Below are 49,898 nucleotides of genomic sequence, written 5' to 3'. Positions count from 1 at the left end.
TCGTATCGAAGAAAAATTCAGTCGATTCCAAATAGGCCTGCAGAAATCATGATTGACTCAGCATTCAGTGCAAATCTGACTTAACGTTTGCCATTGAATTAATCACCAAATAGACAAAGCACAATAACTTATTGCCTAACTTCCTAATGACTTTAGTGTTATTCATCTGGAAAATGCTGCTATTGCGCCACGATATTGATTTAGGCATCATTTATCGATACTAACCAGCATACTCAATTATCTCAGTTCCCCGTGTTGGTACATCGTCTACTACTATCCGATTGATATACTTTCAACGTACGTATACGCCATAATAATTTGCGTCTGAGCTAGAATTTTACCAAAGCCGTGTCTAAATTTCAAATCCGGTTGGAAACCAGTAATCGTTTAAAAAATTGGCAATCACACCACTCCAGCTTCCATACACTGACAGGCTTGCGACATCAACGTACTAGCCCATGATGTCTCCAAGTTTTAAATAACTAGCTTTCTACCGACACTTCCATCCCAAATAATTCAACCTAACCCCAAAAATGCAAAAAAAGAGCAAATCCGCAGATTTACTCTTTCCTGAATCGCTTAATGTTGATTACTTATCAAAGACGTTCTTTTCAACTAATTCTTTGACTTCTTCGTTGGTAACACACTCGTTAAGCGCCTTATCAGCTAATTTAGCCATTTCCTTAGTATCAAGCTTCTTCATCAATGAACGCGTCTTAAGCACGGAAGTTGAACTCATTGAGAATTCATCCAAGCCTAAGCCCATCAGTAATGGTACCGCGATTTGGTCCCCAGCAACTTCACCACACATCCCTGTGAAGCGACCGTTAGCGTGAGCAGCGTCAATCACATGCTTGATCAAACGTAACAACGATGGGTTGTATGGTTGATACAAGTATGAAACTTGTTCGTTACCACGGTCAGCAGCAAAGGAATATTGGATCAAGTCGTTGGTCCCAATACTAAAGAAGTCAACTTCCTTAGCAAATTGGTCAGCCAAAATTGCGGCAGCAGGGATTTCGATCATAATCCCAAGTTTGATGTCATCTGCAACTGGTGTCCCAGCAGCGACCAACTTAGCCTTTTCTTCTTCGAAGATGGCCTTGGCCTTGCGGAATTCATCAAGAGTGGCAATCATTGGGAACATAATCCGTAATTGACCATAGTGGGACGCCCGTAATAACGCGCGTAACTGGGTCCGGAAAATGTCATCACGATCAAGCGAAATCCGAATCGCCCGGTAACCCAAGAATGGGTTCATTTCATCAGGTAATGGCAAGTAAGGTAATTCCTTATCGCCACCGATATCCATGGTCCGGACAATCACGGGTTTGCCGTTCATGCCTTCGACAACCTTCTTGTAAGCTTGGAATTGCGTCTCTTCGTCAGGTAATTCTGAACTATTCATGTACAAGAATTCTGACCGGAATAACCCAATGGCTTCTGAGCCAGCATCCAAAACCCCATCCATATCGTCTGGAGTCCCGATGTTTGAAGCTAATTCGAAGTGCTTACCGTCTTTAGAAACAGTAGCTTCATTCTTCAACTTAGCCCATTCAGCTTTTTGCGCCACGAAGTCCTTCGCCTTTTGTTCGTAATCCGTTACTTCGGCGTCGGTTGGTTCAACCAAAGCATCACCGTTGATACCATCTAAGACGACCGTGTCGCCCGCCTTGATATCAGCTGTGGCTGATTCGGAACCAACGACCGCTGGAATTTCGAGCGTCCGTGACATGATAGCGGAGTGACTCGTCCGACCACCAATATCAGTAATGAAGCCCTTAACATACTTACGATCAAGTTGAGCAGTATCACTAGGTGTTAAATCGTGGGCAACCACGATAACTTCGGAGTCAATCAAAGCTGGACTTGGTAAGGTAACCCCTAACAAGTGACTTAAGACCCGCTTCGTCACGTCGCGAATATCACCGGCTCGTTCTTGCATATATGCATTATCCGTCATTGCTTCGAACATTGAAATGAAAGTATCCGTAACTTCCTTCAAGGCTTCTTCTGCATTGACTTTATCATCCTTGATTTTACCTTCAATTTGTCCAAGCATTTCTGGGTCAGACAAAATGGTGATATGAGCTTCAAAAACTTCTGCTTCTTCTTCACCCAAGTTTTCAACCGCTTTGTCTTTAATGACCTTTAGTTCTGCCTTGGAAGCATCAAAAGCATCATGTAACCGTGCAACTTCAGCATCCGTATCGGAGACCGTTGTTTTTTCGAATGATAAATCTGGATCAACTAGCATATAGGCCTTAGCAATTGCGATACCATCACTGGCCGCAATTCCTTTTAGTACCTTTTCAGCCATTATTCAGATAATCCTTCTTTCTTCATCGTTTCAGTTAAAGCTGCAATAGCGTCGGCTTCGTCGGCACCTTCTGCAGAAATGGTAACGTCAGCATCTTTACCAACACCGAGTGACATAACACCCATGATGGACTTCAAGTTAACTGACTTGTCTTGGTATTGCAACGTAATTTCTGAGTTGAACTTACTTGCTGATTGTACCAATAAAGTAGCTGGACGTGCGTGGATACCAGTGTCTGCGATTACGTGAAATTCTTTCTTTTTCATAACTATTCGATCTCCTTCAAGATAGATAAATTTAAAATTGGTTCCGAGTGAATTCGAGTTGCCGCCAACACGTCTACTCAGGAGCCCTTAATAATGATGATAGCAATTATCCAATTAAAATACAAGCCCTTTCATTCAAGCTAGGCCTATTAATTGGTTGCTGTACCATCCTTCTCAAAATGGTAAACAATGCGGCCATCGAGGTCCGCCGTTCCAATCACTCTCTTCCGATACTCATATTTCATATACGCATCGTGAAAAGCCATGAATTCTTCCGGCGTCACAGTGAACGTTTCCTGTTCGCCCGTGCGTAACGCTTCCATTAATTGGGTATAATCCGTTGCCAATTCATTGCCACCTCCTCAAAGTCTGGTTGAGCCATCGCTGCACCATCCTTTTGACGTTTCAGGCCCGACCTTCCGCCGCTCACTAACAGCTGACGGCTGCTAATGAAAAGCCGTGCTCAAAACATCAAAACTGGTCAGGCGCAATCCATGCAAAAAAACCGCTTTGTACTATAATATAGACAGACGGTTGCATCCGGACTGTTACTAGCCAGATAATTAATATACAACGAATCCGGTTACAAGACAAGCCATGAGTTGCAACTATCCAGACTATTCGGAAATAACTAAATTAATACAACCTGCTGCAAGTTGGTCAGACAATTTCCAGTTTTGATTTTGAGACTTTTCGCTTGCAACGGTCCGTAAATTCGCTATACTAATAGTCAAAGGTCAACAAAGGTCAAACAAATCCTTGAACCTTTAACTATAGCCCTAGTGGTTTAGTTATATTTCTGATGCGAAAGGTGTGTGACAGCATAATGCTTTGTGACAATTGCCATAAGAACGAAGCGACGATCCATTTATATACGAGCGTCAACGGTCAGCGGCGACAAATCAATCTTTGTCAAAATTGCTATCAACTGCTAAAGAATCAGGAACAGCAACCAAATAACGGAGTTGGAGGTGCTGATATGGCACAAGATCCATTCGGTTTTGGTGGTCTTGACGACATTTTCCGTGCAATGCAGGGCGGCGTTGATTCCAATAACGCTTACCGGCAGCAACAGACCCCACCGACCCAGCCAGCTGGTCCTAATGGTGGCGGCAATCGTCGTGGCAACAATAACGGCGGTGGTCTCCTTGGCCAATATGGCTTCAACTTAACGGCGCAAGCCAAGCAGGGTAAAATCGACCCGGTCATCGGTCGCGATAACGAAATCAACCGTGTTATCGAGATCTTGAACCGCCGGACGAAGAACAATCCTGTTTTGATTGGTGAAGCCGGGGTTGGTAAGACGGCGGTCGTGGAAGGCTTAGCACAGAAAATCGTTGCTGGTCAAGTTCCACAAAAACTGTTAGATAAAGAAATCATTCGTTTGGACGTGGCTTCCCTTGTTCAAGGAACCGGGATTCGCGGCCAGTTCGAACAACGGATGCAACAATTAATGAAAGAAGTTCAGAGCAATCCGAACATCGTCCTCTTCATTGACGAAATCCATGAAATCATGGGTGCCGGCAATGCTGAAGGCGGGATGGACGCTGGCAACGTTTTGAAGCCGGCCCTTGCCCGTGGTGATTTCCAATTAGTTGGGGCAACCACCTTAAATGAATACCGGGACATCGAAAAGGATGCCGCCCTCGCCCGTCGGTTCCAACCAGTGACGGTCAACGAACCAAGCGTCGAAGAATCCATTAAGATTCTCAAGGGTATTCAAAAGAAGTACGAAGATTACCATCACGTGAAGTACGACGAAGATGCAATCGTCGCTGCGGTCAAGTTATCGAACCGTTACATTCAAGACCGGTTCTTACCTGACAAGGCCATCGACTTACTCGATGAAGCTGGTTCACGTAAGAACTTGACTTTGAAGACGGTCGATCCTAAGACGATTCAGGAAAAGATCGACGAAGCGGAGAAGCAAAAGCAGGATGCCTTGAAGAAGGAAGACTACGAAAAAGCTGCTTACTATCGTGATCAAGTCGCTAAGTTGGAAAAGGCTAAGCCTGATGAAAATGCAGATCAGCCTAACAACGACACGGCCACTGTGACCGTCAAAGATATGGAACAAATCGTCGAAGAAAAGACGAGTATTCCAGTCGGTGACTTACAAGCTAAGGAACAGGCTCAAATGAAGACCTTGGCCCCTGACTTGAAGAGTAACGTCATTGGTCAAGACCAAGCAGTTGACGCCGTTGCCCGCGCGATTCGTCGTAACCGGATCGGTTTGAACGGCACTGGTCGGCCAATCGGTTCGTTTATGTTCGTCGGCCCTACTGGGGTTGGTAAGACGGAACTTGCTAAGCAATTAGCGAAGGAACTATTTGGTTCAGAGGATGCCATGATTCGCTTTGACATGAGTGAATACATGGAACCACATTCAGTGGCTAAGTTGATTGGTTCACCGCCTGGCTATGTTGGGTATGAAGAAGCCGGTCAGCTTACTGAACAAGTTCGGCGTCACCCATACAGCTTGGTCTTACTAGACGAAGTTGAAAAGGCTCATCCTGACGTCATGCACATGTTCCTGCAAATTCTTGACGATGGTCGTTTGACCGATTCTCAAGGTCGGACCGTCAGCTTCAAGGATACCATCATCATCATGACGTCTAACGCCGGTACTGGTGACAGCGAAGCTAACGTCGGGTTCGGTGCTGCGGCTGAGGGTAAGACGCACGACATTACTAGTCGGTTAACGGATTACTTCAAGCCTGAATTCCTGAACCGCTTCGACGACATCATTCAATTCAACGCCCTTTCCAAGGAAAACTTGATGAAGATCGTTGGCTTGATGATTGAAGATGTCAACGGCATGCTCGCTAACCAAGGGCTGCACGTTCATGTTACTGAACCAGTTGAAGAAAAACTCGTTGAATTGGGCTACAACCCACAAATGGGTGCTCGTCCACTTCGGCGTGTCATTCAAGAACAGATTGAAGACCGAATCGCTGACTTCTATTTGGATCACGGCGATGTTAAGAACATGGTCGCTAAGGTTGAAGACGGCAAGATCGTCTTAGCTGCGGAGACTAAGGCTGAATAATTGAGGCTTTAAAAAGGTAGGTTAATGCCCGGATTTACGTCCGGCATTGACCTACCTTTTTTATTCTGCAAACACGTTGTGCGTGTAAATGCTGTAAAATATCATCATATTGGTTAAAAAATTGCCTGAAGGACAGAAATCTAATATTCAATACGCGTTGTGCTAGTTATTCTTTAGCCTTAAAGATGGTTAAATCATGCCATTTTATAAGTTCAAGAACTGCCAGCTGAGACCCGCTGGAAACAGTGCGAGTTAGCGTAAACCTGCTGTGATAGGGTCGTCCTATGTCGGCTTCCAGGTATTTCTGACAACGCTGGAACGCGATGGACACAGATTTAAGCCGAAAGCCCACGTCTTAAATACTGGTCTTCCACTAACCAAGCACACAACGCTTGCTAAGTGGAATTTCATCGCTGAGCATTGTCAGAAACACCTTCCAGCCTGAATTGTATTCGAAAGACAGACATGTGCGGACTCAACTTTTTGTGGGATTAGTCGTTGGTTTCCGGGGACACGGTCATTTTGATATTTAACTGTGAGACTAGTTCTAACAATAACCAAGCTTTCTGACCCATGATCTAATGCTTCAAACATGTGTCCTCACTGAAAATGTGAGATTTTCTCTCTAATCGCCTGAGATAGCAAAGTTTCAAATTGTCAGTACAGGTGAGTTTATTGACTAAATTCGGGGACTAAATTCAAGACTAGTGTCCGCTGGAAGTATTGAAAAATATTCAGGTAATCCTCTCAGTACTTAAATGCCATAAAGCATCATCGATACCGATTAAAATTTGCCTAAAGGACCAGCTGCTAAACGTTCAGCGGTTAATTGTACCAAGATAGGTGGCCGTTCATCTGCCATTCGAGCGGCTTCCCGACTGGAGGGGCCGGCTGACGAACAGCAATCCAAAACAGTACGATTTAATCATGATCCATGACAATTAACTAATACAATGTGTATTCCAAGTATTCATTCGACATTATTCTATTTCAGCCCTTTTCCTAAGCAAGATAGCAATGGATATAGACCGTAATCGGCAATTCTCCTAAATACTTCTCCATCAGTGGCTTAACTTCTCGCTCCCAGTCAAGACCACCATTGCCGGCACCCAACTGTGGAAATGAAATAGATTCGATGCCCTTTTCCTGATAAGTCGCGACAAACTTCTGTAGCCCGACCTCGATATAGGCTAATTGCGATTTATTTCGCCAATTCTTTTTCGTTGGAAAATTTAAAACCCACTTTCCTGGTGTTTTGTATAGATAAAGTTTTCCGACTGTCAGCGCCCCACTGTCGCAAAAGTGTGGATAATTGGTAAACATTTCCGGATATCGTTGCTTGAATTGAAGTGCCAGCCCCTTTCCCATCACCCCAACGGTATTGACAGGATTCACTAGCACTTGAGCAGGACTGTCAAAAAGACTTGATTCAACGTACATGATCATTATTCGGCCCCCGTATTCATCTTTTTCGAAACAACCCATCCGACAAGCCTTTAGCCAATACTACCTACACCCCCAACCGAAAGTCCCACAACTGTTGTTCCATATTATCACGTTCGATACCAATATAGGGCTTGGTGACCTGCTCACTGGAATGGTTAAAAATCATCATCAAGCTGGCAATGTCATGAGTTTGTTGATAATAATGATAACCAAACGTCTTACGTAATGTGTGGGTGCCGATGTCATCTCGTTCGAGAAAATCACTGGCGGTCTGAAAGATGCGGTAGACGCCGTTGACAGTTAGCGCCCCACCTCGACCACTACAGAACAGTGGCTCACTGGGAGCTCGGTACTGGGTGAAATGTAATAATTCTGACTTGAGATTCTTCAAAAATAACCAGCGTTTCTTGCCAGTTTTCTGTTCAATGATCATGACTCGTTCTTTGCCCCGAACTTGGCCGACTGTTAACCTCAAAATATCACTCATCCGCAGACCGGTATTGATGCCGACTAGCACGATCATCCGATTGCGTTCCCCATAACGCGCTTGCGAGACGGCCCATAAAAAATCATCGATTTCCTGGGACGTCCGCAGTGGTTCTACATTATAATGCATACGCTCGCTTACACCTCAATTAATTTTTATTCAGTTCAAATTGCTTAACCTAGCTTAAACTAACCCACGCTATTTTTAATGAATTATGCTCATCCCCAGGTCAATATTGCTCAACGTAAAAACGCGGGCCAAAGAGAATCAACCCTTTGTCCCGCACTTTATTTTCATATTCGCTTAATTAGCCGCATTGGCCCCCGCCTTAGGGCTGCAGCGTTGATAATTGACTCGCTAATTGAGTTGCTGGTGCTGAATCCAGTGACTGGGTCAACTGTTCATCAACTGCCTTCATCCGCTCCTGACCAGTCTTCGTCAACGTTAAAACACGTAGCCGCCGATCTTGCTTGATGGGCTGACTCTTCAACCAACCTTGGGTAATCAACGTCCCAATATTTTGAGCTAATGACGCTTTGGCGACATTCAAAGCAGTGGCGACATCGCCGATTTGGATTCCTGGGCGCTGTTCGACGTAAACTAAGATTCGCAATTCGTTTAAGCTCAATCCCGTCATCGACGACCAATTAGACGTGAGCCGCTTAAGGTCACGTTCCAGGTGCATAATATTCATAATATAGTTAATTGGTTGTTGCATACTAACAGCATCCTTCCTGAATTTCACTCTTTCTCATCAACTATCCAAAGAAATCAAAACCTACTCGCATGATTTTTAAAAAAAATGGTGCGAATCAATTATTAAGATGAATAGTTCGTTAACAAGCTTTATTAACGTTATTATTATTACATAATTACAAGTTTTACACAAATAACTTTTACTGCAGGTAATCGTTGAATCTGGCAAGGAACCCTGCTATCCCTTGTCAGTACAAGCATCACACGCCGTTCAGTATTAATATCTAAAAAATGTTAAATTTATATTTCAAGTTAACATGAGTTAATTATAATGGTTGTTAATTAATCAGCTTATCAGATGACAATCAAAACGGACGGCGAAGCATCCTTGCTCGCCGTCCGTTTCAATGTGTTTATTCAGAGAATTCCGTAATCAAGCCAGCGTCAATTGCTCGCTTGGTGTAAATAGGCACCTCATCTTCAGTTGCCCGGACAAAGTGTCCTGGGGCAATTTCAACCATCCGGCGCTTCTTGCCATCATGTTCAGTCGTTTCATCGTAAGGCACTTGCTTACGGTTACGTTCGAACTCAGGGTCTGGCACGGGTACCGCTGAAATCAGACTTTCAGTGTACTTGTGTAGCGGATGATTATAAACTTCATCAGCTGGACCAATTTCTAGAATCTTACCGTAGTGCATGACGCCGATGCGGTCACTGATGTACTTGACCATTGACAAGTCATGGGCGATGAACAGATACGTCAAGTTCTGCTTAACTTGGAGTTCCTTCATCAAGTTAACCACTTGGGCTTGAATCGAAACGTCCAGTGCTGAGATTGGTTCGTCAGCAATGATGAATTTAGGTTCAACGGCTAGCGCCCGGGCAATCCCGATCCGTTGCCGTTGCCCACCAGAGAATTCATGTGGATACCGGCTGGAATGGTCCTTGTTCAGACCAACCGTTTCCAGCAAGTCTTCCACCTGCTTGGTCCGGTCGTCGTCATCCTTGGCTAAGCCGTGAATATCGATCCCTTCAGCGACAATATCCTTGACCTTCATCCGTGGATTCAGTGACGCGTATGGATCTTGGAAAATCATCTGAATCTCACGCCGAAATTCATGCCGTTCTTTTTTCGTGCGTAATTTAGAGACGTCTTTCCCATTAAAAATGATTTCACCATCAGTCGGTTCATATAGATGAATGATTGAGCGGCCGGTCGTGGTCTTCCCTGAACCGGATTCACCAACTAGACCGAACGTTTCACCTTCATAAATGTCAAAGGAGACGTCGTCAACGGCCCGGACTTCATCTTTTTTGCCGACATTAAAGTATTGCTTTAAATGGCGAACTTCTAGAATTTTCTTACGTTCTTCAGGCATGTCTACTTACTCCTTTGCTGCAGGATCTGGAATTGGTGGTTGTGGCTTTTGCATCGCCGCAAACTTTTGTTGCCGCCGGACGATTTCGGCCGGTGGTGTGACTTTAGGTGCGTCTGGATGAAGCAACCAGGTCGCCGCATAGTGCGTATCTGATACTTTGAAGAACGGTGGTTCCTTTTCAGTATCGATCTTCATGGCGTAGTCACTCCGCGCTGCAAAGGCGTCCCCGACTGGTGGTTCCAGTAAATCAGGTGGCGTCCCTGGAATAGCAGACAACGAGCCACTTTCCGTATCCAACGTCGGCATTGAGTTCAATAAGCCCCACGTATATGGATGTTGGGGATTGAAGAAGATTTCATCGACCGTGCCGTATTCCACGATTTTACCCGCGTACATAACGGCCACTCGGTCAGCCATCCCAGCCACGACGCCCAAATCATGAGTGATGAAAATGATGGAAGTATCGATACGATTCTGTAAGTCCTTCATCAAATCCAGAATCTGTGCTTGAATCGTCACGTCCAACGCAGTGGTTGGTTCGTCGGCAATCAGCACTTCTGGGTAGCAGACCAACGCGATCGCAATCACGATTCGTTGCCGCATCCCACCAGAGAATTGGTAAGGATAATCATTGATTCGGCCTTCAGGATTAGTGATCCCAACCAGCTTTAACATTTCCAAAGCTTGCGCAATGGCTTCTTTTTTCTTCAACCCTTTATGTTTCATCAACGGTTCGGCGATTTGCATCCCGATCCGCATCGTCGGGTCTAATGAAGTCATCGGATCTTGGAAGATCATGGCAATATCCTTACCACGAATATTCTGCATTTCCTTTTCAGACTTCTTAATAATATCTTCGCCGTGGAACATGATCGATCCACGTTTAATTTCAGCATTCGGTGCCAGCAAGCCCATCAGTGAACGGGTCGTCACTGACTTACCAGACCCTGATTCACCAACGATGGCCAAGGTTTCACCCTTACGTAAATCAAAGCTAACGTCACGGATGGCTTTAACTTCGCCCGCATAAGTGTGGAAATTGATTTCCAAGTTACGGACTTCAATGACATTTTCCGGTTTATCCATAGTTCTGCCGTCCTCCTAACGTTTCGACTTTGGATCAAACGCATCGCGCATCCCGTCACCTAACAAGTTGAAGGCGAGCATCAGGATAATCAGCACGATGGCTGGGTACCACATCTGGTATGGCAAGAATTGGAAGTTCTTCTGTCCATCGGAAATCAACGTCCCCAATGAAGCTTGTGGTGAACTGATCCCAATCCCGATATAACTCAAGAACGCTTCGAAGAAGATCGCACTTGGAATCGTGAACATCGTTTGAATGATGATGACACTTGAAAGGTTAGGTAACAAGTGTTTCCAAGCAATTTTGACTGGCGATTCACCTAAGGTCCGAGCCGCCAAAATAAAGTCTTGGTTCTTCAGTTGCAACGTCTGGGCACGGGTCAAACGGGCCATCGTGGTCCACCCGGTAATCGCAATCGCTGCGATGATAGATGCCATCCCGGTCTTCGTGAAGGCCGTTGCCATTAACACCATGATAACTAATTGAGGGATGGACGAGAGGATTTCAATCACACGTTGCATGAACAAATCGACTCGCCCACCTTTCCAACCGGAGAGTATCCCGAACCCGACACCAATCGTCAAGTCAATCAAGGTGGCAATCAACGCAATTTCAAGGGAAATCCGAGTCCCATACATAATCCGCGCAAGCAAGTCCCGACCTAGATAGTCAGTCCCTAAAATGTAGTGCACATCAGACTTAGCACCCGCTGCGGCATAGGCATCGACATCCTTACCAGATTGCGTCAAGTGACCATTCAACCCATGAATGTTCACACCCGGAATCTTCGGTGGTAAGTTAGCGTACTTGGGTGCTTGGGCGTTCGGGTCAACGTGATACACTGCTCGACCACCGAAAGCCACTAAGAACAAGAACACTAACACGATAAAACTGACAAAGGCGGTCTTATTCGACTTCAGCCGCCGCCAAACGTCTTGGCCGAAAGTCAGTGAAGGCGCTGCGATCCGTTCATTATCAGGACCCGCTTGCTTGTCTAACGGCTCGAAGTCGCCGGGCTTAATTTCAATACTACTTGGATTTTCTGCCATTAACTAGTCCCCATTTCCACTTAAACGAATCCGCGGATCAATAATTCCGTAGACGATATCGGTCAACAATAATAGTAAGCAAAGCAGTGCTGAGTAGAAAATCGTCACACCCATGATGGTTGGGTAATCGTTAACCAAAATCGACTTAACGAATTGTTCCCCAATCCCGGGTACTGAGAAGATATTTTCAACAACCATGGAACCGGTCATCAACGCCGCAGCCAGTGGTCCAATCAAGGTGACCATTGGAATCAAACTATTTCGCAAGGCATGGTGATAAACGATGCCAAACTTCGATAGCCCTTTCGCCTTCGCAAGTTCAATATAATCTGAACTCAGTACATCGACCATGTCGGTCCGGATAAACCGCGCCGTTTCGGCCAACGGGCTTGCGGCCAGCGCCAGTGTTGGCAAGATCGTGTAAGCAAATCCTTCCCAACCAGCAACTGGGAACCAACCGACTTTTAAGCCCAGGTAATACTGTAGCAAGATGGCTAAGACGAAACTTGGTACCGCGATGCCTAAAATCGATAAAATCGTTGCTAAGCGGTCAGCCCAAGTATCTTTCTTGATGGCTCCCACGGCACCCAGGATAATCCCTAAGATAATCCCAACGACCAGTGCTTGGCCACCTAACTGCATTGACGGGCCCATCCGACTACCAATCAGATAGCTGACAGCTTGGTCAGAGAACTGGAAGGATAACCCCAGGCTCCCTTTGAAGATGCCGCCAATGTAGATGAAGTACTGCAACCAAACGGGTTTGTCCAACCCATATTGGGCTAAAATCGACGCTTTTTCACTCGGCGTCAATTTAGCTTCATTTTGAAGCGGAGTCCCAGGCATTAACTTCATTAAGAAGAACGTGGCGGTTGCCACAATGAATAATGTCAGGAACAAGTAAAATATCCGCTTTAAAAGATACTTTCTCATGAGAATTCCTCGCATTCTATTAAAATCGACTTAAAAAATAATGACATCCCTCATTATAAAACAAAATGGTAAGGATTAACAATGTGTCAATCCTTACCCCTTTGTTTCACATTCGTTCAGTTAAAGCACACACATTTTATTACTGTAGATTTACATCATTATTTAACAGACATGTACTTCAAGTTATATTGAGAACCGGCCGTGTTGTAAATGATGCCCTTGAGATTACTCCGTGTCAACGTTGCTGAAGCTTGTTGATAAATTGGGATGACCCCTTGATCATTCATCAATTGCTTTTCAGCCGCAACCATATCAGCCCAACGTGCACTCTTGTTGTTGGAGTCTGCGCCTTCAGCCTTCTTCACAGCTGAGTCGTATGCAGCACTGTCATACTTCCCGTTGTTGTATGAGTTGTCTGACGTAAAGAGTGATAAGAAGGAAATTGGGTCAGTGAAGTCAGCGTTCCATGCAGAGATAACCGTGTCAAAGTTCCCACTTTGTGACCGTTGCAGACGCGTCTTGAACGGTACATTTTGGTTAGAAACAGTTAAACCAGGTAATTTCTCCCAAGCCCCTTGAATGAATTCAGTTGACTTCTTGGCGCCATCGGTATCATCAGAAAGCAACTTGATGCTCAACTTACTTTCGCCGATTTCCTTCATACCTTCTTTCCAAAGCTTCTTGGCCTTGGTTAAGTTGTATTCAACGGCAGATGGAACGGCGGCATCACTCGTGAAGTCTTTACCCGTCTTCGGATTCTCGGCTAAGTCTTCAGAAACATAACCTTTAGAAACGGTTGAACCGTTACCTAACGTATTGTTAACGTAAGACTTCCGGTTGATAGCGAGTGACAAGGCTTGACGAATCTTCTTATTCTTGAAGGCCTTTGCCAAGGTTGCGTTACTATCATCACGATTGAATTCAACGTAGAACGTTGAAGCGGTCTTCCGAACTAAGTAGTTCTTGTCATTCTTGTAGTTCTTAACTTGTTCGTTGGAAAGTGTCGTAAAGTCGACCTTGTTAGAGTTGAACAAGTTCAAACCAGTTGAAGCGTCCTTGACAACTTGGTACTTGATAGAATCCATCTTGACGTTCTTCTTGTCCCAATAATCGTTATTCTTCTTCAAGGTCCAAGAAAGGTTTGTCCCAGTCCAACCAGTCATCTTGTAAGGTCCGTTATAAACCATTGCCTTACTGCTTGTCCCATACTTAGAACCATACTTCTTGACCACTTTTTCATTTTGTGGGAAGAAGTTAACAAAGCCCATTAACTTGTCGAAATAAGCAATTGGTTTATCCAAGGTAACGGTCAACTTGTAGTCGCCATCAGCCTTGATCCCTAAGCTTGAAACTGGCTTCTTGCCGTTGACAATGGCGTCAGCATTTTTGATACCTGAATATAAGTATGCGTATTGTGACGCAGTCTTAGGATTAACGGTTCGTTGCCAACCATAAACAAAGTCTTTGGCAGTAACTTTATCACCGTTACTCCATTTTGCGTTCTTCCGTAAAGTGAACGTATATGTCTTCCCACCATTAGTAACTTTAGTGGATTTTGCAATTCCGGGAGTGACTTTACCGTTCTTCCCTAAACGATACAACCCTTCGTTGGTGTTATTCAGTGCATTAGAACTAACGACATCGGTAGATTTAGAAATATCCATCGTTGGTAATTCTGCTGATTCGGTCCAATTGGCCGTTTGCTTCGACGAACTTGATGAGCTCTTGCTTGAGCCACAAGCCGCTAAGAATAAGACGGATGCGCCAGCAACGACGGTTACTTTTGCAGCTGTTTTAAAATTCATAAAACCCAACCCCTAACCTTAAAATGATTTGTGTGTGCTTTTCCCTCGAAAAGTTAAAGTAATTGTATATTATAAATAAATTAAAATCAATCCTAAACTCTAATTTTTATCATTATTTCGTCATAATTATCTTAACTGTTCTGTTTTTTGACTATTATCCCCATTGATAAAGACGCTTTAAAACGCCGTCTTATCAGGATTTATCATCGCACAGGGGCGTTGAATTAGCAAGCGAATACAATCAGCAAATTTTCTTAATAAATAATTCCAATTTGGCAATTATTGCCCTCAAATTGACTTTTTTTGCGTTAGTCAAAACAGCTAAAACCCCTGAATCAAAAAAAGAATGCTGATTTTTATCAGCATTCTCTTAATAATTATAATTGCACACATTGTGCTAGTTAATTGGGCATAAATCATGATTAAATCGTGCCGGTTTGGATTACTGTTCGTCAGCTAGTGAGCTCCTAGTCCGACTTCCGGGGCTGGATGACAATTGTCGGAACACAACTTTCACATGTCCACCATTAAGCTTAGTATGTTTCAGGCCATTGCCCAGGATGCCTGGAAGCCGGCGTAGGACGCCGCCACCACAGAAAGTTTACAGTAACTCGCAGTGTTTCCAGCGAATCTCAGCTGGCCGCTTTTGACTTTCGAAGTTAATTTCCCAAATAACCAATAATCGACGCAACGATCAGAATCACCAATACAACGGTCGTGATCCAGACATAGAGGCGGTCACGTTCAACGGCAAACGCGTAAATTGAGACAGCGACCCGCAATGTCGGCGTTAAAATCAATAGGAAGAGACCTAACATGATGACGGCATATGGTTTCAAGGCCACTACGCCAGCTAAAATAGCCGCAACGGTGTGGGGCTCCATGCCATTTGCATAGCCGCCATTACCCGTCATCAACATTAGTAGCATGCCGATAATAATCACAATCGCTGAAACGATGACCCCAATTCGTAAAATGTAGCCAATCATCATTTCAACAGCGTGCATTTCCTGTTCTTTCGTTGGTTTTTGCTTATCCATTAGATGGTCACCCCGAATCCTTTAGCAATCATTTGAATGCCCAGATAGAGCATCACTGGCACAAAAATCATTCGGATCAGGCGTGGCTTCAGTCGCGTCATGATACGCGACCCAATCAAGGCCCCGACGATGATGCCAATAGCTAACGGCGCCGCAATCCCTGGTTTGATGGAACCATTAAAAAAGTAGACCATCGCGCTGGCAGCCGCCGTGACCCCCATCATTAGGTTAGAGGTCGCAGAAGACGGCTTGAGTGGCATGTGCATGATGGTATCCATGGCGAGGACTTTAAACGCCCCACTCCCGATACCGAGCAAGCCACTGGCAAACCCAGCACCGAACATCATCGTAAAACCACCAGGCACATTTTCGACCTGATAGTCGACTTGTTGTTTGAGCGCCTTATCATAGTAGGTGCCATTTAAATTCAACTTAGTTGCCAAGGCATCATCCTTGACTGTCGGTAACTCCCCCGTCTTACTCATCAACTTGCGAATCATGTTGTAGGTCGTAAAGACCAGTAACGCGCCAAATAAGAAGTACAGGAAGGTCGCATGCAGCACCCCGGTCAACACGGCCCCAAGGACGGCACCGACCGTGGTCGCAATTTCCAAAAACATCGCGACCCGTAAGTTCAACATTTCATCCCGCAAATAAGCGATGGTTGAACCCGAACTGGTCGCAATCACGGCAATGATACTTGCGCCAATGGCATATTTAATATCTAATCCCAGGCCTAACGTCAGAATCGGCGTGACGATCATGCCACCACCAATCCCTAAGACGGCCCCAAAAATACCGGCAATCACCCCGACGCCGAGCATTAATGCCAACGAATAAATCATCCTACTCACCTTCACCCTTTAAATTTCAATAGTAAGTGTACCATTTAATTAAGGGCATATCTAATTTTTAAATATCCAGGCTTGAAACACCGACATGACAGCATTTAACAACATTTTCATTAAAATCAATCATTTCACTGATGACTGGGCTGTAACCGTCATCAAGTGCGTCAGTCTGGCAATCTCTGTTTTAAATGCGATTAAATTTTTAGATAGCTAATTAATGAAAGTTGTCTAACGGTCGTGCTTGCTCAAATTGGGCCATAAAGCCGGCCACTAACGGCGTTTCCAAAGCTTCGTTGGTCGTCACTAAGGCTAAATGCGTTTCGAACCGGTGATCAGCCAACGACCGAATCAGCACGTCCCCGCCGTCATAAGTTTCTGCTAGTGAACGTGGTACCAGGGCAACACCTAACTGGCGGCTGGCCCAATGCATCGCGGTCCGCGCGTCGTCACAGGTCATCAAGTAGTGCGGCGTTAGGCCCGCTTCCAAAAAAGCGACGTGAAAGAGCTCGTTAAAACGACGATACTTGATCAATGGTAACGGTGCTAAGTCACTCAAGCGTAACTGGCGTCGATGGGCAAATTGGGTGTACTGCTTGGGCAACACTGCCGCCATGCGCTCCGCCGGAAAGTAGCGACACACCAGATGCTGCCCGTTGAATGGCGTGCGTAACACGGCCACGTCCAGTAGGCGTTTGTGCAAATCATCCAGTAGCTCGTAAGTATTGCCCTCTGTCACGGACAACTGGACGTCCGCATGCTGCTGTAACCACTTGCGCAGCGCCAGATTCGGGATCACTCCCGCCGAAGAAGACACGGTTCCGAGATTGATAGTCCCAGTAATCCCGTGTGCCAAAGCGCGGACTTTATTTTCGGCCGTCGCTGACAATTGCGTCAGTTGTTGGGCATAGCCAACCAATAGTTTGCCAGCAGCCGTCACCGTCACGCCCTGAGGTAGCCGGTTGAATAGCGTCACCCCGAGTTCTTGCTCCAGTTGTTTGATTTGATAACTCAATGGTGGTTGAGCGACGTGTAACCGTTTGGCCGCTGCCGTCATCTGCCCCTCTTCAGCCACCGCCAAGAAATAGCGTAATTGTTTCAAATTCATTTTTCAGGCCCCCTCGTCATACAATCTTAGTATACACGACTCTGAAAAATGGAAGTTTACAATTTATTTAAGGCGTGTCAGAAGCCTGGTGAATGCGTTATACTAGTGATAATTAATTTATTAATGAAAGGAGTGGTCACGTGTCGTTTCTTGACCGGCTAAAAGGGATGCTACACGCATTAAATAGTACCGAAGCTAGCACCGAAACTACCGCGGCGTCCACGGAAGAAGCTGCGCCCCGGGCCATCACCGCACAGCGCGCAGACACTCCGGCGACCAACCAAACCGAAGCACTGATCTTGGTCCACCATTTAGACCAAGCCGGTAATACGCTACAACCAGCCGACATGATTGCGGGAACTATTGGTGAAGAAATCCACTTGCCCGCTGTCAGTATTGCTGGTTACCACCTCGTTAACATCGACGGCCTCACGCGCTGGTTCACCAAACCACAGGCCAGCATCACACTCACTTACGAGCGCCAAGCTGGTCAACCCGTCTGGATGTACGCCTACGATATTGACCGCCGCGAGCTGATTGGTCGGCCGACCATGTACCGGGGGAAACTAGGAACCCCTTACGAAGTCAGCGCACCGACCGTCGCCGGGTTTAAACTACTCCGCTCCGTGGGTGACGTGACTGGAGAGTACACGACGACTTCGAAGACCGTCCTGTTCTTCTATCGTAATGAGAACTGGCAACAGACCGACCTCAGCACTGGTTTTATCCAGATCAATCACGAGACCGCGGTCTATCCCTATCCAGGCGCAACGATCACCAACTATCTGACTAAATTACAGCCAGGTAGCACTTATAAAACGTACATGCGCGTGCGCTTAGTGACGCATGAGACCTGGTACGCGATTGGCGACGACCAGTGGATTCCAGAGACCCATCTGCAACTGACCACCGGCGACCAACTCTTACTCAAGCTCCCGGCTGGCTACCGCGTGCAGAATCAACGTCCGGTCCGGCAAACTGGGATCGTGAGCTTTGTTCCTGGTAAACAAGTGCATACGTACATTGAACCGTATGGCCGCTACTTAGCGACTGTTACCCACGGCGATCAAGTCAACTTAATCGAACGGTTAGCGGACGATAACGGTGTCGTCTGGTATCGCCTGCAAGACCAAGGTTACTTGCCCGGGCGTTACTTGACGCAATTGGACCCACCGTTTGCTTAACATACGAACTGAAGACAACGTCAAAAGGCATCGGTGATGCTCCCCAAACTTGGGGGTGTACCACTGATGCCTTTTTAACTTCCGAAATTAGGCGGGTTTGTCGACAACCATCCGCATCAATTCCGTCCCGCGATTAGTCAACAAGAAGCCCTGATCAACACCATGCATGAATACTAGCCCTTCAAATTCACGTTGGCCGGCAAAATTAGCCTCGCCGACTTGGTGCGCTGTCCAACGACCCCACTTCACGACAGGCAGTGAGGTGATACTTTCATCTGCCACCAAGTATAGCTTGCCGGTCGCTTCGTCATACCCCGTCGATTGGGCAAAAAAGCCGGGATTATTGGCGAGTCCTTCTGTGGCCGCCTCGAAGTGTACACCCGTCGTCGCAATCGACCCGCGATACAAGTCGACTTTGCTGGTCCGCAACTGGCTAGCATGCGTCCAGTAATACGCGGTGCCGTTTTCATCAAACGCCAACTCATCGCCCAGATGTCCGCGGCCAGTCGTAAAGATTACGCGCGCATCGGGGGTGAGCGACTGCGTATTTAAACGAGTGATGGTGTCATTTTGGTTACGCGCGGCGTTTGAAATGAACCATAGCTCGTTCGTCTGCGGATTAAGTGCTAATGACTGGGCATGTCCGGCAGTAAACTCGGGCCCGACCTCAATCGCCGCTAACACTTGGCGGTCAAACGCCGTCATTTTGCCATCAAACTGGTGCGCAGCGGCAACCCGTAACATCGCCATTTTACCAGGTCGGCCAGCACCCAGCGCCATCAGCCGTTGCCAATCGTAGCGCACGACCCAGCCGGCTTGTGATGCTTGCCCCGGTTGCTGGTCATCAACATACATGACGTATAAATAGCGATTATTCAGTGAAAAAGCGGCACTCTGCGGATCACCCAAGTTACGAGTCCCCAGTTGTTGCGGTAAATACAACGCCGTTTTGAAGTGGTAGTGGTCGCGATAACCGGCTTGCTGCAGCAAGGTATCCGGCTTATTTTGCACGCCCATCGTGGCTAAATAGGCCGCCGTCGGATGAAAAATCACTCGCGGTTGCGTATATCGACCGGCACCCACTAGTGAGAGATAGTGGGATGTCCCCGCAGTAGTAATGGCAACTCGCCGTTGGTACGTCGTCTTGACCGGCATCGGCGTTCGTTTCGGGGTGACGATGTCCTTTGATGAAGTGCCAGGCACATGAACGGCATCGGCTAAGACCCAGCCAGCGCGATGCAAACGTGGATTGCGCACTTGCCAGTATGTGACTAAGCGACCATTCTGTGTCACCATCACTTGGCCGACGCGCACCCACCCGGTCGTCAGCTTAGCGGTCCCGGCGGCCGTCAGATGCATCGTGGCATGATTCAACTGATATAATTTCGTCTGCTTCTCCTGCAACGTGCAAGTACGAGCCGTCAACGGTTGCACCGCGGGCCACCGTACCAGATTCGGTGCCGCATGCGCTGTCGTGGTTCCCCATAACCCCAATCCAACAACTAACCCCAATAAGCCCCGCATACTTCGCTTCATCTCAATCGCCCCCATTATCCATTGTCACTGATTGTAGCGTAAGTCCAGTGTGGCCGCTGATTGCAATGGTTGGTTCACATGGTAACTTTACGTGATCATTGTGAGGCTGTACCTAACAGTAAAACGTAATCTGCGCTAGTTATTCCTTGGCATTAAAGATGATTAAAGCATGCCAGTTTAGATTGTTGTTCGTCAGCCGATGATCTCCTTATTCCGACTTCCGGGGTCGGCTGACAACGCTGGAACAGGGCGGACATCGATTTGAACTCACGCAGAAACCCACTGCGCAATTTCAAATACGAGTCTTCTTCTAGCCCGGGAAGCCCACCCGGACAAGAAGAACTTCGCCCTTGAGCATTGTCCGGCGGGCCGGCCAGTCGGGAAACCGCTCGAATGGCGGATGAACGACCACCTATCTGGGTACAATTGGCCACTGAATATGAGGTGGCTGGTCCTTCAAGAAAAGGCTTAAACAGTATCGATGATGGCTTATGGTATTTAATTACTAAGAAGATTACCTGAATATTATTCACTCATCTTAATGCCACTAGATTCAGTAGCAACTGGTCTTGGATTTAGTTGATAACTTCGTTTAGAATTCAAGATTTTGCTATCTCAGGCAACTAGAGAAAGTTCTGACAAGTTCCGTAAAGTCGCTGATTTGAAAAGCTAAAACCTGGGTAAGAAAGTTTAGCGATTGTTAAAAAACAATCTGAAAGTTCAATATCAAAATTCCCGTGTACCAAGGAATCAAAGACTAATCCAACAAAAAGTTGGGTTCACACATGTCTGCCTTTCGAATACAATCCCCGGCTGGAAGGTGTTTCTGACAATGCTCAGCGATGAAATTCCACTTAGCAAGCGTTGTGTGCTTGGTTAGTGGAAGACCAGTATTTAAGACGTGGGCTGTCGGCTTAAATCTGTGTCCATCGCGTTCCAGCGTTGTCAGAAATTCCTGGAGGCCGGCGTAGGACGTCACCACAACTGTAAGTTTACGCTAACTCGCACTGTTTCCAGCGTTTTTCAGCTGGCGGTACTTGAACTTATGCTTTAATGATGATTCATGACAACTCAACGAGTACAATGCAGTCAGTTTCAAATGAATTCACTGCTCACTTCACCTTCGATAATAAAAAAGTGGTATAGAAGCTCCGATTGGATAACTTCTATACCACTACTTTTGTATTATTAGAATTTACAAACACGGTACCCCGCGCGAAAACGGTCAAACAGTCAAAATGGTCTACCACGCCCTACTGTCAGCTAACAAATAATAACAGTGCAATCAACATCAAACCAACGACCTGTGATTAAAGCTTGGACGTCAATTTAACATCTGGATACTTGTCCGCAAACCAGCGTTCGGCAAAGGCGTTTTCGAATAGGAATAGCGGTGCGCCTGAGCGGTCTTTGACCAGTAAGTTCCGCGAACTGGACATCTTTTCATCCAGCTGGTCAGGGTCGATCCAGCGTGCGGTCTTACTACCCATTGGTTCCATGACGACTTCAGAATTGTATTCATTTTGCATCCGGAACTTGAACACTTCAAACTGCAGTTGACCAACGGCACCCAAGATGTAGTCGCCAGTCGAGTATGAGGTGTACAGCTGAACGGCCCCTTCTTGAACCAGTTGTTCGATCCCTTTGTGGAAGGACTTCTGCTTCATCACGTTTTTGGCAGTGACGCGCATGAAGAGCTCCGGTGTGAATTGCGGCAACTTTTCAAACTGAACGGCGTGCTTGCCGGCATAAATCGTATCACCAATTTGGAAGTTCCCCGTATCGTAGAGGCCGACGATATCGCCAGCAACCGCCGTTTCCACCGTTTCACGTGTGTCTGCCATGAATTGCGTCGAGTTGTTCAGGCGCATCTTCTTGCCAGTTCGTTGTAAGACGACGTCCATCCCACGGTCAAATTCGCCTGAGCAGATCCGGACAAAGGCGATACGGTCCCGGTGGTTGGGGTTCATGTTAGCTTGAATCTTGAAGACAAAGCCCGCAAATTCATCATCGGTTGGTTCAACGACTTCATCGTCACGGGTCTTGTGCGCCGCTGGTTTAGGCGCGTACTGTAAATAAGTCTTCAGGAACGTTTCGACCCCGAAATTGGTCAACGCGGAACCGAAGAAGACCGGTGTCATATCACCAGCCATGACTTTAGCTTCGTCAAAATCATTGCCGGCTTCATTGATGAGTTCCACTTCGTCCAAGGTATCGCGGTAAATGCTGTCCTTGGTCAGTTCGTTGCTAGGGTCGAGTTCGCCGTTATCGTTCAACGGTAAGAACGTTTCTCCCTTCGCTTCGTTATGATACAGTTCGACGCGGTGATTGTACCGGTCATACAAGCCTTTAAGACCCTTACCCATCCCCATTGGCCAGTTCATTGGGTACGTTTCGATACCCAAAACTTCTTCGACTTCGTTCAACAGGTCGAGTGGTTCGCGGCCATCACGGTCCAATTTATTCATAAACGTGAAGATCGGAATCCCACGCATTTTACAAATTTGGAACAGCTTCTTGGTTTGCGGTTCGATCCCCTTAGCCGAGTCGATCACCATGACAGCGGAGTCCACCGCCATCAAGGTCCGGTACGTATCTTCAGAGAAATCCTCATGCCCTGGTGTATCCAGGATATTGATCCGTTTGCCATCGTAATCGAATTGCATCACGGAACTAGTGACTGAGATGCCCCGCTTCTTTTCGATTTCCATCCAGTCAGACTTAGCGAAATTACCACTCTTCCGCGCTTTAACGGTCCCAGCTTGACGAACGACGCCCCCGAACAACAACATTTGTTCCGTAATCGTCGTTTTCCCGGCATCCGGGTGAGAAATAATCGCAAAGGTGCGCCGGGTGTTGACCGCGGCGGTTAATTCTGTCTTATTCATTAAAAATTCCTTTCATCTTACCTTTATATTCAACGTCCACGGTGCAACCGTTCCACCGTAAAAAAACATAGCCTTACATATTTTACTGATATTTGACCAAAAAATCCAGTACCACCCCTGTGCCAGGCTGGATTTATCGCAAATTCACTTTACAAAGGCGTTTTATTCGGATATTAATCGGTTTCAGTCCGCCAAATAAAAAAATAATATGGCCTTTTGTTTGGTTTCACGAATTAAGTTGTGTACAATGTAATTGTTTTAAACGTTCAATTTTGCAGTCTATCAGTCTATTAATGAGGAGGATGTTTTGTATGGCAGAACAATTTGATGTGTTATATCTCGGTAGTGGACATGGGACCTTTGATGGTGCGATTCCGCTCGCTGCCCGTGGCAAAAAAGTCGGTGTGATCGAAACTGATTTGATTGGTGGGACCTGCCCGAACCGGGGCTGCAACGCCAAAATCACTTTGGACCAACCAGTGGCAATCAAAAACCAAGTCGCGAATTTTCAAGGCTACGGCCTAACTGGTGGTCCTGAAATCGACTGGAATGCCAATTTCAAGCACGAACGGGCCGTCATCGAGGGCTTGCCAGACATGATTGCCGGTCTGATGCAACAAGCAGGTGTGACGTTGATTCATGGTCGCGGCGAATTTGTGGACGCCCACACGTTACAAGTCGGCAATCAAACTTACAGCGCAGACAAGATCGTGATTGCGACCGGTCAACATCCGCACCGTTTGGACATTCCTGGCACCGAACTCGCTCATGACAGCAACGACTTTCTAAACCTGACTGACCTGCCACAACGGATTACAGTCATTGGGGCCGGCTACATCGGCTTGGAATTTGCTAACATGGCACTGACAGCTGGTAGCCAGGTCACCCTCCTCATGCGCGGCGACCAAGCGCTGCGGCAATTCCACCAACCATTCGTTGAACGTTTATTGGCCGAATTGCAAGACCAAGGCTTAGCTATTCGGCGTGACTGGGTGCCAACCGCCATCGAGCAAACGGGCGACCAGCTGACCGTCACGAGTGCAGACGACCAAGTGACGACTGACTGGGTCCTTGATGCGACTGGCCGGCAACCCAACACCGCTAACCTCGGACTCGAAAAAATCGGCGTGACCTATACCAAGGCCGGTATCACCGTCGACGATCACTTACAAACCAGTGTCGCTGGTGTGTATGCCTCCGGTGATGTGATTGCCAAGTCTCAGCCCAAGTTGACGCCAACTGCGATTTTTGAATCCCAGTACCTGACCCACTTATTCACGGGTGACACCAACGCGGCGATTCAATACCCAGCTATTCCATCGGTCGTCTTCACCTCACCACGGCTCGCCCAAGTTGGGACGATTCCAAGTGCCGATGCGAGTGACGTCAACGTGACCGTCAGCGATTTGAAAGATGACTGGTTCCGCCAGACGACGCGGGACATCCAAGGACATAACCTGGTCGTGACTGATGACCAGCAGCGCTTAATTGCAGCGGCTGAATTGGGTGAACAAGCCGATAACACCATCAACACGTTACTACCGGCCATTCAATATCAACTGACACCCGCCCAACGCGAACAACTCGTCACCCTCTTCCCAAGTATCGGGTCGACAGCTTGGTCCGCCATTTAACAAAAATTTTATTGTGGCAACCAGCCCCGTCAAATTAGGGCTGGTTGCCTTTATTTACATTTGGTTGAAAACTTTTTACATAAATATGGTTGAAATTTGTAAATAGTTTTATTACAATGAAAGCGAATACAAAAAGTGATTAACAATTTTCATATAAAAGAGGGTTTTAATGATGAAATTAGGATTGATTGGTTTAGGTAAAATGGGCATGAACTTGGCACTCAACATGCAAGACAATGGGCACACGGCAGTCGGGATGGACCTTAACCCCGACAACTTACAACTGGCAGCCCAACAAGGCATCGCGACGGCGACGGACTTAGCTGATTTAGTCGCACAACTGCCATCTCCTCGCGTGATCTGGATCATGGTACCAGCTGGCAAGGCTACGGATAGTGTCATCAGCCAGCTCGCCGATAGCCTGAGTGCCGGTGATATCGTCTTAGACGGTGGCAATTCCCACTACCAAGATAGCATCCGCCACGGCGAACAACTCGGCGCACAACACATCAACTTTTTAGATGTCGGGACTTCCGGTGGTCAAGCTGGTGCTCGCCACAACGGTAACTTTATGATTGGTGGCGATCCCGCGACATTTAAAGTCGTCGAACCGCTATTTCAAGCAATCGCAGCACCCGATGGTTACTTGTACACCGGCCCAGTTGGTAGCGGTCACTACTTGAAGATGGTTCACAATGGGATTGAATATGGTATGATGGCAGCAATAGGTGAAGGCTTTGATGTTTTACAGCATAGTCAATTCACTTATGACAACGCTGCTGTCGCCAAGATGTGGAACAACGGCTCCGTCATCCGCAGTTGGCTCATGGAACTCGCCCAAGACGCTTTCAGTAAAGACGGTAACTTGGACGACATCAAAGGGGTCATGCATTCATCCGGCGAAGGTCGCTGGACGCTAGACACCGCCCTCGACCAACAAGTGGCCACGCCGGTGATTGCCATGGCACTGATGATGCGCTACCGGTCTACCACGGATGATACCTTTACGGGTAAAGTTGTTGCCGCATTACGCAACGAATTTGGCGGCCACGCTGTCGACCACGAATAGGAGGAACCTGCACCATGACTTACCTAATCGGAACTGATTTAGGAACTACAAGTACCAAGTCGGTCTTATATGACCATCAAGGCCACGTCATTGCCAGCGCAAACGTCGGCTACCCACTCTATCACGATACCGTGACAACTGCGGAAGAAGACCCGCAAGAAATCTGGCAGGCCGTTCAAGCCACGATTCACCAAGTAAGTGCTGGGATTGCCACCGATGAGATCGAAGGGGTGGCCTTCTCCTCAGCAATGCACAGCCTGATTTTATTAGACGCCAATAAGCAACCGCTTACGCGTGTGATTACCTGGGCGGACAATCGCGCAGCCGCAGATGCCGCTGCCTTAAAGGCTCGACCACTCGGCCAGCAACTCTATGAGATGACTGGGACCCCGATTCATCCGATGAGTCCACTAGTCAAGTTACACTGGTTTGCCAACCAGCAACCAGACTTATTGAACCAAGCCCGCTACGTGGTCGGTATCAAAGAATACATCATCTACTTAATGACGGGACAGTTACAGATGGATTATTCGATGGCCAACGCGACCGGCCTCTTCAACCTGTATAACTTTGACTGGGAACCTGCCGCACTCGACTACGCCCAAGTGACGCGGGCCCAACTCCCACCGTTAGTTGATACGGATGCGGTGATCAACGGCTTGACGCCAACTGCTGCTGGTGAGCTAGGGTTACGTTTGGCCACCAAAGTCATCATGGGGGCTAGCGATGGCGCACTCTCTAACTTGGGTGTTGGTGCCGATGAACCCGGCGTGGCCGCGATCACGATTGGGACATCCGGCGCCGTACGGGTCATGACGAAACAACCTTACTTAGACCCTGAAGGCCGGCTCTTCTGTTACTATGTGGCGCCACACCATTGGATTGTCGGGGGTCCCATCAACAACGGCGGTCAAGTCTTCCGTTGGGTCCGCGATGAATTATTTGCGACGGAATCGCAAGTTGCACGCGACCACCAACAAGACCCGTACGACCAGTTGACAGCGCTTGCGGCCACCGTTCCCGTTGGTGCGCACGGCCTGTTATTCCACCCCTATTTGAGTGGCGAACGGGCCCCACTGTGGAACGCGGATGCGCGCGGTTCACTACTCGGTGTGACGACGACCACGACAAAGGCCGACATTGCACGTGCCGTGCTGGAAGGTATCGTCATGAATTTAAACACCGTGCTCCAACTGACGGCCGCTGCCGAACCAGTGCATGCGATTCGCGCCACGGGTGGCTTTGCCCGCTCGAGTCTCTGGCGTCAAATTTTGACCGATGTCCTCGGCCAACCCATCACGATTCCAAGCAGCTTTGAAAGTTCATGTCTGGCCGCTGCCGTGATTGGACTGAAAGCCCTAGGACACATTGATGATTTAAACGCGATCCACGCGATGATTGGCGCAACAGAAACGTATCAACCCAACGCAGCCAATCATCAACTGTATCACCAACACCAAGTCGTTTTCGACCACGTGACTGCGCAACTCGCGCCACTGTATCACGAAATCGCAACTCTTAATCGTTAGGAAGTGTACACCATGCCATTCGTTGTTCTAACACTTGGAATAATCTTACTATTATTACTCATTATTAAATTCAAGCTGAACACCTACATCGCACTGATTGTCACCGCGGTCGTGGTGGGAATCGGCTTAGGAATGCCACTGACGAAGATTGCCACCAGTATTCAAAACGGGATTGGTGGTCAACTTGGCGAACTGGCCCTCGTCTTTGGGTTCGGTGCCATGCTCGGGCGCTTAGTCGCCGACGCCGGTGGTGCTTATACCATTTCGACCACCTTAATCGATATTTTTGGTCGTAAACGGCTCCAAATTGCCATCGTGGTAGCCTCCTTCATCATTGGGATCGCCCTGTTCTTTGAAGTCGGCATCGTCCTGCTGATTCCAATCGTCTTTGCGATTGCCATCGAAGCGCAAGTGCCAGTGTTGTATCTTGGGATTCCAATGGGTGCGGCGTTGTCCGTAACCCATGGCTTCTTACCACCACATCCGGCACCTACTGCGATTGCCACGACGTTAAACGCCAATGTCGGCCACGTGCTGCTATTCGGGATCATCATTGCGATTCCAACGGTCTATATCGCGGGTCCCTTGTTCTCACGTTGGGCCCAGAAAATGGTGCCAGACGCCTTTGCTGGCAAGCCTAAGATGCCACTCAGCAGTTCTGAACGTAAATTCAAAGTCTCCGAAGCACCTGGTTTTGGCCTCAGTGTCTTAACCGCCCTCTTCCCGGTAATTTTGATGACGATCACAACGGTCTATGAACTCGTCGTTGACCACGGCGTCACACCTAAGAATCCGTCAACTATCGATTCAATCGTGCGGTTGATTGGGGCGCCCGGGATTGCCATGTTGATTTCGCTATTATTTGCACTCTGGTCAATGGGGATTCACCAACACAAGTCCCATAAAGCCATCACGGCCACGGTTGAAGACGCGACCAAGTCGATTGCGATGCTCCTCCTGATTATCGGGGGCGGTGGCGCCTTCAAACAAATCTTGATTGACGGTGGTGTCGGTAAAGCCGTTGCCCAACTCTTCAGTGGCAGCAGCATTTCCCCACTTATCTTAGGTTGGCTTGTTGCCGTTATCTTGCGGGTCTCACTGGGTTCTGCGACCGTTGCAGCCCTGACCGCTGCGGGCTTAGTCGCGCCATTAATGACGCAAGCCGGTATCGATCCCGCGCTGATGGTGATTGCGATTGGTTCCGGGAGTGTGGCTGCTTCTCACGTCAACGACGCGGGCTTCTGGATGTTCCGCGAATACTTCGATTTGACGGTCAAACAGACGTTACTGACCTGGACCGTGCTAGAAACGATCATCGCGGTCTGTGGGCTCGGTGGTGTACTCGCGCTCAACGCGGTGTTCCATTAATTTTCTGATATTGAATGTGGGTGGTGTTTGGTGCGTGATGCTTTAACAATGGCGTGGGCACTCACCTCACCCACTGAATCTGACTGGGTATTGGCTCACTGTGGGTGCAATACCGGTCATCCTAAAAAATCAGGTTCCTGAGACCTTGCTCGGGAACCTGATTTTTTTGTGATACTCATGAAACGGGTGATATTGAGGCCACTTGATTTAATCGACGCAACTACTGGTCACTCGCCTAGTCTCACAGTGCCACTTCCAAGCACTAATGGAAAATCGTCACTGGATGCCAGTGAACATGGTGACCACGTTTCAAAGTCGCACCGTTTCAATTGGGCTCATTGGATATCGCTGAACATATGACGCTACATTTTGAGATCACATCGCTTCCATCCAGCGCATGCCTGCCATACCCACGCCTTACTTCGAGGACTTGGATGACTTTTTATTAGCTGGGATGCTAGCTTGCGTCGCCTTCGCCGGTTGCGGTTGATAGACAGTCGTTTGTTTGCGGAGATGCTCCTCATTGCGCAGTTCCACAATGTTGTACAAGTAAATGACCACCGTCCGAACTACCGCGTAGAACGGAATTGCCAGAATCATCCCAAGGATCCCAGCGATGTTGCCAGCCACTAACAAAAGAATAATAATCGTCAGCGGATGAATCTTCAACGTCCGCCCGATGATGTTCGGATAAATCAGATTACCGTCAACTTGTTGCACGATGACCACGACAATGATGACGTAAACGACTTGCATTGGTGATTGCGTGAAGGCCACAATCAGTGACGGTGCAATTCCGATGTACGGTCCAACATACGGAATAATATTGGTCAACCCAGCAATCACACCCAGCAATAAGCCATAGGGTTGTGAAATCAAGATATAACCAATCGCGGTGAAGGTCCCAACGAACAAACACTCGATGACCTGACCACTGATATAACTGGAAATCGTATCACCCATTTTTTGCAATAAGCCAATGACTTCCGGACGCTGCTTCTTCGGTAAAAACCGACTGATGGCCGGAATGAACTTCTCGCTGTCCTTTAGCATGTAAAACAGCACGACGGGAATCGTAATGGCCATGATGGTCACACTGGTAATCGTCGAAATAACGGTGACGACACTGCTTGACAACGAGGACAGGAAGTTCTGAGCATACTTACTAATTTCACCATTAAACTGCTTGGTATATGAGGTAATATCGATTTTTTGCAAGACCGAACTGTTACTGATCATCTTCGTGGCGGCTTTTTGCATCTCAGTCGCAATGCTTGGTAAGTTATAAATCAGTTGCGTAACCTGCGTCACCAGTCGTGGTAACAGGGAAACGGCACCCCAAGCTAGAATTCCGAATAATAGCACAAACACAATTGCCACGGCCCCGGTCCGTGAAATGTGAAACTTCTTATAATGAATCTTGGTCAGCAACTTGACTAACGGATTTAGCATGTAAAACAGAAATCCGGAAATCACGATTGGCATGAAGACGACACTCAAAAACGTGCCGATCGGTTGAAATAAAAAGCCAATATTGGTGCAGACCCAGATTAAGGTCGCAACGATTAAAATTTCGAGTGACCAGAATAATAAGGACGACTCCTTTAGGCGCTTAAACACTCGCGCTCCTCCCCTTCTTGGTGCAATTATTAATGCAGCATTAATGCGTCAATTATACCCTATTTTAGTTCCCAGTAATATGATTTCGAAATTTCTCACAAAATCTATTTAAAATCGATGAGAATAATGGTAATTTAATTAATGAACGACAAACTGTTAAAGGAGCGTTTAATTATGTCACGTAAAATCGCTATTATCGGGATGGGCCACGTTGGCTCCACCGCCGCACACTACATCGTCGCCAATGGCTTTGCCGACGACTTAGTTCTTATTGATACCAATACCAGCAAGGTTGAATCAGACGCCCTTGATTTCCAAGACGCCATGCCTAACTTGCCTTACCATACCAATATCATCGTCAACGATTACAGTAGCCTGGTCGACACCGACGTCATCATCTCTGCCATCGGGAACATCAAGCTACAGGACTCCCCAACCAACGACCGTTTTCTGGAATTGCCGTTCACGAGCACCCAGGTCAAGGATGTTGCGACAAAAATCAAGGCCAGTGGGTTCCACGGCATCATGGTCGTCATCACCAACCCCGTGGACGTGATTACGTCGATCTACCAAGCAGTGACGGGTTTGCCAAAAAACCATGTCATCGGAACGGGCACGTTACTCGACTCCGCACGGATGAAACGCGCCGTGGGTCATGCGCTCAACTTAGATTCCCGTTCAGTTGATGGCTACAATCTCGGCGAACACGGTAATTCCCAATTCACTGCTTGGTCGACGGTCCGGGTCCTCGGTCACCCAATCACCGAATTAGCAGCCAAACGCGGCCTTGATTTGGATCAACTCGATGCCGAATCACGTGAAGGCGGCTTCAAGGTCTTCCATGGTAAGAAATACACCAGCTACGGTGTTGCCACGGCAGCGGTGCGGTTAGCGAACACCGTCTTAAACGACGCCTTAACCGAACTCCCCGTCTCCAACTTCCGCGAAGAATACGGCGTCTACTTGTCATATCCAGCCGTGGTTGGCCGTGACGGCGTGGTCGAACAAGTCCAACTTGATTTGACAGACGAAGAATTGCAAAAACTACAAGTTTCCGCCGATTACATCAAAACTAAATACGCTGAAAGCCAAGATAACTAGTCCATTTGAGATTAGTTGTTACTGACTGGCTTGTAACCGGGCAACGCACGTTTTGCGTTGGCCGGTTTTTGTGTGGGATGGTTTTTGTAACCATCAACGTTCATTTAAAAAACAATCGCGGATAACTGATTACAGTTAGGAAATATAACATCCCGACGAAAAGACGTGCAAAGCAGGAATTCACGGCCTATATTAGTGAACAACTTTGACACATCTAATCGTAATCAGGAGGACTTCACTTTGACATTCAAGACGCGTATTGCTACAAGCACAATGCTCACGCTAATTAGTTTAAGTTCAGTTGGCTTCACTAGTACCGCCAGTGCAAGGACTCGCCCGCTGTATGGGCAAATCCGTAGTCACCAAACGATCACACTGTACCCGCAACTTCCGACCAGTCGCCGGCAATTACGACGCGGACACCACACCCACCTTACGAGCACCGTCACGTTTAAACTCGAACACCCCGTCGTTGGCTTTGGTGGCACTTATTTCCACATTGTCAGCGGGCATACCACAGGTTGGGTTCGTCGTCAGGTCGTGCGACCAGTTGTGACAGCTCGTATTCAGTCGAAGCTGTTTATTACCAGACAACGCGCCATTCATGGTTCGATTGTCCCACCAGTTGGCTCATTACTTTGGACCAATATTTCGGCAAAGAATCTCCGCTTGAGCACTTCTAAACGACTGACAGCCACACAATTAAGACGACTCCGATTACGAATCACCAGTCATATTTGGACCAACCATGGGCAATATTATCAACTCAGTGGTCGAGACGGATTCCGCGCCTGGACCCCGATTACGCCTGCTGGTTCGCTTACGACGCCGGCCGGTTCTAACCCGACCACGCTCACACCGCATGCTACAACTGGGATTTCAGCAGGTCAACACGTACCTACTAACGCGCATCTCACGACTCCAGTAGCACTCAGGCACACCATTTCTGCACCAGGGGTAAAGGTGGTCACACCACATACGCAATCAACCAAAACCGCCGCACCTAGTCGTACGTCACAATCACAGACAAGCATCGCGGCACCTCATTTGAAACACACTGCGGCACAACCTAACAGTCAACAAATGAGCTCAACGGCCACTCAGGGGATTCGGGTCACGACAGCGCCGACGAAGCACGCAACGACAGCGATTGTGCACACTAACCATCCAGTTGCCACACCAACCGGCGCGACTCAGACTAGTAGTGCACCGGCAACCGGCCCACAAACAGTCCGTGTTCCAGCGGTTTCTCAGGCTAGCTCAGCTTTGCAGTCAACAGCAGCCGTTCCCATTGTGACGTCCATATCCCAGAAAAAGGTCGTGAAAGCTAGCAGTGCGGACAAGCCAGCTCAGTTGCCGAATCGCGAGCACGGTGCATCTGATAAAATTAGCGTCGTTCATCCGGTGCAGCAAGCTAGTTCATCGCCAGTCAAGCACGCTGTCGCTAGTCAGGCCGAACCGATAACGAGTGGCCGGCCAACGACGAGTCAAGTGGCGCTCACAAAAACGGGTCACGCCACTGCAAGCCCGTCAACGACCAGTGCTGCTAATGCCACTAGTCAAGCTACATTGACGAGTCAGAGCGGCACTGCCTCTCAAACGCAGCCAGCCACGAGTCAGTCAACGGCTAAATCGGCGATGAGTGCTACGACCAGTCAGGCAGCTTCCAGCATTTCCAGTCAGTCCCAACAGACTAGCCAGTCTAGTAGCGCCGCGTTAAAGCCTAGTACACCGGCATCCGTAGCCACCCCGGTAATAGCACCCAAGTATACGGCCCAACAAACCTTGCAGACCATCAACCAACTGATGACGGCTAACCACTTTATGGGCACGTTGCTACTGACGAACAACGGACCTGCGGGCGTGCATATTTTGCCATTCGGTTCAGCTAACCTGCAGCAACATATCGCCAATACCGCTGACGAGGCATATCCATTGGCATCACTCGAGAAATCGGTGACTGGTGCGATGATTCAACAATTGATCGACGCTGGCAAACTAACGATGGACACGACACTAGCCAAGTTTTACCCACAAGTGCCGTACGCACAATCCATCACGATTCGGCAACTACTTGACCATACATCCGGGATTGAGATGGGCGAACCGGTACCTAGTCAAGCGTTGACGAACGACCAACAAGCAATTGCCTTCACGTTGAGTCACTTGACTTCCACCAATCAGCATCACTGGTCTTATTCCAACGCCAACTTCACCCTGCTCGCCGGCATCATCGACCAGCTCACAGGCAAGTCCTATCGTGATAACTTACAAACAAGCATTGTCGCACCACTGGGATTGCAGCATACGTTCATCTACGACCAAGTCCCGGCAAATGCGGTTCATCCGCAACCGTACACGTACAGCAATGGCGTGACCATCGCCCGCACGATTTCGACCAATCTGCTTTCAAGCGAACTCGGCTGCGGTAATCTGTATGCTAGCGTTGGTGATTTTTACACCTTCATCAACAGCCTAGTCAACGGCCACGTAGTTACTCCGGCGGGCTTCCAAGAATTAGCTGATCATCTACAACCCGTCTATTCAGGTGGCATTTACTACCGGCCGGATGGCACCCTACGCATTGGCGGGGCTGACAATAGCCTGTACAGTCTATACATCGGGACCACGGACGGTAAGGTGGCGATGGTACTGTTCGCTAACCAGGCCAAATGGTCGACCATGAATACAATTGGGCTTCAAATCGAACAACAGTTGGCCCAAACAGCGACCCTGTAATCTGGCATCAGCGGGTAGCCGTATTTAAGCAGTCACATTGATTCTGCGATAGCTCAAGTGGTTATGTAAAACCTAATCATCGGACTTAAGAACGCGCCTGCTTAGCGAATTACTGAAGCGTTATTTCAACCTCGCCTCTGCCTATCCAGACCTTAGTTATAATCAGCACCACAACTTCAAATCACCAAACTGCCTTCGCACCAACGACAGATATGAACGCGTCCAAAAAAGGTCCCAACACCAATTCGTGTCGGGACCTTTTATTGCGAGTGCCAGTACCGTATTAACGGCGACCGCACCCAATCTTTATCATTAACTGAATTCCATATCGTGATGATTCGTCTTGGCCAATTGACTGACGATTTGTAACCAATCCTTCATGCTGACCATGACAGCTGAATCTTGGGTATTGGGATTTTCCACCTCAATGGTATCGTGGCCTTGATTAACAATCGTTAACAACTGGTTGATATTTTTCTTTGCTAATGCGGTAGTAACTTTTTTCATACGCCCATCTCCCAATCCGTTCCATAATTGTTGCCATTGTGCACCAATCAACGAAGTGCGTCAAGCAGTGCGAGCAATTATTCAAGTAACTGAGCAATATTCTACACTATCCCAGCGGGCGTTGCACCTAAAAGGACCGCATTTTACCGAAAATTAAAGTCGCGGGGTCTTGAACATCGACTTGAGCACGTTGCGGATGATTTTCATCTGTTCCGCTGTAATTGGCTGACCGTCGTATTCAAACTGGTTTTTCTTATTCTCAACCACTTTTTTCAAATCAACGGCAGCGGAATTGGCGCCCTTGGCAGTCGGTTCTTTATCCTTACCAACTAGTTTGGTATAACTCGTTCCTAACACCTGGGCAACTTCTTTCAAGGTCCCCACTGACGGTGTGTGTTTCTTCCAACTATAGATGGCGCTAGCACTTAGGCCCGCCAACGTTGCCACTTCAGCCAAAGTCAAACCGTTCTTCTTTGCAAACTGACGAATATTTTTGAGTAATTCACCATTATCGATCTTCAAAAAAGCCATTTCGGTCACTCCTGTCAACATTCTAATCTCTGAATTGCCAAGCTATTCAAGCTGTTCGAATCATTTAAACAAACCGCAATCACGTTGCAACATCCTTGTCACATTCACCGCTTATGATAGGGTCAACGTTTGATAATGAAATGGGACACGGGGATTTCGGGGAGGAAATACATAATGAAACAACGTCTTATCGCATTAATCGTTGCCATTGTCGGTCTAACTGTCGGTCTGTTACACGCCCCTGCTATCGAAGCACAAGCTACCAACCGGGTCATCACGACCACGTCGGTCACCAAGACAGCCTATCTGACTAAGAATTCACAGGGTGGGCTCTACCAAATGAGCGGTCCTGCCAACAATACCAAAATCAAATCACTCGGTAAACTGCAGCGCTACGGCAACCCAACGTGGTTCGTCACCAAGCAACGGCAAGTCCGGCTCGCCAACCGCACCACCGCCAAGTATGCTTACGTCACGAGTGCCAACAATCGTGTCAAGGGCTGGGTCAAGACGGGTTCCATTAAGAAGAGCACGCGTTCCTTCACGAACCTTTACAACGTCGCCAAATCCAAACTTGGCCACCGCTACGTTTACGGTGCAGTCGGCCCCAACACGTTTGATTGTTCCGGCTACACCAAGTACGTCTTCAAACAAGCGGCTCAAACGAATCTACCGCGAGTCGCACAAGCGCAGTACCGGCAATATCGCAAGATTTCCAAGCAACGCGCACAAAAGGGCGACTTGGTCTTCTTCGGTAGCAACACCGGCTCGATCTCACACGTCGGTATTTACGTCGGCGGTGGTAAAATGATTGACGCGCAGGATAACGGCGTCAAAAATGAAAAAATCTACGTTCCCTGGTGGCACGCTGTCGGTTATTGCCGGCCCGTCAATTTTGGCGCTTAACTAGTCAACCTATGCCATCACCCATCGGACCCTCAGGCTAGCTTGTGGGTCCTTTGTTATTTTCGCGATTATCCTGACCGCTGTCAACTGTGACGGTCAGTTCGGACTGCATCCGACTTAACTGGTGCTGTCTGGCGCTCGAATCGCCGCGGTTTCTTTGGTTGATACGCATTGTGTTAATTCTTAAAAGCAGCCAGCTTAGAACCCGCTGGAAAAAACGCGAACTTGCGTAAACCTGCTGTTGTGGCCGCGTCCTACCCCGGCTTCCAGGCATTTCTGACAACGCTGGAACGCGATGGACACAGATTTAAGCCGACAACCCACGTCTTAAATACTGGTCTTTCACTAACCAAGCACAAGACGCTTGCTAAGTGAAATTTCATCGCTGAGCATTGTCAGAAACACCTTCCAGCCTGTATCCCATTCAAAGGCTGAAAAGTGTGGCCCCCCAACTTTTTGATAAACGAGTCGTTGATTCTCAGTAAACAGTCATTTGACATGAATCGTGATTGAACCATGCCATCTGTTAAGTTCAAGGGCAGTAATTTTAACATTTTACTTTAAGACTTGTTTCTGACGGAAGCTATCATACTCGTGTTCAAATTATGGGAGCCAGCAGCAACGCGGAACATGTCAGAATTCTCGCTAGTCACCCAAGATAGAAAAGTCTAGAATGCTAAACGGGTAGCAAATCCATCTTCCAACGCTATGAATATTTTCTATCAAAATTGATCAACAATCTTCTGACTATCATATCAGTTTCTAAATGGGACAAGTATCTAAGCGCTCAATAAATCATCATCGATTCTGATTCAAACTTTGTATGAAGGATCAATCACCTAATATTCAGTGATCAATTGCACCAAGTTAGGTGGTCGTTCATCTGCCATTCGAGTGGCTTCCCGACTGGAGGGGCCGGCTGACAATGCTCAGTAGCCAAATTATTCTTAGCTGGAAGTGGGTTGCTTCCGGCTTAGAATAAGACTCGTATTTGAAATTGCGCAGTGGGTTTCTGCGTGAGTTCAAATCGATGTCGGCTTACGTTCCAGCAATTGTCAGCCGGCTCCGGAAGTCGGACTAAGACGCGCATCGGCTGACGAACAGTAAACTAGCCAGCACGATTGAACCATCTTTATGACGAATATCCACATACGTATCACGTATTTATCGATAACAAAAGGGAGCGCCGAAACGTGGCTGCTCCCCTTGTATTTTAATTACGCCGCTGACAAACCGTCAGCAGAGCTATTGCCGACGTGATAGTTCTTGATAGCGACTATACCAGATATCGATGTAGTCTTGTGAAAACGGGCCTTTTTTGTGCTTGATCCAGTCGACCAACACCTTCACATTTGCTTTTAAAATGCGATCAGTATCGGCTGAATAGTGCCACTGGGCGCCGTGTTCTTCGTACTCATCAACATCTAACAACCGGCGTTCACCATCCGGAAAGACTTTGACATCCAAATCATAGTCGATGTACTTCAAAGCCTCTTTGTCTAACACATATGGTGATGCCAGGTTGCAATAGTATGAAACGCCGTTATCGCGAATCATCGCCACGATATTAAACCAATAATGCTTATGAAAATAAACGATTGCTGGTTCCCGCGTCACCCACCGACGGCCATCATCTTCGGTGACCAGTGTGTGATCGTTACAACCAATTAAGACGTTCTCGCTTGTTTTGAGTACCATTGTATCGCGCCAAGTTCGATGTAAACTTCCGTCGTGCTTATAGCTTTTGATCGTAATGAAGTCGCCTTCCTTAGGTCCCTTCGCCTCGCGCGCCATATTAACCCAACTTTCTAACTGAGGGTAAATTTTCATCGAATTTCATTAAACATTATACCAGATTTTTATGGCGTGCGGGCAGGTAATTCGACCTTTTCACTCATCCGCGACTTGTTCGTCGATAAATCGGTTAATTTCATCCATCATGAAGCCCTTTTGAAACAGGCTGCGTTTGGTCCGCATCGCCCGTTCGCGAAAGCTGTATTTGCGATTCCGTTGCCAGAGCTTGGTGCCTTGCGTGACGAGGGCTTGCCACTGTTCATCTTCATCTGGTTGAAGGTCTAAGCTAGCAATTGCGGCCGTAATCGTATCATTGTCAAAGCCCTTGGTCATCATGCCTTGGCGCACCTTTTGTTGCATCGTCTTAAACGCCTGTTTGTGATAACGTTTGGCAAGCTTACGGGCTAATTCACTGGCGTTGTCGATTTGTTCGTCTGGGCTAAATTGCCCGGCTAATGCGTCGTCGATCAGCTGTTCACCGACCCCTTTTTGGCGTAAGTTCTGGCGAATCACCCGCGGCCCCTTATCACTGGTCCGTTTGGCCGTGCGTACAAAGGCATCCGCGTACTGCTGGTCATTTAACAACCGCAGCTCGCGCAACTGTTGCATCGTTGCATCAATCACGGGCTCCTCGATCTCTTCGTCACACAACTTATCATGGACTTCCTTTTCCGTCCGTAACTGGTGCGACAAATAATCCAACGCGCGCGTGTACGCTCTGGAAACGTCGTCCGCGGCAATCATCGCCGTTTGGAGCTCAGCATCGATTTCCATGCCCTTGAAGACTCGAAACTTGATCATCACCGATTCACTGATGGGAAACGCATACTTGCCATCAAGATAAATATTGTAGCGTCCCGCCCGTTTTTGCGCGACGATCTTCGTCACTTTCTCCGTCATGCTATCCAGCCTCCGATTCAATTAATGGTTGACTATAGTGTACCTAAAAATCGCTTAGTCAAACAACTAATTTCCTCGGGATGGGCCTGAATGCCGAAATAATCAACGACCGTATCCGCAAACCGATTCAGATTTTGGGCGTCCGTCCCATCTAACCCACTCGCCGCTTGATTGGGCGTGGCACGTCGTTGGTGGTAATTACTGACGCCCCGCTGTAATTGCCGGCCTTTCTTCAATTGACGGTCCACCATCGGCAGGCTCATATCGATGAGTAACCGGATGCCGCCCGCATAGACTAACTCAGTCATCAGTGGCCGTTCCACCGCATCAATCAGGTACAGCCCGTTATACCAATTGGCCATCCCGCGTTTGACCGAAGTCTGGGGCATCAGAATCGCTTCCCCGTGAATAATCGGCAACTTATGCGGTGAGAGGCCTTGATCAGTAGCGACGGCCCTGACCAGATGGGAACCTGAAAAACCTAATTGACGCGAATAGCGAATCATCAGTTGGCGCGTGCTCCATTTGGACTTCAAAATACCCCGTTGACGGTCAAAAACCAACGCCTTCTCTGGACATTTTAAGTGCCCGATGTCAAGTAGATAAAATGTCTGTAAAACGTCGATTTTGTCACTTTCTAAACGTGTAGCGTATTTGACTAAGCGTTCTGGCTGCCGGGTGTCCCAGCACCCAACATCGTTATACCAGAACGGATTCACGGTGGTGCTGACAATGTTATTTTGGTTCATGACTCACAAACCCTTCAAAATCTGATTTTGGTCTCTAATATTGATAATTCTGCACGCACCCCTACTGCAGGCATTAGATTAATCCCATCATATCAATAGTGCTCAATCTATCCTAGTACAATGCTCGTAATTGATGGAATTCTCATTGGAAGATTAATAATGAAAGCAAATCGTCATCTTTCATTCATTTTTCACACCCAGCAATCGGTATTTGCCTTCGCTACACTGGAGTCAACCTTGGCCAAGGAATTCAAATCAAACGAGGAATAACTTTATGCACGCAGACCGTTTAGATAATCAAGCCGCATTCGACTTGCTCGCGGAACCAGAACACCAACGTCTCCTCTATGGCGCCTTGAAAGCGGCCAACGTCACCCGCTACCACCCGCAATTCGAGGATTGCGTCACAGTCGCCCACCTGACCTGGTTGGCCGCCTATCAGAATTACGAACCAGAATTACCCGCCAATCTGCCGGACCTTCGTAAGTTCGCCTTTCGCCGCATTAAATGGCGCACCGTCGATTATTTACGGCAACAGACGCTTCGCACCCAGTCACAAGTCGACTTGGAACACGCCTTACCATTCGCAATCGACCCAATGAGTGACCAGGAAGCCCACTGGCAACTTTCAGCGCTACTCACAGATTTATTGCGCCAATGCCGTCCCGGCGAGCGCATCTACCTGACTGAATTCTTTTTGGAAGAACAATCCGTGGCCAATATCATGCGGACTCACGGCGTCAGTCGGCGCACCGTTTATAACTGGCGGACCAGTCTGTTGACGAAGGCGCATCGACTGTATCAGGCCGCCGATGCGCAAGATTGAGCCGTGGCGGACTGGGATTCACTGATTGTGGTGGCGATTGAACTGCCGGCAAATCCTTAGTTGGTCGCAGATGGCAGCTGATTAGTCGCTAGCCGGCAACAGTCGGTAAATCACCAGTTGTTACTTCGTCAATAGCCAGTGAGTCGCAAGCATTCTAGCACGATAATTTCTACCGACCAACGCTCCCATCATTGGCGGGCACACACACTATAAAAAACACGTTTCAGGATAGAAAGGACTTTACGCCATGCACACTTGGTTGAACACACAGCTCATCATGGTCGCCATCGACCATCAGCACCGACTTCACCGTCAAACTTGGCACAACTGCCGCAACTTGACCGACGCGGATTTGGCCCGATTACTTCCCATTTTCACCCGGTTAGTCGGCGACGCGATGGCAAATGTCGAGCTTCACATGACCACTGAATACGCGAATTAACGGCATTTTTAAAAAAGTTTGTCAAAAAGTTGCACAAAATGGCCTGCTCAGCCGTCTGTATTAATGTAAGCTGGCCAGCCTACCACAACAACTCTAGGAGGAACTACAACATGACTAAAACTTGGTTAAAAGCAACCCTAACTGTTCTAACGACAACTGATCTGGACGAACAACGTAAGCACACGTTTAACGGCATCGCCCAGGACGCGACCGACGAACAACTTGCCGCTTTTGGTAAAGTCATCGAAGTTTTGACGGGTGATCAATTCACCACCGCCAACTTGGCAAACGCCTACCGCTACGACCCACAACCCGCTGCTTAATACACCCACATCCTTAGGAGGAACGCCATGAAAACCTTAGACTTAAGCTTTAAGACCAGCACCAACAAAGTTCACCACTTGAAATTACACTACGCCAACGACAACTTGAGTAAGGAAGTCGTCAGCCAAGCGATGGCCAATCTGGCTGCCACTAAGCTCTTCGCCAAGGACGGCGAAAACTTAGTCGCTGAACCATTAGCCGCTAAGTACGTCGAAACGATTGAGACACCAATTATCACGGCACCAAAGGCTTAAGCGTATTTCCCGTTGTACCCATAAACAGCTGTGACGTATGCAGATACAATAAAGGCCGGTCTGGAAATCTTCGGATTTTCCAGGCCGGCTTTTATTGATGGCAGAAAACAAAAAAATGAGGTAGACCGCGAAAGTACAATTTCTCCGTATAATGTCTGCTAAATTTAGTTCCTTCTACCTGCAGTTAGGGCATATTAGATTGTCTTAAAATTATATTCTATTTGTATAAGCAAACTAAACGTATAATCAATTGCTAATTAATGTACATCATGCCACCGCATTATCGCAAACACTACCATATTTTTGTCAAAATATCATGGTCAATGATACTTCATTTACTGGTTCCGACTTTTTGCAAACCAATAATTTGGTGTTTTCGTTCCAGCAATCAAAGTTTTAGTATTCTCAAAACAATCTACAATTGCCAGCACAACATGAAGTTCATTATTTCTAAACTTTGTATCATTTAAGTTTAAAAGAGAAAGCGGAATATATCCATCAGTATCAAACTGAAAAGCAATCGCCATCAATTCTCTTTTAGTCCTAATAGAATGGTCATATTGCAAATTTAAATACTTGCCAGCACCGGTAATTTTTAAATTCAATTTACTTAGTTCTGGCAACAAATTTATAATCTGTAATTTTTGAAAGGTAGTTCCGTCCACTTTTACAAGTAAATTTTCCATCACTAAATGATTGCGTTTCAAATCATGCCAAAAACGTTTAGCACCACCACTTCTATAATTGAAGCCACAAAGATGCATGAAGTTTTCTCGCTTAACGTTTAACTGCATGACCGCTACTTTTCCACTGTCTTGATAAAAATAATAACGTTTATGATCACATAACTCTGTTTCAACATAATTAAAAGCCATCTGTAAGTCATTCATTTTCAACCTTATACGCTTTAGATCCTGTGGGGTTGCACGTCTATATTCTTGCGGATGCTTCAAAATATCTACTCATTTCTAACCGAAAATAAAAAAGATTGCTAACAAGTCTGTTCTTAAAGACTTACCAGCAATCTTCATCAGGTTTTTCTGTTCTCAGCGAACGCTAGTGGTTAACTAGCAAAAACTATCTGAATTTTCTGTCCCCAGCGGACGTTAGATTGAGTTATCTAACATATATCTGATTTTATAGTTGCCTGACCAACTGTGGAAAAGTACCTTTCCACAAACAAATGATACCAAGATTCAAGCGCTTAGTCAATTATCTTGTCCACTGCTGAAGCCATCCAATAGTTACTCAACTTTAAGACCTATATTCCATAATTAATTCTCCAAAAGCAATTATCTTACGGGATTCCCCGAGACAATATAGGAGTTAGATATGCCATGTCTCGTCATACAACTGATTGCCCCCTTGCGTTCCACCCTCAAATATCACAAGACAGCCGCGTCGCCCTGGTCGCGGCCCGCTTGACCGGATAAATTTCAATGATGATACTGTTACCGACCGGATGCCAATCGATGGCTTTGACGAGTGCCCGCATGAACGTGCGAGTAATCTGTGTTTTAATTGAAATCCCGCTACGTTCGACATCGTCATAAAAGATGACCCGCTGGTCCAGCTTGTCGACTTTAAAATAATAGTACGCAAAGTGGGCCGTGCCACGTTTCAAAATTAAGTGGTATGAATTATTATAATCCGCGGGAAATACCGTGATCCAATCGTCATTCATGTCGGACATCCTTTTCACTTGAATTTGAGCTCTGCCTTAATTGTACCGTGAACGGTCGGGAAAGCCTAGGGGAAATGTAACGCGTTTAATACGTGCTTTTGGATGGACATATTCAAGCCTGAATAAATTTCTCGAGTCATGAACAAATCAGGGAATGTAACAAGTTAAACTGCTTTGATATCGACATTAGCTCCATCACCTTGCTATTGTTACTGCACAAACTAACCAAAAAACGTCGCCCATGGTTTCAATATCCACTCATGGCCGACGTTTCATATTAAGTTCATTTTAGCGTAGTTGAGTCATTAGCATATAGATATGAAATCAACTTTCCAGTATCATTAGCTTGCCAAGCACGCTCTTGATGTGATCTTTCTGACAATTCAATCGCGTTCAAGTGACCAAACCGTTGAACAGTATCCATCATCACCGCCAACTCTTGTTCTGTAAACAGTGCACTGTTAAAGTTCGCAGTTGTCGTAAAAAAAGTCCTCTCGGTAACACCATCATTCACTACTTCTTCTGTAAGCTGCTTTGCATTTTCAATTGCACCATATAATAGACTATAATCATTGGGTACAGGCCCATAAGGTAAACGTGCGTATGGTATGTTATTGAAACTGTATTTTGAGCAAAAAACTTAAAATCAGTATAGAAGAGTAGCTTATTAAGTTTAGTCTTGGTCACCTGAGGCACTTGCTCAACAAAATAAAGAGCCATATTAGCAAACTTTTTGAGATCAAACGCACTAAACCCCGAATACTCTGAGTAATTTGTGACTTCAAATTGTTGGTTGATTCCTTTTTCAATCCATTTTTGCGGCGTCCGTTCAGCGGCATCTCCCGTCCGTCCCCGAAAAGCCTGCTTACCGCGTTCAGTCAGCATGTCTTTGGAGGACTCATAAAGCGACTGCGCCAACTCAGGGGTTGCTTCTAAGGCAAGCAACCGTTCACTATTAGTCTCAGATGCCAGCGCGCCAGTCTCATAAGTAGCAATGGTCATGGCTGACCATCCGAACAGTGCTGCAAAGTCGTGCTGACTTAAGTCCCACCGTTGACGTAAGGCTTTAATTCGACTTGGTGTAATCATCATGTGCTTACTCTGGTATGCATCGAAGGCAGTGTGAATCGCCTCATTATCAAGCTCTTGATCAAAGACTTGCTTGCCAGTTGCATAGTCAAAGCGTGCCTTAGTTACAACTGTAACTTGCTCACCACGAATCGTGTAAACCTCTTGTATTGCTCTAATTTCAGTGCTCATCATCGTACCCCTTCACTCAATGTCTTGTGAAACGAGATAACTTTAGCTAGTCCTGCACATGCTTCAACTTAATGACCAGCCAATTCTCACCAACTCCGCAACTGTTCGATACTTCGAAAAACGCCAACTTTGCTCGTGACTGTCCGACATTCAACGGGACTTCATCGTTGAGCCATAACTGACTGTAGCATCGGAACCATGTTGTCGCAAACATCATGTGACTCACGATTACTAAACCGACCGCGGAAAGCAAGTAATCGCTGCAATTATACGTGATTGCGCTTCCAGCAAGATGGTGGCTAGCTCAGTCCAGGGTGCTCGGTTAGGTTAACCACTATCATTAAGAAAAAAGCTCACTTAGCTTCATTAATGCCCGTCCAAAAATCCCTACCCCCACTGTTCATTAACTAATTTTACGCCAGCCGACTTTTCACACTTATCGCGTCATTTTAAGTTGCTAACGATTGCATCTTTGGCCAATGCTGGTAAATTATAGTTAACCAAATTTTAAAAAGCCATGTAACGCCTTGGCCCCCGTAGCTGAATGCAAAACACGGGTTTATTATTTTAGGATGTTTGCTATAATAAACTTAAACGAAGCCCCAAAGTTAATCTTATCAAGTATATTTACTTGATAGCCATTTTGTACTATAATCATTAGGTTGTATCGATATCGTTTATACATAGTCAGTTTGCAACAACCCGAACAGTAGTAATAGATTAATCTGGCTGTGGTTTACGGGGGAAAATATTTAAAGGAAGCATAGGGTGTTACTTATGGAATTGAAGGAACGAGAAATCAGACCGATTACGATTGACGCTGTGCGTCAGCATCGTCGCTATGGTTATCGGTTCGTTAAACGTGTGTTTGACTTTGTCGCTAGCCTCTTAGGCCTCATCATCTTATCACCACTCTTCTTAATTATCGCCATTGCGATTAAGCTTGAAGATCCTAAGGGCTCGGTTTTCTACTCCCAAACACGTTTAGGACGCGGTGAAACGCCGTTCAAAATGTATAAATTTCGCTCGATGGTTTCCAACGCTGATGAATTGTTGGAACAATTACTTAAAAATAACGAAATTGATGGCGCCATGTTCAAAATGCAAGACGATCCACGGGTCACCAGGATTGGTAAGTTCATCCGCAAGTATAGTATCGATGAACTGCCCCAATTGCTAAACGTCTTACAAGGTTCCATGAGCTTGGTTGGGCCACGGCCACCGCTGCCACGAGAAGTTGCTGAATATACGGAATATGACAAGCAACGCTTAGCCGTCAAACCTGGTCGTACCGGGTTGTGGCAGGCCACCGTTCGCAACAGCGTAGGCTTCGATGAAATGGTCAAGTTAGACTTACTATACATCTCCAAACGCAGCGTATCATTCGATGTCTACATTCTATTTAAGACAGTCGTTATCATGTTCAAGCCAAACGGTGCTTATTAAATTAACCACAGCTAAAAACGTTGAGCCAAATTCAGGGGGATTTTGGTTCAACGTTTTTTTGTGTGGTGACACGTAAACGACTTAGAAATAATCTGTGCAGCATAAATCAATCCGGTCTGTTATTCACTACTCCCCCCTTTTTGCGCGCACCTTCACATTGGACGGCCGAAAATAGCTGTTGGATACAATTAGTCAGTGCAATTTTTGACCCACTTGTCTCGCGAAGGTGGCGTGCGAGGTCTCGGACAGATTCAGCTAAATTATCCACCAGTAATAATCGATATTAATAAACGATTTAGTTTGAAATCACCGTTAATAATATCGATGATTTTATCAAATAATAAGTTTGTTAATAACCAACCTTAGCCGGTTAAAACCACTATCAACCGGCTAATAGGCTATGATACAATGAGTTGAATGTTGAGGAATTCAGCATCAAACTGCTTAATTGCATCAAGGAGCCGCTCATGCGAATCATAAGGAATTACTTTTACACAGCGGGGTATAACCTCTTAATTTTGCTGACCCCCTTACTGACCGTCCCGTATATCTCACGGGTCTTAGGTCCTACCGGAGTCGGCATCAACGCAACGACCAATTCGATCATCACCTACTTCCTCTTATTTGGGACAGTCGGCATCACCATCTATGGGAATCGGGAAATTGCGTTTATTCGCGACGACCGCACGCAACGCTCACAAACTTTTTGGGAGATTGAAATATTACAGTTGGTGACTATTAGCTGCGCTTATCTCGCTTTTTTAGTGTTTCTCATGTTTGAGCACCAATTGAAGATTTATTTTTTCTATCAATCATTTTATATTATTGCGGGCGCTGTCGACATCTCCTGGTACTTCATGGGACTTGAGGATTTTAAGAAGACCGTCTTGCGGAATATGCTTGTGAAAGTTGCTTCAATCATTGCGATTTTCACCTTCGTCAAGACCGCACAAGATACTGGCATCTACATTTTAATCTTGGCTGGCTCCCAAGTGCTGGGGAACCTCACGTTGTGGCCGTATCTGCGCCACAGTGTCGCAAAGCCTGACTGGCATCACTTGCGACTTTTCCGGCACCTACGACCATCAATCGCCCTATTTATTCCGCAGATTGCGACGACCGTCTACTTGGCGTTGAATAAGACGATGCTCTGGCAGATGGATTCGTTGACTGCGGCGGGCTTTTACGACTACTCTGATAAGCTGATCAAACTAGTGCTGACCCTAGTCACCGCCACGGGAACGGTAATGCTGCCGCACATTGCCAACCTGTTCATGAAGCAACAGCTTGAACGGGTGCGCCAATACCTATACATGTCGTTCGACTTTGTGCTGGCGATTGCAATTCCGATGGCACTGGGGGTCGCAGCGGTCGCCACCACGCTTGCGCCGCTATTTTTTGGGCGCGCTTTTTCAGCGGTCGACCAGTTGCTCATGATTGAAGCGCCCGTTATCATTTTAATCGGCATGAGCAACGTGCTCGGCCAACAGTTCTTACTGCCGACCAAGCAAACCAAGACGTACACCATTTCAGTGACAGTCGGTGCGCTGGTCAATATGGCTTGTAACATTCCGCTTATCTGGCTGTGGGGCGTCGCCGGGGCCATGCTGGCAACGTTGATCTCAGAAGTTTGCGTGACCGGCTATCAATTGATCGTGACTCGGCACAGTCTCAAGACGCGTAATCTGTTCACCGGCGCGCTTAAATACGCATTAGCCGGTGCCATCATGTTTGCGGTCGTCTACGGCTTAAACATCACCATGGCTGCTTCCTACTTGAATCTCGCGATGCAAATTGGCGTCGGCGCCCTCATCTATGGCGGGCTGATTTTAATTCTACAACCACCCGTACTCGCTAACGCCGCTAAGCTTCGGAGCCGCGTACATTGACCGACGTGTACTGACTGGTCCAATACCGTCACTAATGCAGGTGTCCCACCACCAGTTATTCTAATTACTGCTAACAAAAAACGTTCGATAAGCAAGTCTGACATGACTTGCTTATCGAACGTTTTATTTTGCATCCCTAATATCATTCAGCTAAATTTCAAGGCTAACACCCCTTAAAAATGGGTCCGTTTAGCCGCTTGCGGGAAGAATTTACGTTTCAATAAATTGTAGGCTTTCGCCGGCAACTGTTGTTTTTCCATGTACATTACCGGTACTTCCACGTAACTGAGGTGTTGATGGTTGATCCAGACGTCTAACAATAGCTCGGATAGATAACCAAAGACGAGGGCTTCCTGAACATCGTAGTCTGAAATATCGATTCGGTTCCGGACTTCAAATAGGATATCGAAGACCCACTCGGCGTAGGCGTCAAACTTAGGACCCGGCATAATCATCATGTTAAACATATGCGCGGACGTCTGATGCATCAAGCGGTCAAAATCTGCTAAGAAGTCGGGGTGTTGGTCGTGGATGACCGTCCGCATCACATCTAACGGTTCCTGATGGTGAGCGTGGATGTAATGCGAATAATTCGACTCGATATAATAGTGGCGTTTTTTCGGCACAATGACATCATATTGCTCAAGCAAGCCTTCAATCTCGTCCATTGACAGAATCCCTGCCAGCTTGCGTTTCGGTGCTTCTGCTAAGTAACGCCGATATTGATTTAAGCCCTTGATGTCCGCATGACAATTCTTCCAGATCCAATACATCGCAGTTAATTCATTAAAATTTGGATTGCTGGCCGAAATATTATCGCCGACATTGTCCGGTTGATAATGCTGCGGTGTCACCCCATTGAGCGCCGCCCCGACAAAAATCGGTCGATACGTTGGATCTTGTGGCATTTGATACGGCTTATGTGCCGCAACATAAATTTGTACTTTCATTTGCCAGTCCCCCTCTGGTCAGAAATCGCGACGAGTTTCTACACTCGTGTCGCGACCGTTTAAAAATGCAAGTATTTACAAACGACTGTTAATTCACTTTATCATCTCTTGGTTTACTGAGTTGTACATATTGTTTTTCACCGCGTCGCAGCCGCTTAAACGAGTACTGTCTGGGCAAGAAACATACGCGCAGCACTGGTAAATGTGGGATTGCCCACATCGCAAGTGTCACAAACGCAATCCGATAACCAATCGTGACGACGGTTGCAACCAGTGGCCCGCCGTGCGGCAATACGAGACCGTTGACCCAGCCCGCCAGTCCAATCACATCCAAGTCGATCAGATGAAAACATAACACGACTAATGATAATTGGCCGTAGCGTTTTAGGCCCTGAACGACTCGTCTTGTCGCGTGTTGGGACAGCCATTCACTGAAGCGAATCACGCATAGACTCCCTGCAACACCACCCATCACACTAATCAGCAAGTTCGGCGACACGGGAACCGTTAGTGCAAAATAACCCTGAAAAGCACTCAACAACCACATAAACGTCAACAAGAGATACCAGGGCGCCGGCATCCGCTGTAACAGATTCGTTTGCCGCACTAGGTATCCGGCGTACAAAAAAGCTTGTGCCAACAAGGCCGCGTTAAACGCCCATGGCAAGTACGCGATTTGGCCTAAAACACCACCACTGATGGCAAGCGCAATCACGATGACGCCACGAGCCAAATCTTGGCGAGTCCGTTGCGCATACCGTGCCGTCAGCGTCATCCAGCCGTTGAACAACTGAATGGCAATAAACATACTCAGTAAGAACCATACCGCGCCAATCGGTTGCACCTGCCAGTGCCACGGATTAAAGACCGGTGAGCCCGCACCATAGACAGCGGCTAACAACCCCGTTTGCCAGCTTGGAAAATATGCCAGCAGAACGGGATTATGCGGCAACCAGCGCGCCACGGCACTCACGACGAGGACTAACACCGCCGTCGCGACGTACGGTAACAACAAATTGACCGCCCCACGCCGACACTCTTGAATGGGCGGGCGTGGATGATACAGGTAGCCACTCAACATGAAAAAAATCGGCATGTGAAACGCGAAAATCAAGCTACCAAAGAACTGACCGTTATACGGCCCCAAGGTATGTCCAACGACTACGGCTAAAATTGCGATCCCCTTTGCAATATCAATCCATTCAATTCGTTTAGCCATCCGCCAATCCCCCGCTCAGCTCGGCCCCGCCGAACA

The 49,898-nt window shown here is 47.2% G+C and carries 45 protein-coding genes (1 of these 45 only partly in view); 16 read left to right on the top strand and 29 right to left on the bottom strand.

Annotated elements, in window-relative coordinates; translation table 11 throughout:
- Nucleotides 1–589: 589 nt before the first annotated feature.
- The 3 genes from ptsP to KGF65_RS03265 form a co-directional block, all read right to left on the bottom strand.
- Entirely contained in the window at nucleotides 590–2,320 is a 1,731-nt protein-coding gene (gene ptsP, locus KGF65_RS03275; RefSeq protein WP_003638283.1) for a phosphoenolpyruvate--protein phosphotransferase, read from the bottom strand.
- Nucleotides 2,320–2,586, bottom strand: coding sequence for a phosphocarrier protein HPr (locus KGF65_RS03270; protein WP_216748577.1), 267 nt, complete (start codon nucleotides 2,584–2,586; stop codon nucleotides 2,320–2,322). Before KGF65_RS03270 ends, ptsP begins: the two co-directional genes overlap by 1 nt.
- Before the next feature lie 149 nt (nucleotides 2,587–2,735).
- On the bottom strand, nucleotides 2,736–2,933 hold the full coding sequence (locus KGF65_RS03265; protein ID WP_088769761.1) for a hypothetical protein: 198 nt from the start codon (nucleotides 2,931–2,933) through the stop codon (nucleotides 2,736–2,738).
- Between the two features lie 479 nt (nucleotides 2,934–3,412).
- Here KGF65_RS03265 and KGF65_RS03260 point away from each other — a divergent pair, with 479 nt between their 5' ends.
- Nucleotides 3,413–5,635 (top strand): ATP-dependent Clp protease ATP-binding subunit, encoded by a 2,223-nt coding sequence (locus KGF65_RS03260; protein WP_003638280.1) that lies wholly within the window; start codon nucleotides 3,413–3,415, stop codon nucleotides 5,633–5,635.
- A gap of 1,002 nt (nucleotides 5,636–6,637) precedes the next feature.
- Here KGF65_RS03260 and KGF65_RS03255 read toward each other — a convergent pair.
- The 11 genes from KGF65_RS03255 to KGF65_RS03205 form a co-directional block, all read right to left on the bottom strand.
- Nucleotides 6,638–7,081, bottom strand: a complete 444-nt coding sequence (locus KGF65_RS03255) for a macro domain-containing protein (protein WP_162255301.1) — start codon at nucleotides 7,079–7,081, stop codon at nucleotides 6,638–6,640.
- Between the two features lie 64 nt (nucleotides 7,082–7,145).
- Complete coding sequence (locus KGF65_RS03250; protein ID WP_216748578.1) at nucleotides 7,146–7,697, bottom strand: tyrosine-type recombinase/integrase; 552 nt, start codon at nucleotides 7,695–7,697, stop codon at nucleotides 7,146–7,148.
- A gap of 199 nt (nucleotides 7,698–7,896) precedes the next feature.
- A complete protein-coding gene (locus KGF65_RS03245) occupies nucleotides 7,897–8,286 on the bottom strand; it encodes a MarR family winged helix-turn-helix transcriptional regulator (protein WP_003638278.1) in 390 nt (129 codons plus the stop codon).
- Between the two features lie 391 nt (nucleotides 8,287–8,677).
- Nucleotides 8,678–9,643 (bottom strand): ABC transporter ATP-binding protein, encoded by a 966-nt coding sequence (locus KGF65_RS03240; RefSeq protein WP_003638277.1) that lies wholly within the window; start codon nucleotides 9,641–9,643, stop codon nucleotides 8,678–8,680.
- Nucleotides 9,644–9,649: 6 nt separating this feature from the next.
- Complete coding sequence (locus tag KGF65_RS03235) at nucleotides 9,650–10,729, bottom strand: ABC transporter ATP-binding protein (protein ID WP_003638276.1); 1,080 nt, start codon at nucleotides 10,727–10,729, stop codon at nucleotides 9,650–9,652.
- Nucleotides 10,730–10,744: 15 nt separating this feature from the next.
- A complete protein-coding gene (locus tag KGF65_RS03230; protein ID WP_088769764.1) occupies nucleotides 10,745–11,779 on the bottom strand; it encodes an ABC transporter permease in 1,035 nt (344 codons plus the stop codon).
- Between the two features lie 3 nt (nucleotides 11,780–11,782).
- Nucleotides 11,783–12,712 carry an oligopeptide ABC transporter permease gene (opp3b, locus tag KGF65_RS03225; RefSeq protein WP_003638274.1) on the bottom strand — a complete coding sequence of 310 codons (930 nt, stop codon included), beginning with the start codon at nucleotides 12,710–12,712 and terminating at the stop codon, nucleotides 11,783–11,785.
- Between the two features lie 158 nt (nucleotides 12,713–12,870).
- Complete coding sequence (locus tag KGF65_RS03220; RefSeq protein WP_050340352.1) at nucleotides 12,871–14,517, bottom strand: peptide ABC transporter substrate-binding protein; 1,647 nt, start codon at nucleotides 14,515–14,517, stop codon at nucleotides 12,871–12,873.
- A 659-nt stretch (nucleotides 14,518–15,176) separates the two neighbouring features.
- The gene (locus KGF65_RS03215; RefSeq protein WP_050340353.1) at nucleotides 15,177–15,557 is read right to left on the bottom strand and encodes a DUF1634 domain-containing protein; all 381 of its coding nucleotides are present in this window, start codon (nucleotides 15,555–15,557) and stop codon (nucleotides 15,177–15,179) included.
- Nucleotides 15,557–16,402 carry a sulfite exporter TauE/SafE family protein gene (locus tag KGF65_RS03210; protein ID WP_003638271.1) on the bottom strand — a complete coding sequence of 282 codons (846 nt, stop codon included), beginning with the start codon at nucleotides 16,400–16,402 and terminating at the stop codon, nucleotides 15,557–15,559. The genes KGF65_RS03215 and KGF65_RS03210 overlap by 1 nt, the downstream gene beginning before the upstream one ends.
- 220 nt (nucleotides 16,403–16,622) lie before the next feature.
- Nucleotides 16,623–17,513, bottom strand: a complete 891-nt coding sequence (locus tag KGF65_RS03205; RefSeq protein WP_105923756.1) for a LysR family transcriptional regulator — start codon at nucleotides 17,511–17,513, stop codon at nucleotides 16,623–16,625.
- A gap of 140 nt (nucleotides 17,514–17,653) precedes the next feature.
- On the opposite strand from KGF65_RS03205, the gene KGF65_RS03200 reads away from it, so the two are divergent.
- A complete protein-coding gene (locus tag KGF65_RS03200) occupies nucleotides 17,654–18,697 on the top strand; it encodes a MucBP domain-containing protein (RefSeq protein WP_105923755.1) in 1,044 nt (347 codons plus the stop codon).
- Nucleotides 18,698–18,784: 87 nt separating this feature from the next.
- Here KGF65_RS03200 and KGF65_RS03195 read toward each other — a convergent pair whose 3' ends face one another.
- Entirely contained in the window at nucleotides 18,785–20,233 is a 1,449-nt protein-coding gene (locus tag KGF65_RS03195) for a hypothetical protein (protein ID WP_105923754.1), read from the bottom strand.
- A 393-nt stretch (nucleotides 20,234–20,626) separates the two neighbouring features.
- Between KGF65_RS03195 and KGF65_RS17245 the strand changes: the two genes are divergently transcribed.
- A complete protein-coding gene (locus KGF65_RS17245) occupies nucleotides 20,627–20,755 on the top strand; it encodes a hypothetical protein (RefSeq protein ID WP_301554308.1) in 129 nt (42 codons plus the stop codon).
- Between the two features lie 788 nt (nucleotides 20,756–21,543).
- Here KGF65_RS17245 and KGF65_RS03190 read toward each other — a convergent pair.
- On the bottom strand, nucleotides 21,544–23,121 hold the full coding sequence (locus KGF65_RS03190) for a peptide chain release factor 3 (RefSeq protein WP_105923753.1): 1,578 nt from the start codon (nucleotides 23,119–23,121) through the stop codon (nucleotides 21,544–21,546).
- Nucleotides 23,122–23,432: 311 nt separating this feature from the next.
- On the opposite strand from KGF65_RS03190, the gene KGF65_RS03185 reads away from it, so the two are divergent.
- The 4 genes from KGF65_RS03185 to KGF65_RS03170 all read left to right on the top strand — a co-directional run bounded on the left by KGF65_RS03185 (nucleotide 23,433) and on the right by KGF65_RS03170 (nucleotide 28,721).
- Entirely contained in the window at nucleotides 23,433–24,755 is a 1,323-nt protein-coding gene (locus KGF65_RS03185; protein ID WP_105923752.1) for an NAD(P)/FAD-dependent oxidoreductase, read from the top strand.
- A 172-nt stretch (nucleotides 24,756–24,927) separates the two neighbouring features.
- On the top strand, nucleotides 24,928–25,824 hold the full coding sequence (gene gnd, locus KGF65_RS03180; RefSeq protein WP_088769769.1) for a phosphogluconate dehydrogenase (NAD(+)-dependent, decarboxylating): 897 nt from the start codon (nucleotides 24,928–24,930) through the stop codon (nucleotides 25,822–25,824).
- Nucleotides 25,825–25,838: 14 nt separating this feature from the next.
- A complete protein-coding gene (locus tag KGF65_RS03175) occupies nucleotides 25,839–27,353 on the top strand; it encodes a gluconokinase (protein WP_213472588.1) in 1,515 nt (504 codons plus the stop codon).
- Nucleotides 27,354–27,365: 12 nt separating this feature from the next.
- The gene (locus KGF65_RS03170) at nucleotides 27,366–28,721 is read left to right on the top strand and encodes a gluconate:H+ symporter (protein ID WP_065674611.1); all 1,356 of its coding nucleotides are present in this window, start codon (nucleotides 27,366–27,368) and stop codon (nucleotides 28,719–28,721) included.
- A gap of 417 nt (nucleotides 28,722–29,138) precedes the next feature.
- On the opposite strand, the gene KGF65_RS03165 is transcribed toward KGF65_RS03170, so the two are convergent.
- Nucleotides 29,139–30,341 (bottom strand): AI-2E family transporter, encoded by a 1,203-nt coding sequence (locus KGF65_RS03165; RefSeq protein WP_216748579.1) that lies wholly within the window; start codon nucleotides 30,339–30,341, stop codon nucleotides 29,139–29,141.
- 174 nt (nucleotides 30,342–30,515) lie between these two features.
- On the opposite strand from KGF65_RS03165, the gene KGF65_RS03160 reads away from it, so the two are divergent.
- Together KGF65_RS03160 and KGF65_RS03155 are read left to right on the top strand one after the other, a co-directional pair.
- Nucleotides 30,516–31,442 carry an L-lactate dehydrogenase gene (locus KGF65_RS03160; protein ID WP_003638261.1) on the top strand — a complete coding sequence of 309 codons (927 nt, stop codon included), beginning with the start codon at nucleotides 30,516–30,518 and terminating at the stop codon, nucleotides 31,440–31,442.
- 240 nt (nucleotides 31,443–31,682) lie between these two features.
- A complete protein-coding gene (locus tag KGF65_RS03155; protein ID WP_216748580.1) occupies nucleotides 31,683–34,181 on the top strand; it encodes a serine hydrolase in 2,499 nt (832 codons plus the stop codon).
- A gap of 312 nt (nucleotides 34,182–34,493) precedes the next feature.
- Here the strand turns inward: KGF65_RS03155 and KGF65_RS03150 are convergent, their stop codons facing one another.
- The gene (locus KGF65_RS03150; protein WP_021337480.1) at nucleotides 34,494–34,688 is read right to left on the bottom strand and encodes a type II toxin-antitoxin system Phd/YefM family antitoxin; all 195 of its coding nucleotides are present in this window, start codon (nucleotides 34,686–34,688) and stop codon (nucleotides 34,494–34,496) included.
- A 153-nt stretch (nucleotides 34,689–34,841) separates the two neighbouring features.
- The gene (locus tag KGF65_RS03145; protein ID WP_003638258.1) at nucleotides 34,842–35,219 is read right to left on the bottom strand and encodes a helix-turn-helix domain-containing protein; all 378 of its coding nucleotides are present in this window, start codon (nucleotides 35,217–35,219) and stop codon (nucleotides 34,842–34,844) included.
- A 174-nt stretch (nucleotides 35,220–35,393) separates the two neighbouring features.
- On the opposite strand from KGF65_RS03145, the gene KGF65_RS03140 reads away from it, so the two are divergent.
- Nucleotides 35,394–36,125, top strand: a complete 732-nt coding sequence (locus tag KGF65_RS03140; RefSeq protein WP_216748581.1) for a C40 family peptidase — start codon at nucleotides 35,394–35,396, stop codon at nucleotides 36,123–36,125.
- 1,245 nt (nucleotides 36,126–37,370) lie between these two features.
- Here the strand turns inward: KGF65_RS03140 and KGF65_RS03135 are convergent.
- The 3 genes from KGF65_RS03135 to KGF65_RS03125 form a co-directional block, all read right to left on the bottom strand.
- Nucleotides 37,371–37,919 carry a DUF402 domain-containing protein gene (locus KGF65_RS03135; protein WP_003638256.1) on the bottom strand — a complete coding sequence of 183 codons (549 nt, stop codon included), beginning with the start codon at nucleotides 37,917–37,919 and terminating at the stop codon, nucleotides 37,371–37,373.
- 96 nt (nucleotides 37,920–38,015) lie between these two features.
- The gene (gene recX, locus KGF65_RS03130) at nucleotides 38,016–38,819 is read right to left on the bottom strand and encodes a recombination regulator RecX (protein WP_216748582.1); all 804 of its coding nucleotides are present in this window, start codon (nucleotides 38,817–38,819) and stop codon (nucleotides 38,016–38,018) included.
- A 32-nt stretch (nucleotides 38,820–38,851) separates the two neighbouring features.
- Nucleotides 38,852–39,568, bottom strand: coding sequence for a hypothetical protein (locus KGF65_RS03125; protein ID WP_216748583.1), 717 nt, complete (start codon nucleotides 39,566–39,568; stop codon nucleotides 38,852–38,854).
- A 274-nt stretch (nucleotides 39,569–39,842) separates the two neighbouring features.
- Here KGF65_RS03125 and KGF65_RS03120 point away from each other — a divergent pair, with 274 nt between their 5' ends.
- The 4 genes from KGF65_RS03120 (at nucleotide 39,843) to KGF65_RS03105 (ending at nucleotide 41,414) form a co-directional block, all read left to right on the top strand.
- On the top strand, nucleotides 39,843–40,394 hold the full coding sequence (locus KGF65_RS03120; RefSeq protein ID WP_105923748.1) for a sigma-70 family RNA polymerase sigma factor: 552 nt from the start codon (nucleotides 39,843–39,845) through the stop codon (nucleotides 40,392–40,394).
- 247 nt (nucleotides 40,395–40,641) lie between these two features.
- Complete coding sequence (locus KGF65_RS03115) at nucleotides 40,642–40,836, top strand: hypothetical protein (RefSeq protein WP_105923747.1); 195 nt, start codon at nucleotides 40,642–40,644, stop codon at nucleotides 40,834–40,836.
- Between the two features lie 110 nt (nucleotides 40,837–40,946).
- Nucleotides 40,947–41,159, top strand: coding sequence for a hypothetical protein (locus KGF65_RS03110; RefSeq protein WP_050340371.1), 213 nt, complete (start codon nucleotides 40,947–40,949; stop codon nucleotides 41,157–41,159).
- 27 nt (nucleotides 41,160–41,186) lie between these two features.
- Entirely contained in the window at nucleotides 41,187–41,414 is a 228-nt protein-coding gene (locus tag KGF65_RS03105; protein WP_105923746.1) for a DUF2922 domain-containing protein, read from the top strand.
- Nucleotides 41,415–41,749: 335 nt separating this feature from the next.
- Here KGF65_RS03105 and KGF65_RS03100 read toward each other — a convergent pair whose 3' ends face one another.
- The 4 genes from KGF65_RS03100 to KGF65_RS03085 form a co-directional block, all read right to left on the bottom strand.
- On the bottom strand, nucleotides 41,750–42,367 hold the full coding sequence (locus tag KGF65_RS03100) for a PBECR4 domain-containing protein (RefSeq protein WP_088769778.1): 618 nt from the start codon (nucleotides 42,365–42,367) through the stop codon (nucleotides 41,750–41,752).
- Nucleotides 42,368–42,792: 425 nt separating this feature from the next.
- Nucleotides 42,793–43,098, bottom strand: a complete 306-nt coding sequence (locus tag KGF65_RS03095; protein WP_088769779.1) for a hypothetical protein — start codon at nucleotides 43,096–43,098, stop codon at nucleotides 42,793–42,795.
- Between the two features lie 283 nt (nucleotides 43,099–43,381).
- Complete coding sequence (locus tag KGF65_RS17395) at nucleotides 43,382–43,708, bottom strand: type II toxin-antitoxin system antitoxin SocA domain-containing protein (RefSeq protein ID WP_216748584.1); 327 nt, start codon at nucleotides 43,706–43,708, stop codon at nucleotides 43,382–43,384.
- Nucleotides 43,612–44,361 (bottom strand): type II toxin-antitoxin system MqsA family antitoxin, encoded by a 750-nt coding sequence (locus tag KGF65_RS03085; protein ID WP_146127364.1) that lies wholly within the window; start codon nucleotides 44,359–44,361, stop codon nucleotides 43,612–43,614. Before KGF65_RS03085 ends, KGF65_RS17395 begins: the two co-directional genes overlap by 97 nt.
- A gap of 774 nt (nucleotides 44,362–45,135) precedes the next feature.
- On the opposite strand from KGF65_RS03085, the gene KGF65_RS03080 reads away from it, so the two are divergent.
- Together KGF65_RS03080 and KGF65_RS03075 are read left to right on the top strand one after the other, a co-directional pair.
- Nucleotides 45,136–45,804, top strand: coding sequence for a sugar transferase (locus tag KGF65_RS03080; RefSeq protein ID WP_216748299.1), 669 nt, complete (start codon nucleotides 45,136–45,138; stop codon nucleotides 45,802–45,804).
- Nucleotides 45,805–46,271: 467 nt separating this feature from the next.
- Nucleotides 46,272–47,693, top strand: a complete 1,422-nt coding sequence (locus KGF65_RS03075; protein ID WP_105923743.1) for a polysaccharide biosynthesis C-terminal domain-containing protein — start codon at nucleotides 46,272–46,274, stop codon at nucleotides 47,691–47,693.
- 173 nt (nucleotides 47,694–47,866) lie between these two features.
- On the opposite strand, the gene KGF65_RS03070 is transcribed toward KGF65_RS03075, so the two are convergent.
- The 3 genes from KGF65_RS03070 to KGF65_RS03060 all read right to left on the bottom strand — a co-directional run.
- A complete protein-coding gene (locus KGF65_RS03070) occupies nucleotides 47,867–48,643 on the bottom strand; it encodes a DUF4422 domain-containing protein (RefSeq protein WP_216748298.1) in 777 nt (258 codons plus the stop codon).
- An 88-nt stretch (nucleotides 48,644–48,731) separates the two neighbouring features.
- Nucleotides 48,732–49,862 (bottom strand): acyltransferase family protein, encoded by a 1,131-nt coding sequence (locus tag KGF65_RS03065; protein WP_105923742.1) that lies wholly within the window; start codon nucleotides 49,860–49,862, stop codon nucleotides 48,732–48,734.
- Nucleotides 49,855–49,898, bottom strand: partial view of a polysaccharide biosynthesis protein gene (locus KGF65_RS03060; RefSeq protein WP_216748297.1) — the 3' portion only. Its footprint extends 1,060 nt past the window's final position; only the last 44 of its 1,104 coding nucleotides appear in the window; its start codon lies beyond the right edge, outside the window; its stop codon occupies nucleotides 49,855–49,857. Before KGF65_RS03060 ends, KGF65_RS03065 begins: the two co-directional genes overlap by 8 nt.

It is taken from the genome of Lactiplantibacillus sp. 30.2.29 (assembly GCF_018991255.1).
GTDB lineage: Bacteria > Bacillota > Bacilli > Lactobacillales > Lactobacillaceae > Lactiplantibacillus > Lactiplantibacillus pentosus.
Note: the sequence above shows the minus strand (reverse complement) of the source record. Positions and strands in the feature narration are given on the sequence as shown.

Coding starts and splice junctions, on each gene's coding strand:
- KGF65_RS03125 (WP_216748583.1), bottom strand. CDS start 39,568: ATGAACCAAAATAACATTGTCAGCACCACCGTGAATCCGTTCTGGTAT.
- KGF65_RS03210 (WP_003638271.1), bottom strand. CDS start 16,402: ATGATTTATTCGTTGGCATTAATGCTCGGCGTCGGGGTGATTGCCGGT.
- KGF65_RS03120 (WP_105923748.1), top strand. CDS start 39,843: ATGCACGCAGACCGTTTAGATAATCAAGCCGCATTCGACTTGCTCGCG.
- KGF65_RS03150 (WP_021337480.1), bottom strand. CDS start 34,688: ATGAAAAAAGTTACTACCGCATTAGCAAAGAAAAATATCAACCAGTTG.
- KGF65_RS03220 (WP_050340352.1), bottom strand. CDS start 14,517: ATGAATTTTAAAACAGCTGCAAAAGTAACCGTCGTTGCTGGCGCATCC.
- KGF65_RS03255 (WP_162255301.1), bottom strand. CDS start 7,081: ATGATCATGTACGTTGAATCAAGTCTTTTTGACAGTCCTGCTCAAGTG.
- KGF65_RS03085 (WP_146127364.1), bottom strand. CDS start 44,361: ATGATGAGCACTGAAATTAGAGCAATACAAGAGGTTTACACGATTCGT.
- KGF65_RS03205 (WP_105923756.1), bottom strand. CDS start 17,513: ATGAATTTGAAACAATTACGCTATTTCTTGGCGGTGGCTGAAGAGGGG.
- KGF65_RS03075 (WP_105923743.1), top strand. CDS start 46,272: ATGCGAATCATAAGGAATTACTTTTACACAGCGGGGTATAACCTCTTA.
- KGF65_RS03195 (WP_105923754.1), bottom strand. CDS start 20,233: ATGAAGCGAAGTATGCGGGGCTTATTGGGGTTAGTTGTTGGATTGGGG.
- KGF65_RS03110 (WP_050340371.1), top strand. CDS start 40,947: ATGACTAAAACTTGGTTAAAAGCAACCCTAACTGTTCTAACGACAACT.
- KGF65_RS03080 (WP_216748299.1), top strand. CDS start 45,136: ATGGAATTGAAGGAACGAGAAATCAGACCGATTACGATTGACGCTGTG.
- KGF65_RS03175 (WP_213472588.1), top strand. CDS start 25,839: ATGACTTACCTAATCGGAACTGATTTAGGAACTACAAGTACCAAGTCG.
- KGF65_RS03245 (WP_003638278.1), bottom strand. CDS start 8,286: ATGCAACAACCAATTAACTATATTATGAATATTATGCACCTGGAACGT.
- KGF65_RS03190 (WP_105923753.1), bottom strand. CDS start 23,121: ATGAATAAGACAGAATTAACCGCCGCGGTCAACACCCGGCGCACCTTT.
- KGF65_RS03215 (WP_050340353.1), bottom strand. CDS start 15,557: ATGGATAAGCAAAAACCAACGAAAGAACAGGAAATGCACGCTGTTGAA.
- KGF65_RS03140 (WP_216748581.1), top strand. CDS start 35,394: ATGAAACAACGTCTTATCGCATTAATCGTTGCCATTGTCGGTCTAACT.
- KGF65_RS03230 (WP_088769764.1), bottom strand. CDS start 11,779: ATGGCAGAAAATCCAAGTAGTATTGAAATTAAGCCCGGCGACTTCGAG.
- KGF65_RS03185 (WP_105923752.1), top strand. CDS start 23,433: ATGGCAGAACAATTTGATGTGTTATATCTCGGTAGTGGACATGGGACC.
- ptsP (WP_003638283.1), bottom strand. CDS start 2,320: ATGGCTGAAAAGGTACTAAAAGGAATTGCGGCCAGTGATGGTATCGCA.
- KGF65_RS03070 (WP_216748298.1), bottom strand. CDS start 48,643: ATGAAAGTACAAATTTATGTTGCGGCACATAAGCCGTATCAAATGCCA.
- KGF65_RS03260 (WP_003638280.1), top strand. CDS start 3,413: ATGCTTTGTGACAATTGCCATAAGAACGAAGCGACGATCCATTTATAT.
- KGF65_RS03170 (WP_065674611.1), top strand. CDS start 27,366: ATGCCATTCGTTGTTCTAACACTTGGAATAATCTTACTATTATTACTC.
- KGF65_RS03115 (WP_105923747.1), top strand. CDS start 40,642: ATGCACACTTGGTTGAACACACAGCTCATCATGGTCGCCATCGACCAT.
- KGF65_RS17245 (WP_301554308.1), top strand. CDS start 20,627: ATGGCGGATGAACGACCACCTATCTGGGTACAATTGGCCACTGAATAT.
- KGF65_RS03270 (WP_216748577.1), bottom strand. CDS start 2,586: ATGAAAAAGAAAGAATTTCACGTAATCGCAGACACTGGTATCCACGCA.
- KGF65_RS03240 (WP_003638277.1), bottom strand. CDS start 9,643: ATGCCTGAAGAACGTAAGAAAATTCTAGAAGTTCGCCATTTAAAGCAA.
- KGF65_RS03160 (WP_003638261.1), top strand. CDS start 30,516: ATGTCACGTAAAATCGCTATTATCGGGATGGGCCACGTTGGCTCCACC.
- KGF65_RS03105 (WP_105923746.1), top strand. CDS start 41,187: ATGAAAACCTTAGACTTAAGCTTTAAGACCAGCACCAACAAAGTTCAC.
- KGF65_RS03135 (WP_003638256.1), bottom strand. CDS start 37,919: ATGGCGCGCGAGGCGAAGGGACCTAAGGAAGGCGACTTCATTACGATC.
- recX (WP_216748582.1), bottom strand. CDS start 38,819: ATGACGGAGAAAGTGACGAAGATCGTCGCGCAAAAACGGGCGGGACGC.
- opp3b (WP_003638274.1), bottom strand. CDS start 12,712: ATGAGAAAGTATCTTTTAAAGCGGATATTTTACTTGTTCCTGACATTA.
- gnd (WP_088769769.1), top strand. CDS start 24,928: ATGAAATTAGGATTGATTGGTTTAGGTAAAATGGGCATGAACTTGGCA.
- KGF65_RS03250 (WP_216748578.1), bottom strand. CDS start 7,697: ATGCATTATAATGTAGAACCACTGCGGACGTCCCAGGAAATCGATGAT.
- KGF65_RS03095 (WP_088769779.1), bottom strand. CDS start 43,098: ATGAATGACGATTGGATCACGGTATTTCCCGCGGATTATAATAATTCA.
- KGF65_RS03145 (WP_003638258.1), bottom strand. CDS start 35,219: ATGGCTTTTTTGAAGATCGATAATGGTGAATTACTCAAAAATATTCGT.
- KGF65_RS03235 (WP_003638276.1), bottom strand. CDS start 10,729: ATGGATAAACCGGAAAATGTCATTGAAGTCCGTAACTTGGAAATCAAT.
- KGF65_RS03065 (WP_105923742.1), bottom strand. CDS start 49,862: ATGGCTAAACGAATTGAATGGATTGATATTGCAAAGGGGATCGCAATT.